The following is a 56284-nucleotide window of genomic DNA, read 5'->3' as shown; positions in this document are numbered from 1 at the left end:
CTGGTCGAAAAGGAAAAGCCCGACTTCCTGCAGATCAATCTGTCGGTGGGCGCGCGCAACGCCGAAAAGCGCCTGCTGCCGGCCTGCCAGGCCAATGGCGTCGCGGTGCTGGTCAACCGCCCGTTCCAGGACGGCGCGCTGTTCCGCCAGGTCCGGGACCGGCCGCTGCCGGCCCTGGCCGGTGAAATCGACTGCACCTCATGGGCGCAGTTGTTCCTGAAATTCATCATCGGCCATCCCGCCGTGACCGCCGTCATCCCCGCCACCTCCAAGCCGGCCAACATGGTGGACAACGCGCGGGCCGGCTTCGGTCCGCAACCGGACGCGGCGCTGCGCGAACGCATCGCCGCCCTGCTGGGCTGAAGCCATGCGCGCCGCCGGCTCCTGGCGCCAGCGGGCGGCGCAAGCGCTGGGGCTCCAACCCGGCGAGGTGGCGGCGGGCGCCTGCGGCTTCGCCTTCTTCTTTTTCCTGTTCTGCGGCTATTTCATGCTGCGGCCGATCCGCGAGACCCTGGGCATCCAGGCCGGCGTCGAACAACTGCAATGGCTGTTCAGCGCCACGTTCCTGGCCATGCTGGCGGTGGTGCCGCTGTTCGGCTGGCTGTCGGGCCGGGTGCCGCGCGCCACGCTGGTGACCTGGGCCTACGCGGTGTTCGCCGCCACCATGGCGGGCTACGCGGCGCTGTTCCACTGGCAGCCCGATGGCGTCTGGGCCGCGCGCAGCTTCTACGTGTGGTTGTCGGTCTTCAACCTGTTCGTGGTCTCGCTCGGCTGGAGCCTGATGGCCGACGTCTTCCGCATGGCGTCGGCCAAGCGCCTGTTCGCCTTCATCGCCGCCGGCGCCAGCGCCGGGGGATTGTGCGGCCCCTTGCTGGGCGGCCTGCTGGCGGGCACGCTCGGCACGGCCGGCCTGCTGCTGTTGTCGGCGCTGCTGCTGGCGGCCACCCTGCCGCTCAAGCGCTGGCTGCTGCGCTGGCGCGCCGCGACCCGCTCCGAAGCCGAGACCGCTGAACTGGCGCGCCCGATCCCGGGCGCCATGCTGGCGGGGCTGGCACGGGTATTCCAGTCGCCTTACCTGCTGGGTATCGCCGTGCTGGTGCTGCTGCTGGCCACCCTCAGCACCTTCCTGTACATGGAGCAGGCGCGGCTGGTGGCCGAGACCTTCCCGGACAGGGCGCAGCGCATCCGCGTCTTCGCCACGCTGGACTTCATCGTGCAGGCCCTGGCGCTGTTGTCGCAGCTATTCCTCACCGGCCGCGTCGCCGCCTGGCTGGGCGTGCGATTCCTGATGGCGGCGGTGCCGCTGGCCATGGCGCTGGCGTTCCTGGCGCTGGCGGCCTACCCGGTGTTCGCGGTGCTTGCCGTGGCCATGATCCTGCGGCGCGCCGGCGAATACGCGTTGGTCAAACCCGGACGCGAGATGCTTTTCACCGCGGTCTCGCCCGAGGACAAATACAAGACCAAGAACGTCATCGACACCGTGGTCTACCGCGCAGGCGACGCGGCCAGCGGCTGGGTCAAGGCAGGGGTCGATGCGCTGGGACACGGCGTGGCGCTGATCGCCCTCCTGGGCGCGCTGTGCGCGCTGGCTGCGGCGGCGCTCGGCTACGGACTGGGGCGCAAGGCCGATCGGCAGCCGCCACCCCAGCCTTAGCTTTTATCGAACAACCATCTGATAAAACCAAACGGATTCCCCGCGCGGCCGCCGCACAATAGCGCAGCCCTCAACGTCCCGGGAACCGTCATGAAACGCTCCGCCAGCCTTGCCGCCCTGTTGCTTTGCCTGACCGCGCAGCCCGCGCTGGCCGAATACCCGGAACGGCCCATCACGATGATCGTGCCGGCCGCCGCTGGCGGCAACGCCGACATCACCGCCCGCCTGGTCGGCCAGGAAATGAGCCGTGTGCTCGGCCAGCCGGTGGTGATCGAAAACCGCGTGGGCGCGGGCGGCCGCATCGGCACCCAGGCGCTGGTGCGCGCCGCGGCCGACGGCTACACCATCGGCTACGCCCACGTCGGCACGCTGGTGCTGCATCGCTATCTCTTCAAGCAGCAGCTCTATGACCTGGACCGCGACATCACGCCGATCGGCCTGGTGGCCGAAACCCCCAACGTCATCGTCGTCAACGCGGCCTCGCCCTACCGCGATCTCAAGAACTTCATCGACGCCAGCCGCGCCCAGCCCGACCGCCTGACCATGACGTCGGCCGATCCCGGCACCACCAGCGAAGTCGGCGTCAAACTTTTCATCGCCCAGACCGGCGCGGCGGTGCGGCAGATTCCCTATAAGGCCACGGCCGCGCAGTTGGCCGACCTGCTGGGCGGCCACGTCGATTCGATGATGGAGAATCTGCCGCCCCTGATCGGCAATCTGAAGGACGGCCGCCTGCGCGCGCTGGCTGTCACCACCAAGGCCCGCGCGGCATCCAATCCGGACGTGCCGACGGTGGCTGAGCAAGGCTATCCCGACTACGAGCAATCGGCTTGGAGCGCGCTGGTGGCGCCGGCCGGCACGCCGCCCGCCGTCATCGCGCGGCTGAACGCGGCGATGAACGCCGCGCTGCGCGCGGAACCCGTCGCGCGCGAACTGCGCAGCCGCTCGCAGGAGCCGCTCGGCGGCGCGCCCGCCGACGTCCAGACCCAGATCCAGAAGGAACTGCCCAAATGGGAAACCCTCATCAAGGCCGCCGGCACCACGCTGGATTGACACACCCTCGCCCGCGACCGGAGGCCACGCCATGATCCAGGTAAGCCGCGAAGACTTCACCTGCGCCGCCGCCACCAACGCGTCGGCCTACCGGCGCGTCACCATCCCGGTGCTGAAGATCGAGGCCGGCCCCGGGCCGGCCGTGGCGCTGATGGCCGGCGTGCATGGCGACGAATGGGAAGGCCAGGCGGCCATCCTGCAGCTCTGGCAACTGCTGCCGGGCGTCCTGCAGCGCGGCACGGTCTACCTGCTGCCCGCCGCCAACGCCGAGGCCTCGCTGGCCGGCACGCGCCTGTCGCCTTCCGACGGCGGCAACCTGAACCGCGCCTTTCTCGGCGCGCCGGCGCGCGGCTATACCGAGAGCGTGGCCGCCGCCCTGGAGGCGCGGCTGCTGCCGCGCATCCAGGCACTGGTGGACATCCACAGCGGAGGCGCATCGCTGCGCTACCTGCCGTCTTCGGTCATCACCCGCTATGGCGACGACGCCTATGATGAACGCCTGCCGTCCCTGGCCCGCGCCTTCGGCCTGCCGCATTGCGTGTTCTTTCGCGGCGGCGAATCCGGTTCGATGCCGGCCGCCGCCAGCCGCCTGGGCGTGCTGCGCCTGAGCGCGGAAATCGGCGGCGGCGGCGAGACCACCCGCGCGCTGGTGGAACGCTGCCGCGACGGCCTGCTCGGCTGCCTGGCCGAACTGGGCTTGCTGGCCGCCGCCACGCCGCGCCAGCCGGCGCCGTTGCTGCACGACCTGGACGCGCCGGCCGCCACCCTGCGCAGCCGCGAACCGGGCGTGTTCATTCCCGCCGTCGATCTGGGCCAGACCGTGACCGCCGGCCAGACCATCGGCCAGCTCATAGAACCCGCCCGCCCCGACCTGCCCGCGCGCGCCCTCGCCAGCCCGCAGGCCGGCACCGTCGTCTGCCTGCGCGCCATCGCCCGCAGCGACGACGGCGACTGCCTGCTGCAGGTCGCCCCCGCCCTTCCCCTGGACTCCCTTGCCTCGTTGTACTGACCCATGCTGATGAACCCCCGCTTGTCCGGCCTGCGCTGCATCCGCTGCGACAGCCAACTGCCGCCCGCCGACTACCCGGAAGGCTGCCCGCATTGCCTGGAGGCCGGCCATCCCGCGTCGCTGGAATGCCAGTACGCCGCAGGCTCCGGCGACGCAATCGACCTGCCGGTGCTGGACCCCGTCACGCTCGGCGAAGGCGCCACGCCCTGCCTGGATGCGCCCGCGCTGGCGCAGGCCGAGGGCGTGGGACGGCTCTGGCTCAAATGCGAGAGCGCCAACCCCACCGGCAGCCACAAGGACCGCATGGCCGCGCAACTGGTGTCGCGCGCCCGGCTGGCCGGCGCCACGCGTGTGGCCGCGGCTTCCAGCGGCAATGCCGGCGTCTCGCTGGCGGCCTATTGCGCCGCCGCCGGTTTGCAGGCCGACATCGCCATCACCCGCCACTGCCCGCCGCTGCAGCGCGAGGCCATGCAGCGCTTCGGCGCCCGCCTGACCGCATTCGACGACAGCCTGGGCCGCTGGCCCCATGTCGCCGACCTGTGCCGCAACCAGGGCGCTTTCGCCGGCACCAACTATCTCAACCCGCCGGTCGGCACGCATCCCTACGGCGTCGAAGGCTACAAGCCAATCGCGCAGGAATTGTTCGACCGCTGCGGCCTGCCCACCGACATCGTCGTGCCAACCGCGCGCGGCGACCTGCTGTGGGGCATTCTGATGGGCTGGCAGCAATTGCTGCGCGCCGGCCGCATCCCGCGCCTGCCGCGGCTGCATGCGGTGGAACCGTTCGCCCGCCTGTCGCGGGCGCGCGCCGCGGGCGATGCGCGCGGCCTGTGGGAAGGGGCCACCGATCAATACTCTATCGCCGGCGGTACCGTCACCCTGCAATCGCTCGAAGCGCTGGCGCGCTCGGGCGGCTCGCCGGTCGAGGTCTCCGATGCCGCCGCCGCCCAGGCGCAGCAGCGGCTGGAGCGCCTGGGCCTGGCCACGGAACTGTCATCGGCCGCCGCGCTGGCGGCGGTCACGCGGTTGCGCCGCGCCGGCCAGCTTGATGCGGAATCGTCGGTGGTGCTGATCCTGACGGCGGACGGCCGCCGCGGCTAGGCGGCGGCAACTGCTGCGCGGACCGCGAGCCCGTCAGCCGCGCTTGACACCGTAGCGTTCCACCAACGGCGCCAACGCCGCGCGCAGACAGGTCGCCCAGTACTTGCCAGCCTCCGACAGCGGCCGGCTGCCATGCAGGATCATGTGGCATTCGAAATGCACGGGCGCCGCCAGGGGCCTGTGGCACAAGCCCGCGGCTTCCAGCCCCACCGCGGTGGCGGGGTTGGCGATGCCGACGCCATGGCCGGCCAGCGCAAGCTGGCACACCGTGCTCGAGTACGGCGTCTCGATCGCGACGCGCAGGCCGAGGCCGGCCTGCAGCACCAGCGCGTCCAGCCGCTGGCGCGAGGCATCCTCGGCATTCAGGGCGATCACATCCACCTCGGCCAGTTGCGCCAGTCCGACCTGCTCCAGGCGCGCCAGCGGATGACCGTCCGGGAACACCGTCACGGCCCGCAGGCTGGCCAGGCGATGGCCGCGCAGGCCCTCCAGCTCCGACTCATCCGCCACGGCGGCCAAGTCCAGTTCGCCTGACACCACCATGTCGCGCAGTGTGTTCGAATCCCGGATCTGCAGATACAGGGGCGTGTCCGGATAACGCTCGCGAAAGCGCGCGATGGTATCGCTGACGACCGCCCCGCTGTAGGCATGGATGCAGCCGATGCGCAGACGCGGCTGGGCCGCCCCGCGGATCGCGCGGATCTTGCGGCCCAGGCTTTCCAGGCCGACGTTCAGGCGGCGGATCTCCTCGTACAGCAGCGTGGCTTCGGGCGTGCGCTGCATGCGCTGGCGCACGCGCTCGAACAGCCGCAATTCGATGCTGGCCTCGAGCGCGGCCAGCGTCGCGCTGACCGTGGCCGGCGACACATCGAGCCGCCGCGCCGCGGCGGTCACGCTTTCCGTTTCATAGACGGTGCGGAAGGTCTCGACCTGCTTGAGCGTGAAGGTCATGGCAGGCGCGCCGCGGGTTCAGATGCGCTGCAGGTCCATCAGCACCCGGCGCGTGGCCAGGGGCCGGCCCGCCAGGTTCTCGGCCAGGCGTTCGCGCAGGTCGCGGCGCAGGGCCGGCTCGATGACGGGATCGTCGAAATCGGGTTCCGCCTCATCCACGCCGTAGCCGGTCTCGCGCAGCAGCGTCCATTCGAAGCGGCGCAAGGCGCCCGCCGCGCGCGTGCCGCCCGACAACTGCTGCAGCGCCATGTCGTAGGCGTCGAACAGCAGCGGATGGGCATCCTCGCGCGGCAACAGGCGCAGCAGCAGTTCATTCATGTACCACGCCGACATCAGCGCGGTGCCGTTCAGGGCACGCACGCCCATGATCTCGGCGCGGGTCAGGGTCTTGACCTCGCCGTTGCCGGTCCACGACAGCAGCAGCGGCTGGAACGCCGACAGCACCGGACGCAGCACGGAATACGGGCGCTTGGCGCCCTTGGCGACCATGGCGACACAGCCGTGGTCGCGCGAGAAAGTCTGAACGATGAGGGACGTCTCGCGCCACGCGGTGGCGTGGAGCATGTATCCCGGGCGATCCTGGACGCGAGGCGCCCGTTTACTCATAGCCCAGGTCGCGCAGCGCACTCTCGCGGTCGGACCAGCCCTTGCGCACCTTGATGTAGATCTCCAGGTGCACCGGCTTGTCCAGCAGCTTGGCAATGTCCTGCCGCGCCTCGGAGGCGATGCGCTTCATGTGCATGCCGCCGGTGCCCAGCAGGATCGGCTTGTGGCTGTCGCGCTCCACCACGACGCAGGCGGCGATGCGCGCGCCCTTGTCGGTCTCTTCCCACTGCTCGATCACGACCGTACAGCCGTAGGGCAGTTCGTCGCCGACCAGGCGGAAGATCTTCTCGCGCACCAGTTCGGCGGCGATGAAGCGCATCGGCCGGTCGGTCAGGGTGTCTTCCTCGAACATCGGCTCGCCTTCCGGCAGGCGCGCCGCGATTTCCTGCAGCAACTGGTCGAGCTGCTGGTTCTTGGTGGCGCTGACCGGCACCACGGCGCCAAACGGATGCAACGCCATGATCTTCGAGACGAAGGCGAACAGCTCATCGCGGTTCTTGAGCGCGTCGATCTTGCTGATCACCAGGATGGTGCGCTCCGGCGCAGGCAGCAGCGGCAGCAGCTTGGCGTCGCCCTCCGACCACTTGCCGGCCTCGACCACGTGCACCACCACGTCGACGTCGGCCAGCGCCTGCGTCACCACGCGGTTCATCATGCGGTTCATGGCGCCGCCATGGCGCGTCTGGAAGCCCGGCGTATCCACGAACACGAACTGTTCGTGGTCGCGCGTCAGCACCCCGTGGATGCGGTGGCGCGTAGTCTGCGCCTTGCGCGACACGATGGATATCTTGGAACCGATCAGCGCGTTCGTCAGCGTGGACTTGCCCACGTTGGGGCGGCCGACGATGGCCACGAAACCGGTACGGAAAGGGGTATCGCTCATTTAGTCTCTTGGGACACTGCCACGGGCAGCGACAACTGCGCGGTCTTGCGCGCCTTGCCCGACTTGCGGGCGGCCTTGGACGCCGGGCTGATGGCCTGCGCGGCCTCCAGCGCCAGCTTGGCGGCCGACTGCTCGGCCGCGCGGCGGCTTGCGCCGGGCGCGTTCACCTTGATCTCGAGCGCCGGAATGGCGCACTCGACCTCGAACTGCTGGCTGTGGGCCGCGCCATGCGTGGCCACCACGGTGTACACGGGCAAGGCCAGCTTGCGGCCTTGCAGGAATTCCTGCAGCAAGGTCTTGGCGTCCTTGCCCAGGGTCTTGGGGTCGACCGAGGCCAGCACCGGCTGGTACTGACGCACGATCACGCGGCGGGCGGCGTCGAAGCCGGCGTCCAGGAACACGGCGCCAAACAGGGCTTCGACCGTGTCGGCCAGGATCGACGGCCGGCGAAAACCGCCACTCTTCAGTTCGCCTTCGCCCAGGCGCAGGTACTGGGACAGCTCCAGGCGCTGGGCGATGTCCGCCAGCGAGGCCTGCTTGACCAGGTTGGCGCGCAGGCGCGACAGATCGCCCTCGTCGATCTTCGCGTAACGCTCGAACAGCATCGCAGCGACGACGAAGTTGAGCACGGAATCCCCGAGGAACTCCAGGCGCTCGTTGTGGCGCGCCCCATGGCTGCGGTGGGTCAGCGCCTGTTCAAGCAGTGCTGGGTCACCGAAGTGGTGATCCAGCCGGTTTTCTAGCGTGGCTAGCGACATAATCAGTTGAACCGGCCAATGCGGCTGAGATCGCTGAAATTCATCCAGATGAAGAAGGCCTTCCCGACGATATTGGATTCCGGCACGAAACCCCAATATCGGCTGTCGGCGCTGTTATCCCGATTATCGCCCATGGCGAAGTATTGCCCCTCGGGTACTTTGCAGCGTACCCCATCGCGGGAATATTGGCAGTTCCCGAGGTTGGGAAATTGGTACTGCGGGCGATACTCCTGCGGCCGGCTCTCATCAAGCAGGATATTGTGGCTAACTTCGCCCAATTTCTCCTTATATTGTGCAATATAGGAGACACGATCAGGTTCGAAATAGTCACCGTCGCGCGTATGTGGCACCAATTGGCCGTTCACGTACAGTTTTTTGTCGAGGTAGGCGATTTCGTCACCGGGCAGGCCCACCACGCGCTTGATGTAATCGACGTCCGGATCCACCGGATAGCGGAACACGAACACATCGCCACGCTGCGGCTTGCCGATCTCGACGACCTTCTTGTCAATCACCGGCAGCCGCAGGCCGTAGCTGAACTTGTTCACCAGGATCAGGTCGCCCGATTGCAGCGTCGGCAGCATCGAACCCGAAGGAATGCGGAACGGCTCCACCACGAACGAACGCAGCACGAACACGAACAGGATCACGGGAAAGAAACTGACCGCGTATTCGATCCACCACGGCACGCGGCGGGCCTTGTCGCCGGCCTCGCGTCGCAAACGCTCGGCCTCTTGCGAATCGCCGATCAGCGCCGCGTCGTACTGCGCCATCGCCTCTTGCGCCCGGCGCTCGCGGCCGCGCCGCAATACGGCCAGATCGAGCGCCCAGATAATGCCGGTCAGCACCAGCAGAACAAACAGGATCAGGGCAAAGTTCCAACTCATCAGCTAACCGCCTTCTCGGGTTCTATTTGTCTTCCACTTGCAGGATGGCCAGGAAGGCCTCTTGCGGAATTTCCACCGTGCCGACCTGCTTCATGCGCTTCTTGCCGGCCTTCTGCTTTTCCAGCAGCTTCTTCTTGCGCGAGATGTCGCCGCCGTAGCACTTGGCCAGCACGTTCTTGCGCAGCGCCTTGACGTTCTCGCGAGCGATGATTTCGGCGCCGATGGCCGCCTGGATCACCACGTCGAACATCTGCCGCGGAATCAGGCCGCGCATGCGCGTCACCACGTCGCGGGCGCGATGGCGGGCGTTGCTGCGGTGGACGATCACGGCCAGCGCGTCGACGCGGTCGTTGTTGATCAGCAGGTCCACGCGCACCACGTCGGCCGAGCGGTATTCGAGGAACTCATAGTCCATCGAGGCGTAGCCGCGCGACACCGATTTGAGCTTGTCGAAGAAGTCCAGCACGATCTCGGCCAGCGGGATTTCGTACACCAGGTGCACCTGGCGGCCGTGATAGCTCATGTTGATCTGCACGCCGCGCTTGTTGTTGCACAGCGTCATCACCGGACCGACGTAGTCCTGCGGCATGAACAGCGTGACCTTCACGATCGGCTCGCGGATGTCGGCGATCTTGCCGATTTCCGGCATGCGCGACGGGCTTTCGACGGTGATCACCGAGCCATCGCGCTGCTCGACCTCGTACACCACCGACGGCGCGGTGGTGATGATGTCCATGTCGAACTCGCGCTCCAGGCGCTCCTGCACGATTTCCATGTGCAGCAGGCCGAGGAAGCCGCAGCGAAAGCCAAAGCCCAGCGCCTGCGACACTTCGGGTTCGAACATCAGCGCCGCGTCGTTCAGCTTGAGCTTCTCGAGCGAATCGCGCAGTTGGTCGTATTCGGAGCTCTCGACCGGATAGAGGCCGGCGAACACCTGCGGCTTGACTTCCTTGAAGCCGGGCAGCGGCTCGGCGGCCGGCTTGCTCGCCAGCGTGACCGTATCGCCGACCTTGGCGTCCTCGAGCTGCTTGATGCCGGCGATGATGAAGCCCACCTCGCCCGCCGACAGGTGCGGACGCTGCTGCGACTTGGGCGTGAACACGCCGGTCTGCTCGCACAGGTGGGTGGCGCCGGAAGCCATCAGCAGGATCTTGTCCTTGGGCTTGAGCATGCCGTTGACGATGCGCACCAGCATCACCACGCCAACGTAGTTGTCGAACCACGAGTCGATGATCAGCGCCTGCAGCGGCGCATCGGGATCGCCCTTGGGCTGCGGCACCCGCGCGACGATGGACTCGAGGATCTCGTCGATGCCCATGCCGGTCTTGGCGCTGGCCAGCACCGCCTGCGAAGCGTCGATGCCGATGACGTCCTCGACTTCCTGGCGCGCGCTGTCCGGATCGGCCTGCGGCAGGTCCATCTTGTTCAGCACCGGCAGCACTTCCACGCCCAGCTCGATGGCGGTGTAGCAGTTGGCCACGGTCTGCGCTTCGACGCCCTGCGAGGCATCGACCACCAGCAGCGCGCCTTCGCACGCCGACAGCGAGCGGCTGACTTCGTACGAGAAGTCGACGTGCCCCGGGGTGTCGATCAGGTTCAGGTTATAGATCTTGCCGTCCTGCGCCTTGTAGTGCAGGGCCGCCGTCTGGGCCTTGATGGTAATGCCGCGCTCACGCTCGATCTCCATGGAGTCGAGCACCTGGGCCGACATTTCGCGATCCGCCAATCCGCCGCAGCGCTGGATCAGGCGATCGGCCAGGGTCGATTTGCCGTGATCGATGTGGGCAATGATGGAGAAGTTGCGAATATGCTGCATGCTTGAATTTAAAAGGGACGGAACATTCGGCAAACTGCCGGAAGACGCCGCCACCAGGGTAGGCACGGCTGACGGGTTGGGGCCACTCGGCCGGCACGCCCGCCGCCGGGCCACGCTTGCGGCGGGCTGCGGACGGCATCTGGCGGGAGGGCCGGGCAAAAACGAGGGGGCGCCAGGCGCCCCCTCTTGCGGCAACCAGCCATTTTAGCCGGTCTTGCGCCTTATTTGCTTGCGGGCACCGCCACCCACTGGGTCTGCTCGCCGCGACGCACCAGCAGGCCGACCGCGCGGCCCTTGTCCAGCTTGCCGACCAGCTCGGCGAACTGCTTGGCGCCGGTGACGTCGGTGTCGTTCAGGGCCAACACAATGTCGCCTTCCTGCAGGCCGGCCTTGGCTGCCGCGCCTTCGGCGACCTTGACCTGCACCCCGCCCTTGATGCGCAGCTTCTTCTGAACGTCGGCGGGCACGTCGATCACGCCCAGGCCCAGCGCGTTGGTCACTTCCGGCGCGGGCGGCGCGCCCTTCTTGCCCGGGGCGGCCTTGTCGACCGGAATCTCGCCGACCTTGACCGACAGGGTCATCTTCTTGCCCTTGCGCCACACTTCCATGTCGGCGCGCGTGCCGGGTTTGGTTTCGCCAACGATACGCGGCAGATCGGACCAGCGCTTGATCGGTTCCTTGTTGAAGGTCAGGATCACGTCGCCCGGCTGCACGCCGGCCTGTTCGGCCGGGCCGTCCACTTCGACGCTGCTGACCAGCGCGCCCTCGGCCTTGGGCAGGCCGATGGCCTCGGCCACGTCCTTGCCGACTTCGCCGATCTGCACGCCGACGCGGCCGCGCGTGACCTTGCCGGTGGCACGCAGCTGGTCCACCACCCGCATCGCTTCATCGATCGGGATGGCCAGCGAAATGCCCATGAAACCGCCGCTACGCGAGATGATCTGGGAATTGATGCCCACGACCTCGCCCGCCAGGTTGATCAGCGGGCCGCCCGAGTTGCCCGGGTTGACCGCCACGTCCGTCTGGATGAACGGCAGGTATTCGCCGGTATCGCGGCCGATCGCGCTGACGATGCCCGAAGTCACGGTGGAATCCAGGCCGAACGGCGAGCCGATCGCCAGCACCCACTGGCCCTTCTTCAGTTTCTTGGGATCGCCGATCACCAGCGGCGTCATGTCCTTGGCCTCGATCTTGATCAGCGCCACGTCGGTGCGCTCGTCGGTGCCGATGACCTTGGCCTTGAATTCGCGGCCGTCGGTCAGGGTGACGTAGATGTCGGTTGCATCGCTGACCACGTGATTGTTGGTCATGATGTAGCCGTCTTCGGAGATGAAGAAGCCCGAGCCCACGCCGCGCGGCACGGTGCGCTCCTCAGGCTGCTGCGGCTGCGGACGCTGGCGCGGATTGGGCGACTGCTGGCCCGGCGGCTGGAAATCCGGGCCGAAGAACCAGCGGAACAGCTCCGCCGGATCGTTGCCGCCAGGGCCGACGCCACGGATCGGCACGGTGGCGGTGGTGCGGATGTTGACGACCGCCGGGTCGGCTTTTTCAATGATGCCGGTGAAGTCAGGCAACGCCACCGTCGGGGTGGGCGTTTCGGCCGCAGCGGTCTGCGCCTGCGAGGCGGGCGCGAAGGCGGCCGACATCAGGAGCCCCGCCGTCGCGGCCGCCAGGAAGCGGCGCAGGCCGGGGTTCGACACCATCATTGCTTTCATAGATTGCTCCGAAATCACTTCTTGCCGCAGAGGCCGCCCATTACTTGGAGCCGGCCGCCGGAGCGTTCGCCACGGGTACGTATTCTGTCGCTTGCGCCAATTGTTCCAGCGTCGCCACGGGCACTTCGCCCACGGCCGTCAGCCAATAATCGGCGATGCGCGTGCCATAGACGGTAATCGATCCACGCTGCGCCGCGCCAGGGGGCGGATGATGGCCGCGCTGGCTGTCGTAGGGTTCGATGAACACCGAGATGGCCGCCAGGCCATCGGACAGCACCATCTGATTGACCGTCGCGCCGCGCCCCATCGAGCGCGCCACCTGCATGACGACTGTGAACCCCTTGGGCGCCGGAATGCGCCATCCCAGGGCGCCCAGGTCGACCGTCTTCATGGAGGGCTCGAGCACCTTCCAGTCGCGCGTGTTCCATCGCGACGACAGCGATTTGGGATCGACCTCGGCGCCCAGGCGCAGCGAAGTGAACGACACCTGCTCGACCACGCCGCGGGCGGCGTTGAGGGTCTGGGCCTTCAACAGCAGATTGGTCTCGACGTCGGCACAGAGGCGATAGCCATAGCGCAACTTGTCCAGCGGCTCGATAGTGATCAGGCGGCATTCGCGCCCGGCAACGCGATGCAGCGCCGATTCGGTGCGGATCTTGTAGTGGTCGGTCAGGTTGGCCGGATCGCCCAGCAACAGGCCGGGAAAGCGATCGCCGCGGCGACGCTCGATCAAAACCGTCTTGCGCTCGGGGATCAGGCACTGCACATCTTCGTTGTGCCGCAAGTATTCGCGCGGCTGCCCGTCCAGGATCTCGAGACGCTCGCGCTCGCCGGTGCCGTCCAGGACGTGCACCAGGCGCGAGGACTGGATCATCTCGCCCTGCTGATACATGAACACGCCGGCGTAGTCCTGCTTGCGCGCGGCCTGCTGGATGCGGGAGAGCAACTGGACCACGTCATCGCCCTGCGGGGCGGGCGCGGTGTCGGCGGCGCGCGCGGGGTCATGCGCGGCCAGGAATGCGGTCAGGAGCGTAGCGGCGAACCAGCCGGCGCGGTGAGCCTGCCACGAGGCAGCCCGTCCCAGCGCCGGCCAACGGGTCGGAAGCACCAGGGCCATCAGCGCCCCGCCCCGACGTCGAACGACACCTGACGCACCGCGCTGGGGCCGGCCATCTGGCGATGGGCCTCCAGGTAGTCGCTCAGGCCCGACGTATCGGCGCTGCCGCTGACGCTGGCGTCGGCCAGCACGCGCGTCTCGGTGCCGGAGGAACCGCCCGCCAGGTAGGGCTGGGCGACCCAGGCCACCGTGGCAACCGCGGCCGCCACCGCCAGGCCCGACAGCCCCATGCGCAGCGGCGAGCGGCGCCGAGGCGCCGCCACGATCGGCAGTTCGGCATCCAGCGCCCGCGACAGGCGGGCGTGGAAGTTCGCGCTGGGCGTCAGCGCCAGGTCGCTGTTGCGCAGGGCATCACCGATCAGATGATAGGTATCCCAGGTCTGTCGCCCTTCGCGGGTCAACAGGCCGGGGAGAATATCGTCGGTTTCTTCACCGTCCATCCAGGCGGAAACGGATTCCTCCCAGGCGGCATCCGAAGAAACGACGGACTTGGCTGCTGTAGTCTGCATGACTGCCACTCCTTACCAGCGACGCTCGACATCGGTGCCAAGCAAGGGACGCAACTTGGTCGCAATGGCTTCCCGCGCACGGAAAATGCGGGAGCGCACCGTACCAATGGGGCAGTCCATGCTCTGGGCGATGTCTTCGTAACTCATACCTTCGATTTCACGCAGGACGATTGCGGTGCGCAATTCCTCGGGCAACTCCTCGATAGCCGCGTTCACCGTCTCGGCGATCTCGCGGCTGGCAACCATCGACTCCGGCGTGCTTATATCGGTTAGGTTGTCGGTTTCGTTAAAAGTTTCACCGTCTTCCGTTTCTATCGCATTGGGCGCGCTCGGCCGCCTGCCCTGGGAGGCGAGCCAATTTCGGGCCGTATTGATGGCGATACGATACAACCAGGTGTAGAACGCGCTCTCGCCCCGGAATTGGGGCAAGGCCCGGTAGGCCTTGATGAACGCTTCCTGGGCCACATCCTCGATCTCGGCGGGGTCGCGGATCATGCGGGCCAGCAGACGGAGAATCTTGCGCTGGTACTTGAGCACCAGCAGGTCGAAGGCCTTCTTGTCGCCCCGCTGGACGCGCGCGACAAGCTCGGCGTCGACTTCGCGCTCGCTCATGTAGCCTCCCGCAGGCGGACCGTCCGGGACGTCTGCCGCGCCGCGCCGGCCAGCAGGCACAGCCGCCGCCAGTCGTCGGGTCGCAACGTCGGTTGCCAGACGGTGAAAGTTACATTTTGGTCGTTAAAGGCCATACTCCCGGGGGGCAAAGGCTGCAGGGTGAGCGAAAGCCAAGCAGGTCCGCGGCGCTGTTGTACCAGCACCGCATCCCGCCAGCCGCCCGGCAGGCGCACCTGCCAGCGGCCGCCACCGGCCGCGGTACGCAGGGCCGATACCGGGGACAGGCTCCGACGGCTCGAGTGTAACAGCCCTGCCGCCAGCGCCAATGACATCAACACGGCGGCGGCCGTCCAGGCGTTGCCGTGCCACGAGGCGGCGGCGACGAGACTGGCAACCGCGGCCACCAGCCCCAGACCCGGCAGCGCCAAGACGCCGCGTGGCCGCAGGACGGGCACGCGATAAGTCCAGCGCCCCTGGCCCGGGCCTTCCAAATCAGACCCGGCGAACGGCCATCGAGCCGTTGGTGCCGCCGAAGCCGAACGAGTTGGACAGGCCGACGTCGATCTTCATCTGCCGCGCCTCGTTGGCGCAGTAGTCCAGGTCGCATTCGGGATCCTGGTTGAAGATGTTGATGGTCGGGGGCGAGACCTGGTTGTAGACCGCCAGGGTCGTAAACACCGCCTCGATGCCGCCGGCCGCGCCCAGCAGGTGGCCGGTCATGGACTTGGTCGAGTTCACCACCAGCTTCTTGGCGTGGTCGCCGAACGCCAGCTTCAACGCGTCGCTCTCGTTCTTGTCGCCCAGGGGCGTCGAGGTGCCGTGCGCGTTGACGTACTGGACGTCTTCCAGGTTCAGGCCGCCGTTGCGCAGCGCGTTGAGAATGCCGCGGCGCGGGCCGTCCTTGTCGGGAGCCGTGATGTGATGCGCGTCCGAGCTCATGCCGTAGCCGGCGAACTCGCCATAGATGCGCGCGCCGCGCTTCTTGGCGTGTTCGTATTCTTCCAGCACCAGCACGCCAGCGCCCTCGCCCAGCACGAAGCCGTCGCGGTCGCGATCCCAGGGACGCGAAGCCGTCTGAGGATCATCGTTGCGGGTCGACAGCGCGCGCATCGCGGCAAAGCCGCCAATGCCCAGCGGCGACACGGTCGACTCGGCGCCGCCGGCCAGCATGACGTCGGCATCGCCGTACTCGATCAGGCGGGCCGCGTCGCCGATGCTGTGCAGGCCCGTGGTGCAGGCGGACACGACGGCGTAGCTGGGGCCCTTCATGCCGAAGGCGATGGACAGATGGCTGGAGATCAGGTTGATCAGCGAACCCGGCACGAAGAACGGCGAGATCCGGCGCGGACCCTTGGCCATGTATTCGACCTGGGTTTCCTCGATGCGCGGCAGACCGCCGATACCCGAGCCGACGATCACGCCGATGCGTTCGGCGTTGGCTTCGGTGACTTCCAGGCCGCTGTCGCGCCAGGCCTGCATCCCGGCGGCCACGCCGTAATGGATGAAGGTATCCATCTGACGGGCTTCTTTGCTCGAGATATAGGTGCTGACGTCGAAGTCCTTGACTTCGCCGGCAATGTGCGTGGTGATGGCCGAGGGATCGAAACGGGTGATGCGGCTGATGCCAGAACGTCCGTTGACGATATTGTCCCAAGCGGTGGTCAGGTCGTTGCCAACAGGCGAAACGATACCAAGGCCAGTGATGACGACACGTCGCTTCACGGATGACTCCTCAAACAGACAAAAGAAAGGCGGTTTTCGGGATGCACTGCGCGTGCGGCACACGCAATAGCGGGTCGGGCGTCAATGCCCTTCCCGCGCGTGGACCACACGGCAAATTCCTGAAACCGCCCCGGTTCCCGGCCGGCCCCGGACGTGGGGCAACCGGAAGGATATAGGCTGAGCTTACTGCTTACCGTTCGAATTGATGTAATCAATCGCTTGTTGCACGGTCGTGATCTTTTCGGCCTCTTCGTCGGGGATCTCGGTCTCGAATTCGTCTTCGAGCGCCATGACCAGTTCGACCATGTCGAGCGAATCGGCACCGAGGTCGTCAAGGAAGGAGGATTCGTTCTTGATCTCGGCTTCGTTCACGCCAAGTTGTTCAGCGACGATCTTCTTGACGCGCTGTTCGATGCTTTCCATGCAGATCTCCAAATGGGAAAAATCCCGCGAATTATAGCCAAGCGCAGAGTACTGCAAACGCCAGGCCGTGACAAAAATAACACCGCGCACGTTGATCTGTCGCCCGCCGGGCGCAGGAAAACCGGTGTGCGGCGTTTCCGGATGAACCGCGCGTTGCCGTACCGGTTCCCCGGCACTGACGCGGCGGCCTGGGCCGCCCGCGCGTTTCGTGACTTATTGCATGTACATCCCGCCGTTGACGTGCAGGGTGGTGCCGGTAATGTAACCCGCCTGCGGCCCGGACAAAAAGGCCACCGCATGGGCGATATCCGTCGGCGACCCCAGTCGGCCCAGCGGAATCTGCTGCAGGAGCGCCGCGGTCTGGCTCTCGCCCAGGGCGCGCGTCATGTCGGTGTCGATGAAACCCGGGGCCACGCAATTGACGGTGATGTTGCGGCTGCCCAGCTCGCGCGCCAGCGCGCGCGACATGCCGGCGACGCCGGCCTTGGCGGCAGCGTAGTTGGCCTGGCCGGCATTGCCGCTCGAGCCCACCACGGAGGTGACATTGATAATGCGTCCCCAACGGGCCTTCATCATATTGCGCAGCACAGCGCGCGACAGGCGAAAGACCGACGCCAGGTTGGTGTCGATGACCGCGGACCAATCGTCGTCTTTCATGCGCATTGCCAGCGTATCGCGGGTGATGCCGGCATTATTGACGAGGATGTGCGGACCGCCGCCTTCCTTGCCAAGCGCGTCGATGAGCGCGTCGCAGGCTTCGGCGTTGGTCACGTCCAGCACCACGCCACGGCCGCCGAACGGCGCCAGCGCCTCGGTGATGGCGGCAGCGCCGGATTCGGAAGTGGCAGTGCCGACGACCACGGCGCCACGGGCGGCCAGCTCCTGGGCGATGGCGCGGCCGATGCCGCGCGTCGCGCCGGTGACCAGGGCGATCTTGCCCTGCAGTTCGATCGAAGTGTTTTCCATGGTCTTAATTTCCGTTGACCGCGGCCAGCGCGGCCTCAAGCGAGGCCGGATCCGTGATGGCCAGGCCGGTGAGCTCGGGGTCGATGCGTTTGGTCAGGCCGGCCAGCACCTTGCCGGGACCGCACTCGATGACGTGGGTCACGCCCTGCGCCTTCATGGCGCGCAGTGTTTCCACCCAACGCACAGGATACCATGCCTGGCGCACCAGCGCATCCCGGATTGCCCCGGGTTCCGTCGGCGAGGCGACATCGACGTTGTTGATGACCGGGATCTGCGGCGCCGCCACGTTGACCGCAGCCAGCGCGTCCGCCAGCACATCGGCGGCAGGTTTGAGCAGGCTGGAATGGAACGGCGCGGACACCGGCAGCAGCAGCGCGCGCTTGGCGCCCGCGGCCTTGGCCTGCTCGCAGGCGCGCTCGACCGCGCCCTTGTGGCCGGCGATCACGACCTGCGCCGGCGCGTTGAAGTTGACGGCCTCGACCACCTCGCCCTGGGCCGCCGCGGCGCAAGCGGCGCGCACGGCATCATCGTCCAGGCCGAGAATGGCAGCCATGGCGCCGGTGCCGACGGGCACCGCGGCCTGCATGGCGTCGGCGCGCACGCGCACCAGGCGCACGGCATCTTCCAGGGCCAGCGAGCCCGCGGCGGTCAGCGCGGCGTATTCACCCAGGCTATGGCCGGCGACGACGTCGGGATTGCGGCCACCCGCCGCGCGCCAGGCCGCGAAGAACGCGACACCGGCCGTCAGCATGGCGGGTTGGGTATTGGTGGTCAGGTTGAGCTGCTCGATGGGACCCTGCGCGATCAGTGCGCCCAGGTCCTGGCCCAGCGCCTGCGAGGCGCGCGCCACGGTATCGGTCACGGCAGCGACATCGGCCCAGGCATCCAGCATGCCGACTGCCTGCGAACCCTGGCCAGGAAAGACAAAAGCGATTTTCATGTTCGACCGTGTGGAGTGATTCAGAGTCTGTGGAATGTCGGGCGCGACATCCGGGCGGGCGCGGCAGTCCGCGTCCCGGCCGGACACGCCCTTACATGCGGGCCAGTACCGAACCCCAGGTGAATCCGCCGCCCACGCCCTGCATCAGCACGAGCTGGCCCGGCTTGACGCGGCCATCGCGGCGCGCGGCGTCAAGCGCCAACGGCACGCTGGCAGCGGAAGTATTGGCATGGCTGTCGACGGTGATGACAACCTTCTCGACCGGCACGGCAAGCTTGCGCGCCAGGAAATTGAGGATGCGGACGTTGGCCTGGTGCGGCACCAGCCAATCGACTTCGCTGATGTCGACGCCGGCTTCGGCGCAGGTGTCGCGGGCGGAGCGGTCCAGCACCGTGACGGCCTGCTTGAACACGGCCTGGCCGTCCATGCGCAGGAACGGATCGCCGGTGACGTCGCCATAAGCCACGTTGCCCGCGGCGCTGAGGATCTTCATCTGGCTGCCATCGGCATGCAACTGGGCGGCCAGGATGCCAGGCTTGTCGGAAGCCTTGAGCACCACGGCGCCCGCGCCGTCGCCGAACAGCACGCAAGTGCTGCGATCGTTCCAGTCGAGAATGCGCGAGAACACTTCGGCGCCGATCACCAGGGCGCAACGCGCGCGGCCGGCACGGATGAAGCTGTCGGCGGTGGTCAGGGCATAGACGAAGCCGCTGCACACGGCCTGCACGTCGAAGGCCGCCGAGCCCTTGGCGCCCAAGTTGGCCTGCACCAGGCAGGCGGTGCTGGGAAACACGAAATCGGGCGTGGAGGTGGCCAGCACGACCAGATCGACCTCGGAGGCGTCCACACCCGCGTCGGCCAGCGCGCGGCGCGAGGCCTCGGTCGCCAACTGGCTGGTGGTGACGCCACGCTCGGCCAGGTGGCGCTGGCGGATGCCCGTGCGCTCGACGATCCACTCGTCGGAGGTGGCGATATCGCGCGTCGCCAGTTCCGCAGCCAGGGCGTCATTCGAAACCACGCGTTCCGGCAGGAAGCTGCCGGTGCCCGCGATCACGGAATATTTCATTGCGGTATCCATCAAGCGGTGTCTCCAGCCGCGCCCGGCTCGAGCGCCGGAGCACTCGAGGCAGACTGGACGCGCTGGTTGAGCTGCGCGACCGTCTGCGCGGTGCGCTCCAGCAGTTTACTCACGACGGCTTCGCGCGCCCGTTGCAGCGCGAAACCGAAGGCGTAGACATCAGCCGAGCCGTGGCTCTTGATGACCACGCCACGCAGCCCCAGCAACGCCGCGCCGTTGTAACGGCGATTGTCGACGCGGTTGCGCAAGCGGTTCAGCACCGGCTTGGCCACGGCGCCGGCCAGCAGCGTGATCAGGTTGCGTTTGAACTCTTCGCGAATGACGCTGGACAGCATTTTGGCCAGGCCTTCCACGGACTTGAGCACGACATTGCCGACGAAGCCATCGCAGACGACGACGTCGACCGTGCCCTTGAAAATGTCATTGCCTTCCACGTTGCCGTAGAAGTTCAGGGGACTGGCGCGCAGCAGCTCGGCGGCTTCCTTGACGACCTCGTTGCCCTTGATGACCTCTTCGCCGATGTTGAGCAAACCCACGGTGGGGTTGTCGCGATGGTCCACCGCCTGCGATAGCGCGGCGCCCATGATGGCGAATTGCAGCAGGTGTTCGGCCGTGCAGTCCACATTCGCGCCAAGGTCCAGCACCGTGGTGGCGCGGCCCGTCTGGTTCGGAATGGACGTGGCGATCGCGGGCCGGTCGATGCCGTCCAGCGTCTTGAGCACATAGCGTGAAATGGCCATCCACGCGCCGGTGTTGCCCGCGGAAATGCAGGCGTCGGCGTTCCCGTCCTTGACGGACTGGGCGGCCAGGCGCATGGAGGAATCTTTTTTGCGGCGCAGGGCGACCTCGACCGGGTCGTCCATGGTGACGACTTCGGAAGCCGCCACGATCTCGAAACGATCACGCTCGACGCCGCGGTGCTCGGAGAGCGCCGCTTCGATGGCGTCGGGAAGCCCGACCAGCAATAGCCGGGTATCCGGGAATTGCCGGGCGAACTCGATCGCAGCCGGAATCGTGACGGGCAGACCGAAGTCTCCGCCCATACAGTCTATGGCGATGCGTATCACGGGTGCCAGGTATCAGCGCTCAGCCGAATTGGTCCGAGTACGAGTTCGGCCCGGGGGCCTTATTCGTCGGCCTTGGTCTTCAGGACCTTGCGGCCACGGTAGAAGCCGTTGGGGCTGATGTGGTGACGCAGGTGCGTTTCGCCCGTGGTCGGTTCGATAGCCGTCGACGGATTCACCAGAAAATCGTGCGAGCGGTGCATACCGCGCTTGGACGGGGACTTCTTGTTTTGTTGAACAGCCATGATGACTCCTAGAAACGGGGCGCATTGTACGCGATGCGGCCCGATGTTGATCTCAATCTTTGTGCTTCAGTTGTTCCAGCACCGCAAACGGCGACGGACGCTTGACAACGGGCTCTTGGGGAGCTTCGCTGTCCTTGGCCTGCGCGCCCGGGCATACATCATGCTTGGGCACATACGGAACGCTCAGAATGAGCTCATCTTCGATCTGGGCCAACAGATCGAAATGATGCGAACCCACCACCTTTTCAGGCTGGTTGGACACAAAACCTTTTCCTGCGTTTCCTGCTTCCTCGCCGTCCTCATCCTCGTCGTCGAAACCCGCGGCGTGATCGCCGGAGGTAAAGCCGTCGTCGAGGTCGGCTTCGGACTTGACCAGTTGCAGCAGGACCTCGCTGTCCACCGGATAGGCGAACGGCTCATTGCACCGCTGACACACCACGACCGGATTCGCCTGCACATGAATGTGCAGGAGCGGCTGACCTTGCAGCAGTCCGGTCTTGCCCATCTCGCCACGCACGGACCACGTCACGAGGCCGGCCTCACCCGCCGGTTGCTCGGGAAGCCCGTCAACCGCGCGCGTCAACCGCACAAGAGGTATGGTGCCTTGCGCTTCCTTGCCCGAATGGGCGAATGCGAATGCGTCGATGGGCTTGATGTTCTGTCCTTTCGCACGAGGCCGCCGGAAATGCGCATTCGCGCACAACCCGCACATCCCGTGCATTCGCGACCATCCCAGGGCGCAAAACCGATGACTGACGCGGGATTGCGCCCCGCCCATGAGTGGGGGTTGCGCCCCGCCCAAAAGTCATGCTGCCCTGCAAAAATGCCGCAAAACGTTAGATAATACTGTGACTTACGTCCCAGCGTCAAATATCGAATGCCCTCACAACCCAGCCTGATCCTCGCCTCCAGCTCGCGCTACCGCAAAGAACTGCTCACCCGCCTGCGCCTGCCCTTCACCGCCATTTCGCCCGATGTGGACGAAACGCCACAGCCAGGCGAATCACCCGAAGCGCTGGCGCTGCGCCTGTCCGTGGCCAAGGCCATGGCGGTGGCCGGCGGGCATCCCGGCAGCGTCGTCATCGGATCGGATCAGGTGGCCACGGTAGACGGCCAACCCATTGGCAAGCCGGGCGATTTTACGCGCGCCCAGGCGCAATTGCGCGCACTTTCCGGGCAGATCGTGGAATTTCACAGCGCGTTGGCGGTGACTGACGGTCATCGCGTGGAAAAAGCCGATATCGTGACGCGGTGCAAATTCCGGCGCCTGAGCGACCAGGCCATCGACGCCTACCTACGCGCCGAGGAACCCTACGATACCGCAGGCAGCGCCAAGGCGGAAAGCCTGGGCATCGCCCTGATGGAAAGCATCCAGAGCGACGATCCGACCGCCATCATCGGCCTGCCGCTGATCACCTTGACCACCATGCTGGCCGAGTTCGGGCTCGACGCGCTGGCGGCGCCGGGAGCGCCCGCATGAGCGGCTCGCTGCACCTGATCCCGGTGGGACTGGGCGAGGCCGCCCCGGAAAGCTGGCTGCCCGCCGATGCGCGCGCCCGGGCCGGCAGCCTGGACACCTACATCGCCGAGAACGCCAAGACGGCGCGCGCCTTCCTCAAGCTGGTGGGCACCACCCGGCCGCTGCAGGAAATCACCATCCACACGCTCAGCGACAGGACGGACGCGGCCGAGATCGGCGCCTGGCTCGAGCCGGTGCGCCGCGGCGCCGACATCGGCCTGGTGTCCGAAGCCGGCTGCCCCGCGGTTGCCGACCCTGGCGCCAAGGTGGTGGACGCCGCCCATCGGCTGGGCATCGTCGTCAAGCCCTGGGTCGGCCCCTCCTCCATCCTGCTGGGCCTGATGGCCAGCGGCCTGGATGGCCAGCGCTTCGCCTTCCACGGCTACGCGCCCGTGGACGCCGGCGAACGCGCCAGGCAGCTCAAGGCCTGGGAACAGCACTCGGCCCGACACAACCAGACGCAATTGCTGATCGAGACCCCCTACCGCAACGCCGCCATGTTCGCAACGCTGCTGGCCAGCCTGAAGGGCGACACCAAGCTGTGCGTGGCCCGCGCGCTGACCACCGCGGACGAATGGATCGCCACGCGCACCATCGCCGACTGGAAAAAACAGCCCACCCCATCGCTGGACAAAATGCCCACCCTGTTCCTGTACCTGGCCCGCTGACGATGATCCGATTTGCCGCAGTATGCCTGGCCCTCGCGGCCCTGGCCGGTTGCGCCCAGCGCGGCCCCGCCGGCCTGAACCTGGACACCTCCGTTACCGCGGTCAGCCAGAGCAGCCGGGTGCGTTTCGTCGTGGTGCACTACACCTCCACCGACGACGCCGTATCGATGAAGCTGCTGTCGCAGGGCAAGGTCAGCGCCCACTACCTGATCGAAACCTCCGGCCGCGCCCACAGGCTGGTCGACGAGACCCGCGCCGCCTGGCACGCCGGCGAAAGCGCCTGGTATGGCCTGAATGCCATGAACAGCACGTCGATCGGCATCGAAATTGTCAACCCGGGCTGGACCGACGGCACCGACGGCAAGCCGCAGTGGCATGCCTACGGCGACCGGCAGATCCGCGCCCTGACCCTCTTGCTGCGCGACATCATCCAGCGCCACGGCATCGCGCCCGAGAACCTGGTGGGCCACAGCGACATCGCGCCCCAGCGCAAGGTCGACCCCGGCCCGCTGTTCCCCTGGAAGCAACTGGCCGCAGCCGGCATCGGCCGCTGGTATGACGAAGCCGGCGCCGCCGCACACCTGGCGCGCCTGCAGGCCCAGGGCACACCCGACGTCGCCTGGTTTCAGCAGCAACTGCAGCGGCTGGGCTACACCACGCCACAGAGCGGCACATTGGACCGCGCCACCATCAACGTGCTGGCAGCGTTCCAGATGCACTACCGCCCTGCCCGCCACGACGGCCAGCCCGACGCCGAGACCGCGGCGATCATGCTGGCCATACTGTAACCGGATGGCGCATGCCGCTCAGGCCCCGCGACGGCGCCACCAGGCGGCCAGCCGCCAGCCCAGCAGCAGCGCCAGCACCGAGGCATACAGGATCGGCTCTGACAGGTCGTTCTTGCCGGCCTTGTGCCACCAGTAATGCAGCACCGCCAGCAGGCCGATCAGGTAGATGGCGCGGTGCAGTTGCTGCCAGCGCCTGCCCATCTTGCGCATGGCCCACTGGGTGGAGGTGGCCGCCAACGCCGTCATCAGCACGAACGCGGCGAATCCCACGGTAATGAAGGGCCGCTCGCCGATGTCCTGCAACATGGCGGCCGGATCGAAGCCGCGGTCCCACCAGACCCAGGCCATGAAATGCATGGCGCCATAGAAGAACGCGAACAGGCCACACATGCGGCGCAGGCGCACCAGCGCCGGCTGCCCGGTCAGGCGCCGTAGCGGCGTGATCGCCAGCGTCACGAGCAGGCACACCAGCGTCCAGGTGCCCGACGAGCGCGTCAGGAATTCCACGGGATTGGCGGTCAGCCCATTGGTGAAGCCCAACCAGAGCCAGCGCGCGAACGGCGCCAGGCCCAACAGGAACAGCCAGGGCTTGACGCGCCCGACAGCCCGCGCCGACCACTGGGGCTTGCGCGCCGGGGCCGCGCCAGCACTCTCGGCCACGGGCGGTTTCAATAGTTGGCCTTCAAATCCATGCCCTGGTAGAGCGACGCAACCTGCTCGGCATAGCCGTTGAACATCAAGGTCTTGCGCTTGGGCGAGAACAGGCCGTCCTCGCCAATGCGGCGCTCGGTGGCCTGGCTCCAGCGCGGATGCGGCACGGTGGGATTGACGTTGGCGTAGAAGCCGTATTCCTGCGGCGCGGCCTTGATCCATGAGGAGACGGGCTGCTTTTCCACCAGACGGATCTTGACCAGCGACTTGCCCGACTTGAAGCCGTACTTCCAGGGCACGGCCAGCCGCAGGGGCGCACCATTCTGGTTGGGCAGCACCTTGCCGTAAACGCCAAACACCAGCATGGCCAGCGGGTGCATGGCCTCGTCGATGCGCAGGCCCTCGATGTAGGGCCAGTCGAGGATGGCGGCGCGCACGCCCGGCATGTTCTCGCGCTGCACGGCGGTCACGAATTCCACGTACTTGGCATTGCCGGTGGGCTCGACCTGTTTGAGCAGCGCCGACAGCGAATAGCCGATCCAGGGAATCACCATGGACCACCCCTCGACGCAGCGCAGCCGATAAACGCGCTCTTCCATCGGCGCGAGCTTGAGTAGTTCGTCGATATCGAAGGTGCGCGGCTTGCCGACCTCGCCCTCGACGCTGACCGTCCAGGGCCGGGTCTGCAGCTTGCCGGCGTTGGACGCGGGCTCGCCCTTGTCGACCCCGAATTCATAGTAGTTGTTGTACGACGTGATATCAGCGAAAGACGTCTGCTTGTCCATGACGCTGAACGCCGCATTGGGCTGGCCCGCCAGGGCGCCGGCACCGGGGCCCTGGGCGAAGGCGCTGCGCGTCGCCCACGGCAACCCCAACCCCGCCGCCGCCACGCCGGCGCGCAGGATCAGGTCGCGACGCGACCGCCAGACCGCTTCGGTCGTGATGTCGGAAGGAACGATGTCATGGGGCTTGCGTATCAGCATGGGAATCTCCTAGGGGGCCGGCGCGGCGAGTCGCGTCGCTGCCGCCCCGCTCAAACCGTGGACGTTTCGCGACCCCATGATATTCCGCCGGCGTGGCCGGCGGCGATCCGCAATAGACCGCCTCGCTCTCGCGGCGTTCCCCGGCGCGCCTGCGATCGTCAGGCCGCCGCCGCCAGGGTCCGGCTGAGCAGCCAGTCGCGCACCAGCGGCACGCTATCCAGCACCGCCTGCGGACCACAACCCTCAAGTTCCTTCAGGGTATGCGCACCGTAGGTCACGCCCAGGCCATGCACGCCGGCATTGGTCGCCATCTGCATGTCGTGAGAAGTGTCGCCCACCATCACCACGCGGGCCGGATCGACGTCCAGCTCGCTCATCAACTCGTGCAGCATGGCCGGATGCGGCTTGCTGAAGGTCTCGTCGGCGGTGCGGGTGGCGTCAAACATGGGGCCCAGGCCGGTCGCGGCCAGGGCGCGGGTCAGGCCCACCCGGCTCTTGCCGGTGGCCACGGCCAGGCGCACGTCGCGCTCGGCCAGCGCCGTCAACAACTCGGGAATGCCATCGAAAAGGCGCAATTCTGGATCGCGCAGCAGGTAATGGGTGCGGTAGCGCTCCAGGAAGCGCGGCAGCATCGCCTGGGTCAATTGGGGCACGGCGCGGCGCAGCGCGCTTTCCAGCGACAGGCCGATGACCCAGCTGGCGTCGGAGGCCGATGGCACCGGCAGCTCCAGGTCGCGACAGGCCCCCTGGATGGCGGCCACGATGCTGTGCGTGGAATCCATGAGGGTTCCATCCCAGTCAAAAACGACCAGCGAATACGACATATCAGACCGACTCCAGTTGTTTCAGTATTTTCCGACAGGCGGGCGGCAGTTCGGCCGTCAGCGTCATCGGCTCCCCCGTCAACGGGTGATTCAGCGTCAATTGATGGGCATGCAGGAACATGCGACCAAAACCCATGCGCGAGAACTCGGCGCGGACCTCGTCATGGCCATACTTGTCGTCGCCCACGATGGGAAAGCCGCTGGCCGCCAGGTGCACGCGGATCTGGTGGGTACGCCCGGTGCGCAGCTCGGCGTCCACCAGGCTGTAGCGGCCGAAGCGCTGCTTGAGCGTGATGATGGTGTGGGCGGTCTGGCCGTCGGGATCGACCTTGACGCGGCGCTCGCCCGACTGGGTGGTCCATTTGGACAGCGACAGCTTGATGTGCTGGCGGTCGTTGACCCAGTCGCCCTCGACCAGCGCGTAATAGTGCTTGTCGCTGCGCCCCTCGCGCAGCATGGCGTGCAGGGCCAGCAGCGCGCTGCGCTTCTTGGCGACCATCAGCAGGCCAGAGGTTTCGCGGTCGAGCCGGTGCACCAGTTCCAGGAACTTGGCCTCGGGGCGGGCGGCGCGCAGTTGCTCGATCACGCCGAAGGAAACGCCGCTGCCGCCGTGGACCGCCACACCGGCGGGCTTGTCCACCACCAGCATCGCGTCATCCTCGAACACCACCGGGAATTCGGCGGCCGGCACCGGTTTGGGCTTGCCAGGGTCGGGCAGGCGCAGCGGCGGAATGCGGACCATATCGCCTTCCGCGACCCGATAGTCCACCGAGATGCGTCCCTTGTTTACCCGGACCTCGCCGCCGCGGATGGCCTTATAGATATGGGTTTTGGGGACGCCCTTGCACAGGCGCATCAGGTAGTTATCCAGGCGCTGGCCGGCATGCTCGGCGCCCACTTCCACCATGCGGACGGAGGGGGTGGCCATAGGGGAGGAAGTTTCTTTGCGCATTGCGGAAAGCGACATATAATCGGGACAGCCTTAAGGGGCTGAATCAGCCGCTGGCGTAGAGATGCAACTCAAGTACGCAACTCCGTCGAGCGCGTGGGCCGCCATTGTACTGCCTGCTCATTCAACCCCTGGGTCATTTGGTCGCCGGCGCAACCGCGCCCTGCCGGATAGTGGTGTGGCATTCATTTTGCCCGCTGTCCCAGCAGGTCCGTTGCCTGCCGCAAGCGGCTTGAAGCACTGCAAGAATCGTCGCATATTTAAAGCACCAGCTGCGCGTCGGCAACCAATCCGGCCGCAACTGCCGTTCACAGCACATTTCCGTCAAACCACATTCAGTGAAGCTGACCCTCCTGCTGAAAGAACCCCGTGCCCCACGGCACGACGTGCCCGCCTGACCCGCGGCGGATACGCCTGGGCGCCGCCCAGGTACGGTCCGCATCTTCTTGCCCGCTTCAGCCGCAGCCCGAGTGGCCCGAGGTCACGCGCCGATATCGGCGCGTCATGACAACGGAGAAACCCTCTCATGAAGCGCATGCTGTTCAATGCGACGCACCAGGAAGAATTACGCGTCGCTATCGTCGATGGGCAAAAACTCATCGACCTCGACATCGAGACTGCCGGCCGCGAACAACGCAAAGGCAACATCTACAAAGGTGTCATCACCCGGATCGAACCCGGCCTCGAAGCCTGCTTCGTCAACTACGGCGAAGACCGCCACGGCTTTCTTCCCTTCAAGGAAGTGGCCCGCAGCTTCTTCAAGGAAGGCGTCGACGTCCGCACCGCCCGCATCCAGGACGCCCTGCGCGAAGGCCAGGAACTGATCGTCCAGGTTGAAAAGGAAGAGCGCGGCAACAAGGGCGCCGCCCTGACCACGTTCATCTCGCTGGCCGGCCGCTACCTGGTCCTGATGCCCAACAACCCCCGTGGCGGTGGCGTTTCGCGCCGCGTCGAGGGCGAGGACCGCCAGGAACTGCGCGACACGATGGAGCAGCTCGAACTGCCCCAGGGCATGAGCATCATCGCCCGCACCGCCGGCATCGGCCGCAACGTCGAAGAACTGCAATGGGACTTGTCGTACCTGTTGCAGCTCTGGACCGCCATCGACGGCGCCGCGCGCGACAACTCCGCGCCCATCCTGATCTACCTGGAATCGAGCCTGGTCATCCGCGCCATCCGCGATTACTTCTCGCCCGAGATCGGCGAGATCCTGATCGACACGGACGAGATCGCCGACCAGGCCACCGCGTTCATGAGCGTGGTGATGCCGGACAACGTCCAGCGCGTGAAGCGCTACCGCGACGACATCCCGCTGTTCTCGCGCTTCCAGATCGAACACCAGATCGAAACGGCCTACTCGCGCACGGTCACGCTGCCCTCGGGCGGCGCCATCGTCATCGACCACACCGAAGCGCTGGTGTCCGTGGACGTCAACTCGGCCCGCTCGACCCGTGGCGCCGACATCGAGGAAACCGCCCTGCGGACCAACTCGGAAGCCGCCGACGAAGTGGCCCGCCAACTGCGCTTGCGCGACCTGGGCGGCCTGATCGTCATCGACTTCATCGACATGGAAGACAGCAAGAACCAGCGCGCCGTCGAACAGCGCCTGCGTGATGCCCTCCATTTCGACCGCGCCCGCGTCCAGATGGGCAAGATCTCGCGCTTCGGCCTGATGGAACTGTCGCGCCAGCGCCTGCGTCCGGCCCTGAACGAAGGCTCGCACATCACCTGCCCGCGCTGCAACGGCACCGGCGTGATCCGCGACGCCGAATCGAGCGCCCTGCACGTCCTGCGCCTGCTGCAGGAAGAAGCCATGAAGGAAAACACCGCGGCGGTCCACGCCCAGGTGCCGGTCGACGTGGCGACCTACCTGCTGAACGAAAAGCGCGCCGACATCACCAAGATGGAAGCCCGCCTGAAGGTCAACCTGGTGCTGATCCCCAACAAGCACCTGGAAACCCCGCATCACCACATCGAGCGCCTGCGCCACGACGATCCGCGCCTGGAAGAAGTGAAGACCAGCTTCGAGCTGGTCGAGGCTCCCGCCACCGACGCCCCCTGGCAGCCGCGCGAAAGCGAGATCAAGGCCCGTCCGGAGGCGCTGGTCAAGGGCATCACGCCTTCGCAGCCGGCCCCCATGTCGACCCCTGCCCCGGCGCCCGCCCCCGCGGCCGCGCCGGCGCAATCGGGCGGCCCCAGCCTGCTCAAGCGCCTGTTCGGCTGGCTGACCGGCAACAGCGAGCCCGCCAAGGCCGCGCCCGCCGCCCAGGAAGAGACCAGCGCCAAGCGCGCCGCGTCGCCGGCCCGCGGCAAGGGCCGCAGCGGCCACGATGGCCAGGAACGCCGCGGCGAACGCCACGGCTCCGACCGCAACCGCAACCGTCGCGGTGAGTCCCGCGCCGAAGGCGCCGAGGGCAGCGAAGGCGGCCGTCCGCACATTCGCGGCAACCGCCGCCCCGAAGGCGAACGTGGTGAACGCCAGGAACGCGGCGAGCGTCACAACCGCAACGAGCGTGGCGAACGCGATCAGGCCATGCAAGCCGCGCAAGCCTCGAACCGCCCCGACATCGCGCCGGAAGCCGCTGGCGATGATGCCGGCGCCGGTCGCAACCGCCGTCGCGGCCGTGGCCGCAACCGCCGCGAGGAAGGCCAGGCCGACGCGCCGATGAGCGAGCAGGAAAGCATGGTCGCCGCGCTGGCCCAGTCGGTCGCCACCGCGCTGCCTGAAGCCAAGCAGCCCGCCGACGCCCAGGCCGAAGCGGCCGAAGCCGTCGAGCAGACCGCCGATGGCGTGCCCGCCGTCGAAGGCGCCGAAGCCGGCGCCGACCCGGAACGCAAGCGCCGCCGCCGCCGTAGTCGTCGTGGCCGCCGCAGCCCGGACGAGGCAGGCGTGGCAGGCAGCGACGAGCAACTGGAAGACGGCGCCGAGGAAGACGCCAGCGAGCCCGCCGAGAACGTGACCGCCGCCCCCGCGCCAGTCGCCGCCCCGGTGGCCGCCGCGCCGGCCGAAGCCCCCGCCCCGCAAGCCGAGGCGCCGGCACAGCAAGCCGAAGCCGTCCAGGCTGAGATCACGCCGGCACCGGCCCAGGTCGAACAGGCATCCGCCGCCGCGCACGAACCGCAGGCCCAGCAGCCTGTACAGGCCGCGGCCCCCGAGCCGATCGCCCCGGTGGCTGTCGAGCCCGACAGCGAGGTTTCCGAGCCGGCCGCGCCTGTCGCAACCCCGGTGGAAGCCGCCGCGGTCGAACCCGTGGTGGAACCTGCCGTCACGGCCGCGCCGGTCGAACCGGAAGCCACGCCGGTACCGGTAGCCGCCGCGCCTGTGGCGGCGGCGCCGGCCAGCGCCCAGCCCATCGTGGTGCCGGCGACGGCCCCCTCGGCCAAGGCGCAGGCCCTGCACGAAGTGGTCAACGCCGCCGGCCTGCAGTGGGTGGAAACCGACCCCGAGCGCCACGCGCAGACGCAACTGCGCATCGCCGCGGCGCACACGCCGGTCCGCCTGGGCCGCGAGCGCAAGCCGGTGGCCCCGGTTTCGAACGAACCCCTGGTTCAGGTCGAAACTCGCCACTAAAGGCAAGCCGCGCAAGCAAAAGCCCCCATCGAATGATGGGGGCTTTTTTATTTGCCAGCCGACCACGCCGCCCGGGTATGGCGCCGGAACACACCGGCGGAACATGGCGCCGGGATATGGCGCGAACATGGCCCAAAAAAAAACCCTCGTCACCGAGGGTTTTTTCGTCAGGCCGGATCGCGCCGCGATCAGAACTGGTACGTATAGGTCAGCTGCACCGTGTCCAGGCCGGGATTCGGGCGCTTGATGCTGGCGTTGGAGAAGTGCGAATAGCGCACGCCGATGCGGTTGTTCGGCGTCAACAGGAAACCCAGGCCGACGTGGTCGCCGAACTGGAAGGCGGTGCTGATGTTCTCGTTGGCGAAGCGGGTGCGCGAGAACACGGTGGCGCCGATACCGGCTTCGAGGTAGAAGCGCTCACCCGCCCACCAGCGGAACATCGGGATGGCGTTCAATTGCCACACATTGCTCGGCGAGCGGTCGCCGTCAGCCCACCAGTAAGACACGCCGAGTTCGGGCGTCAGATCCAGGCGGCCCCAGTTGCCGCCGAACTGATAGGTCCACACCGACGGCGTTTCGTAGTTCAGGGTGAAGCGTTGATAGTGGTCGCCCACGCCATAGTGCAGGCTCACGCCGCCCTGCGTACCCTCGGAAGACTGGGCGCTGGCGATGGTCGCGGCGCCGGCGAGGGCCAAACCGACAAGGCGGACAAGCATTTTCTTCTTCGTCGACTGCATTGGGAGCAACTCCGTATTTTGTTGGGATGACATCTCGGCGCAATTCACGAGTGTTATCCAGTACTACAGAACATAGCAAAAACCGGGCCAGAAGGCTCGCAATATGTCGCAATAAGGCAACAGAAATCATGGAAAACATTGTTCCGCCCGGCGCACAAAAAATGACGCTGTCAGAGGGCTGAACAAACGGCCATGAAAAAGCCGCCGGCACAAGTGCGCGGCGGCTTTTTCATCTGCCCCCCCAAGCCCGAAAGCCCGGGGAAACGGGATCAGGCGGCGGTGACGACGTCGGCCGGCTGGTTGGTCAACAGCGCCAGCAGGCGGGCGATTTCCTCTCGCAACTGGCGGCGGTCCACGACCATGTCGATGGCGCCCTTCTGCAGCAGGAACTCGGCGCGCTGGAAGCCTTCGGGCAGCTTCTCGCGCACGGTCTGTTCGATCACGCGCGGACCGGCGAAGCCGATCAGAGCCTTCGGCTCGGCGATGACCACGTCGCCCATGAAGGCGAAGCTGGCGGACACGCCCCCCATGGTGGGATCGGTCAGCACGCTGATGAACGGCAGGCCGGCGGCAGACAGGCGCGTCAGCATGGCGTTGGTCTTGGCCATCTGCATCAGCGACAACAGGCTTTCCTGCATGCGCGCGCCGCCCGAGGCGGCCACGCAGATGAAGGGCGTCTTGTTGTCGAGCGCGGCCTGGGCGCCGCGCGCGAAGCGCTCGCCGACGACCGAGCCCATGGAGCCGCCCATGAACTCGAATTCAAAGCACGCCAGCGTCGCCGGCACGCCGCGAATCGAGCCGCTGACCACCACCAGCGCGTCGGTTTCGCCGGTCTGCTTGACGGCTTCGGCCAGGCGCTCGGGGTACTTGCGGGTGTCCTTGAATTTCAGCGAATCGACCGAGCGCGTGCTCTGGCCGATTTCGACGCGGCCTTCCATGTCGAGCAGCGAGTCGATGCGGGCGCGGGCGCCGATGCGCATGTGGTGATCGCACTTGGGGCAGACGTGCAGGTTGGCCGCCAGGTCTTCGCTGTACAGCACCGTTTCGCACGACGGGCATTTCACCCACAGGCCTTCGGGCACGCGGCGGGCGCCGCTGTCGCTGGTTTTGTTGATGCGAGGCGGCAGGAGTTTTTCGATCCAGCTCATTGTTTGTTCATCCCGTAAGGAAGTCGCGCCAGGCCGCTCAGGCCGACGCGCTCGGTCGTTTTACTTGATCCAGCGCCTGCCGGATGGTGCGCAGCCAGCCGCTGGCGGCGGCGACTGCGGCGTCGGTTTGCTGGGCAGCGGGGGCGTTGGCCACCGCCTGCTCCATGGTTTCAATCAGTTTGCTGCCGATGACGACCGCGTCGGCCACGCGCGCCACGCGCTGCGCGCTATCGGCGTCGCGGATGCCGAAGCCCACGCCTACCGGGATCTCGCGCACATGGCGGCGGATCACCGCCACGCGCTCGGCCACGTCGTCGGTGTTGAGCGAACCGGCTCCCGTCACGCCCTTGAGCGACACATAGTAGACGTAACCGCGCGCCACGGCGGCCACGGCCTGGATACGCGCGTCGGTCGAGGTGGGGGCCAGGAGAAAGATCGGAGCGATGCCATGGCGGCCGAGCGTTCCGGCGAATTCGACCACTTCCTCGGGCGGATAGTCGACCACCAGGACGCCATCCACGCCCGCGGCCTCGGCGCGGCGGGCGAATTCGGCCTGGCCCATGCGTTCGATGGGGTTGGCATAGCCCATCAGCACCACGGGGGTGGCGGTATCGCGCTGGCGGAACTCGGCCACAAGGTCGAGCACGCGGCCCAGGCCCACGCCCTGCGCGATGGCGCGCTCGGCGGCGCGCTGGATCACCGGGCCGTCGGCCATGGGATCGGAGAACGGCACGCCCAGTTCGATGACGTCGGCGCCGGCCTCGACCAGCGCGTGCATCAGGGGAACGGTGGCGGCGGGCGACGGATCGCCGGCCGCGATGTAGGGAATGAGCGCCGCGGCGCGGCCGGATTCGGCGGTGCGCGCAAAGGCGGCGGCAATGCGATCGGAGCGGGTTGTCGTCATATCAGAGTTCGATACCGGCGCGTTCGGCGACGGTATGCATGTCCTTGTCGCCACGGCCCGACAGATTGACCAGGATGACCGCGTCGCGCGGCAGCGTGGCGGCCATCTTAACGGCCTGGGCGATGGCGTGCGAGGACTCCAGCGCCGGCATGATGCCTTCGATGCGGCAGCAATCGTGGAAGGCCTTCAGCGCTTCGTCGTCGGTGATGCCGACGTATTCGGCGCGGCCGGAGTCCTTGAGCCAGGCATGCTCGGGACCGACGCCGGGGTAGTCCAGCCCGGCCGAGACCGAATGCGTTTCCTGGACCTGGCCGTCGGCGTCCTGCATGACGTAGGTGCGGTTGCCGTGCAGCACGCCGACCTGGCCGGCGGCCAGCGACGCGGCATGCTTGCCGCTGTCCATGCCTTCGCCGGCGGCTTCGACGCCGATCAGGCGCACGTTCTCGTAGGGAATGTAGGGATGGAAGATGCCCATGGCGTTGGAGCCGCCGCCGACCGCGGCCACGACGTAGTCGGGCTGGCGGCCGATGGCCTCGGGCATCTGCGTCAGGCATTCATTGCCGATGACGGTCTGGAAATCGCGCACCATGCGGGGGTAGGGGTCGGGGCCCGCCACCGTGCCGATGATGTAGAAGGTGTTCTCGATGTTGGTGACCCAGTCGCGCATGGCTTCGTTGAGCGCGTCCTTCAGGGTGCGCGAGCCGGACGTGACCGGCACCACCGTGGCGCCCAGCAGCTTCATGCGGTAGACGTTGGAGGCCTGGCGACGGACGTCTTCGCTGCCCATGTAGACCACGCATTCCATGCCGTAGCGGGCCGCCACCGTGGCCGTGGCCACGCCATGCTGGCCGGCGCCGGTTTCGGCGATGACACGCGGCTTGCCCATGCGCTTGGCCAGGAGCGCCTGGCCGATGCAGTTGTTGACCTTGTGCGCGCCGGTGTGGTTCAGGTCTTCGCGCTTGAACCAGATCTGGGCGCCGCCCACCAGGTCGGACCAGCGACGGGCGTGGTAGACGGGGCTGGGACGGCCGACGAAATGCTTGAGTTCGTAGTTGAACTCTTCCAGGAAGGCGGGATCGACACGGTAGCGGTCATAGGCGGCACGCAGCTCGTCGAGCGCGTGCATCAGCGTTTCTGCCACGAAAACACCGCCATAAGGGCCGAAATGGCCCTGGGCATCCGGAAAATCGTAAGGTTTCACCAAGCATCTCCCCCGGTATCACGGCCAGCGTTTGCCGCCCGCAAATCCGGTTTGCAACCCGTCATTTTACCTGACGCCGGCCACAGCGGGGGTTGCACCCGAGCCCGCCGGGTACCCCCGGGGGCTCCGGGGAGAATGGCCCGGCCGGTCGCCGCGGTCCGTCGCCTCAGAGCGACTGACCCATGCGGCGCAGGAAGGTCTCGCAGGCGGCCAACTGGTCAAGCGCGACGAACTCGTTGGGCTTGTGCGCCTGCTCGATGTGGCCGGGGCCGCAGACCACCGTGGGAATGCCGATGCCCTGGAACAGGCCGGCTTCGGTGCCATAGGCCACCTTGCGGGTGGCGCGGTCCTCGGTCAGGGCGCGCACCAGTTGGGTGATGGCGGCTTCCTCGGAAGCTTCCAGGGCCGGCGCCGCGGCGCCGGTCTCGATCTCGATGCTGGCGCCGTCGAATTCGGCCTTCATGCGCGGCAAGAGCTCATCGCGCACGTATTTCTCGACTTCCGCCTGGATCTGGTCGGGTTGCATGCCCGGCAGGTTGCGGAATTCATAGGTGAATTCGCACAGTTCGGGAATGGTGTTGACCGCGATGCCGCCGCGGATCTGGTTGGTGGTCATGGTGGAGAACGGCACGTCGTAGAACTGGTCGTACGGGCCGTTGGCCTTGAAGCTGTCGGCCAGGTCGCGGATGCGGCAGATCAGGCGGGCGGCGTATTCGATGGCGTTGCAACCGCGCGGGGTCAGCGACGAGTGCGCCGCCTTGCCGTGCACTTTGCAGCGGAAAAGGTTGATGCCCTTGTGCGCCACCACCACCTGCATGCCGGTGGGTTCGCCCACCACGCAGCCTTCGGGGCGGATGCCGCGCTCGTGCAGGTCGGCCAGCATGTACGGCGCGCCGGCGCAGCCGACTTCCTCGTCGTAGGAGAACGCCAGGTGGATCGGCTTCTTGCGCGGCATGGCCAGGAATTCCGGCACCAGCGCCAGCGAACCGGCAATGAAGCCCTTCATATCGCAACTGCCGCGGCCGTAAAGCAGGCCGTCTTTCTCGACCAGTTTGAACGGATCGGTGCTCCAGTCCTGGCCATCGACCGGCACCACGTCGGTGTGGCCCGACAGGACGATGCCGCCCTGCTGGTTGCCGTCCTGCGCCGGCAGAGTGGCGAACAGGTTGGCCTTGGTGCGCTCGGGATTGTGCGCCAGCCATGCATCGACACCCTGGCCCTTGAGCCAATCACGGACGGTCTCGATGAGGGCAAGATTGGAATTGCGGCTGGTGGTGTCGAAACCGACCAGCGTCTCCAGCCAGGTGCGCGCGTTCATGTAGCAACTCTCTCGGGTAAAAGCAGCAGTGTAAAGCCAGGACGCGTCCGCGTCCCGCCCCCGCGGCCGGCGGGGCGCGTCGCCTGGGCCTAGAATGACGGCCTCACCACAGCAAGCCCCCCAAGGAGAATCCGTGCAGCACAAAGCAGTTCCCACGCGCAACATCGTGGCGGCAGTCATCGGCAATGCCCTCGAATGGTACGACTTCCTGGTGTTCGCGTTCATGACGCCGATCATCTCGAAATTGTTCTTCCCCACCGACCCCAGCGTTCCCGGCAGCGAACTGAACGCGATCCTGATGACCACGGCGATCTTCGGCGTCGGATTCTTCATGCGTCCCGTGGGCGGCATCATCCTCGGCCTGTATGGCGACAAGAAGGGCCGCAAGGCGGCCATGGTGCTGGTGACCTCGCTGATGGCGGTGTCCATCGCCCTGATCACCGTGGCCCCCACCTATCACGCGGCCGGCATCCTGGCCCCCATCTTCATCCTGATCGCGCGACTGCTGCAGGGCTTCTCGGCCGGCGGCGAGTTCGGCACCTCGACCGCCCTGCTGATCGAGATGGCGCCCAACGGCAGGCGCGGCTTCTACGGCTCGTGGCAGATGGCCGGGCAGATGCTGGCGCTGCTGCTCGGCGCGGCCTGCGGCACGCTGATCACCGAGTTCTTCACGCAGGAGCAGATCGCGGCCTGGGCCTGGCGCCTGCCGTTCGCGTTCGGCCTGGTGATCGTGCCGATCGCCATCTATATCCGCCGCAACATCGACGAAACCGACGCCTTCAAGCAGATGAAGGAAGACGAGCGCCAGGCCGCCGCCCGCGGCGAGGTGCAGCGCCTGAGCCTGGGCGAGATGGTGCGCGCCCACACGCGCGAAACCTTGATCGGCGTGGGGCTGGTGGTGACGGCGACGGTGTCGATCTACATCACTTTCACCTACCTGGTGACCTACTCGACGCAGATCCTGAAGCTGCCGCTGAACCAGACCTTCCTGGTGCAGATGGCGGGCGCGGCGCTGATGGTGCTGCTGACGCCGTTCATGGGCGCCTGGTCCGACCGCATCGGCCGCCGCCCGCTGGTGATCGGTTCGCTGATCGGCTATCTGCTGGTGCTGTACCCGCTGTATCACTGGCTGTCGGACGCGCCGTCGATCGGCCGCCTGCTGACCGTGCAGATCGTGGTCTGCGTGTTCGTGTCGGCCTTCTTCGGCGTGTTCAGCACCGTCATGGCGGAGCTGTTCCCGGCGCGGGTGCGCTCGGTGGGTCTGTCGCTGGCCTATAACGTGGCGGTGATGATCTTTGGCGGTTTTGCCCAGTTCATCGTGACCTGGCTGATCAAGACCACCGGTTCGCCGATGGCGCCGGCCTACTACGTGATGTTCGGCGTGGCGCTGGGGCTGGTGGCGTCGTTCTTCATGCGCGAACGCGCCCACGAGAACCTGGATCGCTGATATTCCCGGGCCGCGATGGGCCCGGGTGGTCCATTGCGGGGCGCCCCGGGCAACGGCCATGCATGGGCGCCCTCTTCCGAGCCGCCCGTCCCCGGGGCGGCCCATCTTGCGCGTCGCAGGCTAGCGGCGCACCGCCGACGATACGCCCGGCACTTCGGCCAGCGCATCCAGCGCGCGCGCCAGCGATTCGCCGCCGCGCACTTCGACCGTGAACACCATATGGGCCAGCGACTGCCGGCTCTGGGTGTTCACGCCCACCACATTCAAGCGCAGGCGCGCGAACACTTCGGACAGGTCGCGCAGCAGGCCGGAGCGGTCGTGCGCGCGCACGCTGATGTCGACCGGATAGAACGTGTCCGCGGGGGTCTCGCCCCAGGCCACCTCGATCACCCGCTCGGGCTCGCGCGCGGCCAGCGCCAGGTAGCTGTGGCAGTCGCTGCGGTGGATCGACACCCCGCGCCCGCGCGTCACGAAGCCGGCGATGGCATCGGGCGGCGCGGGCCGGCAGCAGCGCGCCAACTGCGTCAGCAGCGAGCCCACGCCCACCACCAGCACCCCGCTCTTGCCGCTTTTCTCGGCGCTGCCGGCGCTGGCGTGGCGCAGCGCGGCCGGTTGCGGCTCGGCGGCGGGCGCCGGCTGCTGGAACACGGCGTCGATCTGGCGCAGGCTGAATTCTTCCTTGGCCGCCGCCACATACAGGTCGTCCGCGCGAGCGAAACCGAGGTTCTGCGCCAGTTGTTTCAGGTTGACGGCGGTCTTGCCGAGCCGCTGCAGTTCCTTTTCGACCAGCGCCTGGCCTTGCGTGATGCGCTGCTGCAGTTCGATGGCGTTGAACCACATGCGCACCTTGGCGCGCGGGCGCGCGGACTGGCGAGGAAACCGAGTTGCGGGTTGAGCCAGTCGCGCGACGGGCCGCCCGACTTGGCCGAGATGATCTCGACCGTCTGGCCGGTCGCCAGGCGCGTCTGCAGGGGCACCATCTGGCCATCGACCCGCGCCCCGCGGCAGCGGTGGCCCAGGTCGGTGTGCAGGTGATAGGCGAAGTCGACCGGCGTGGCGCCGGCCGGCAACTCGATCACGCGCGCCTGCGGGGTCAGCACGTAGATGCGTTCGTCCGTCGGCGTGGGCGCGGCGGCATGGCGGCTCTTGCCCGGGCCCGACTTGGCGGCGGACTTGGCCGCGTCGGGCTTGTCGGCGACGGGCGCCTCGCCCGCCTCGACATCGCTGTTCCAGGCCAGCAACTGGCGCATCCAGGCCAGTTGCCGGTCGTATTCGCTGGACGCCGCCACCTGCCCGCCCTTGGCGCCCGCTTCCTTGTAGCGCCAGTGCGCGGCCATGCCGTACTCGGCGAACTGGTGCATTTCGCGGGTGCGGATCTGCACCTCGAACGGCCGGCCGTCATCGTCCGCCACCACCGTGTGCAGCGAACGGTAGCCGTTGGGCTTGGGCCGCGAAATGTAGTCGTCGAACTCGTCGGACAGCGGCGTCCACATCTCGTGCACCATGCCCAGCGCCATGTAACAGGCGCGCACGTCGTCGACGATGATGCGCAGCGCGCGCAGATCGTACATCTGCGAGAAATCCAGGCGCTTGACCCGCATCTTGTTCCAGATGCTGTAGATGTGCTTGGGCCGGCCGCTGACCTCGGCTTCGATGCCATGTTTGGCCAGCGCCGTCTGCAGGCGCTCGATGGCGCCGGCGATGAAGGCTTCGCGCTCGACCCGCTTTTCCTCGAGCAGGCGGGCGATCTGCTTGTAGCGGTCGGGTTCCAGGAAGCGGAACGCCAGGTCTTCCATTTCCCACTTGATCTGCCAGATGCCCAGGCGGTTGGCCAGCGGCGCGTACAGGTCGAGGGTCTCGCGGGCGAAGTCGGTCGAACAGGGGGTCTTGCTTTCGGCGTGCCAGCGCAGGGTCCGCAGGCGCGAGGCCAGGCGCATCAGCACGATGCGCAGGTCGGCCGCCATGGCCAGCAGCATCTTGCGCTGCATTTCCTTCTGCGAGCCGGTCTCCGCTGCCGCGTCGCTGGCCTGGCGCGCCACCACGCCCAACCGCAGCAGGGCCCGGGTGCCCTGCACCAGGCGGGCGACCTCGGCGCCGAAGGCGGTGGCGACCGGGTCGTTGCGCAGCGCGGGAGCCGGCGCGGTCAGGTCGGTCGGCAGGGCCGCCAGCAGGGCCGCCGCGCGCGTGGCCGCATCGGTATGCAGGCCCGCCAGGATCCGCGCCACGCCGGCGCCGTGCGAGGCCAGCGGTTCGCCCGTCAGGGCCTGCTGGCCCTCGAAACGGGGAACCGACCAGGCCACCGCCTGGTCGATAAGCGCAAGGCCATCGGCGTCGAGGCCCGCCCCCGCCTCCTGTCGCCAGGAAGCGTCGAAAGGCGAAGGCGCATCAGGAACGGGCGGGGCGGACATCGCGGGCGTATTGCGGTTACGGTAATCGAGGATTCCGACACTCTACACTAGGAATCAATGCTGAAAACCCCGGCCAACGCCGGGCACATATTCAAGGAACCCAAGCTTATGTTGCGCTGGCTCAAGGGCCGGGGCGCGCGCGCCGCCGAGGTGGCGCAGATGCGGGCCCGGATCGCACCCGACCTCTGGCGGCAGGTGCTGGACGCCCACCCCTTCCTGGCGGCGCTGGACGCCGACGAATCCGCGCAGTTGCTGGCGCGCTCGGCCTGGCTGCTGGCCAGCAAGACGATCAATGGCGCGCAGGGGCTGGAAGTGACCGACTTCATGCGGCTGTCGATCGCGGCCCAGGCCAGCCTGCCGATCCTGAGCCTGACGCCCGCGCTGTACGAGGGCTGGGAGGAGATCATCGTGTACCCCGCGGGCTTTCGCATCCCGCGCAAGCAGATGGACGAGGACGGCGTGATGCACGAATACCTGGAAGACGCCGCCGGCGAGGCCTGGGACGGCGGCCCGCTGGTGCTGTCCTGGGAGGACACGCAGTTGTCCGAAGGCGGCTTCAACGTGGTGATCCATGAGTTCGCGCACAAACTCGACCTGCAATCGGGCTTTGCCGACGGCATGCCGTCGCTGGCGGCGCACGGCGATATCAAGCCGCGCGAATGGCGCCGCATCCTGGACGACAGCCTGGATCGCTTCATCGCCGCGGTCGACGCGGTGGAGGCCGCCATTCCGCATGACGTCGATCCGGAAAGCGCCGAGGCCGACGCCTGGTACGGGCGCTTGCCACTCGACCCTTACGCCGCCACCGACGAAGCCGAGTTCTTCGCCGTCAGCTCCGAGCACTTCTTCGTCGATCCCCACCCGATGGCCGAGGCGCTGCCGGAATGGTTCGGCCTGCTGCGGGCCTATTACCGCCAGGATCCCCTGGCGCGCTACGCATGAAACGGCTGCTGATCGTGTGGCATTCCCGCACCGGCGCGGCCCGCCAGATGGCCGAGGCCGCCGCCCGGGGCGCGGCCGCGGCGGCGGCGCTGCTGGAACAGCCGGACGATCTGGCGGTGACCCTGCGCCGCGCCGCGGACGCCGGGGTGGACGAGGTGCTGGCCAGCGATGGCCTGCTGTTCTGCGCGCCGGAGAACCTGGCCAGCCTGAGCGGTGAAATGAAGGAATTCTTCGACCGCTGTTATTACGGCGTGCTGGACCGCATCGCCGGCCGTCCCTACGCCTGCCTGGTCAGCGCCGGCAGCGACGGCGCCGGCGCGGCGCGCCAGGTGGAGCGCATCTGCACCGGCTGGCGCCTGCGGCCCGTGGCGCCGGCCCTGATCGTCAACCTGGGCGCGCAGACGCCGCAACAGATCGCCGCCCCCAAGACCGTGGCCCCGGCTGAGCTGGCGCGCTGTGAGGAGGTCGGTGGCCTGCTCGCCGGCCTGCTGCTGACAGCGGCTTGAGGCAGCCCTGCCGCCGACAGCGGGCCGGCCCAGGTCAGCCGCTGCGCGCTCCATAGCGCCCTCCCTCCCTGGCGGTCGGCGCGCCGTGACGCCACGCGGCGCGTCCAGGAATGAAAAAGCCCCCCGGCCTGCCGGAGGGCTTTTTCATCGCGCGGCCGCGCCAATCAGGCGACGGCGGCGGTGACGACGATCTCGACCTTGAAGTCGGGGTTGGCCAGGCGGGCCTCGACGGTGGCGCGCGGGGGCGAGTTGCCGTCGGCGACCCAGGCGTCCCAGGCCTTGTTCATGCCGTCGAATTCCTTCATGTTGGCCACGTAGATCTGGGCCATCAGGATCTTGGTCTTGTCGGTGCCGGCTTCGGCCAGCAGGCGGTCGATGGTGGCGAGCACTTGCTCGGTCTGGCCGGTGATGTCCAGCGTGGAATCGTCCGGCACCTGGCCCGCCAGGTACGCGACGCCGTTGTAGACGGCCATGTCCGACAGGCGCTTGGCGACGTGGAAGCGCTTGATGCTGCTCATGAATATTCCCCTAATGACGAGTTGCGGGTTGAACAATGCGAAGAATGGCGAACTTTACCCTGCCCGGGCCGAGGCCCGCTAGGCGGGCGGCAGTTGGAACACCTGGCGCAGATAGGCCAGGTAGGCGGGATCGTCGCACATGGTCTTCTCAGGCGCGTCGGACACCTTGGCCACCGGCTGGCCGTTGCAGCGGACCATTTTCATGACGATCTGCAGCGGTTCGTGGCCCAGGTCGTTGGTCAGGTTGGTGCCGATGCCGAACGACACCTTGCAACGCCCGGCGAACTGGCGCGCCAGTTCGATGGCGCGCGGGAAGGTCAGCGAATCCGAGAACACCAGCGTCTTGGCGCGCGGGTCGACGCGGTTCTTGCGATAGTGCTCGAGCAAGCGTTCGCCCCAGACGAAGGGATCGCCCGAATCGTGCCGCGCGCCGTCGAACAGCTTGCAGAAATACATGTCGAAGTCGCGCAGGAAGGCGTCCATGCCATAGACGTCCGACAGCGCGATGCCGAGGTCGCCGCGGTATTCCTTGGCCCACACTTCCAGCGCGAACACCTGCGAATCGCGCAGCCGCGGACCGAGCGCCTGGCAGGCCTGCAGGTATTCGTGGCCCATGGTGCCCAGTGGCAGCACCTCGTGCTGCTTGGCCAGCAGCACGTTGCTGGTGCCCGCGAAATGCGGACCCATCTGGGCCTTCATGGTCGAGACGATCTCTTCGTGCCAGACCTTGGAGAAGCGGCGCCGGGTGCCGTATTCGGCCACGCGGAAATCGGCCAGCGCCGGGTCGTCCAGCACCAGATGCATCTTGGATTGCAGGCGCTTGCGGCCCTCGGCCCAATCCGGGTTCTTGCGCGTGTTGCGGAAGTAGACCTCGTTGACGATGGCCAGCACCGGGATCTCGAAGAGAATGGTGTGCAGCCACGGGCCCTTGACCTCGATGCTGATCTCGCCCGGCCCCTCGCCCTCCTGGATGCTGATGCAGCGCTCGGGCAGGTGGAACAGTTCGAGGAAATCGACGAAGTCGCTTTTGATGAAACGCAAGCCGCCCAGATATTTAAGTTCGTCCTCGGTGAAGCGCAACTGGCACAGTTGGTGCACTTCTTCGCGGATTTCATCCAGGTAGGGGCGCAAGTTGACCCCCGGAGTCCGGCATTTGTAACGGTACTCGACCTGGGCAGCGGGAAACTGATGCAGCACCACCTGCATCATGCTGAATTTGTACAGGTCGGTGTCGAGCAGCGAGGTGATTATCATGATTACGCGTATCGTTTCGCGACACCATAGCACAGCGGGGCCCCGCGATACCCCAATGCGCCACGATGTCAACACGGGTATTGGCGGCGGTTTGGCGCCGCATTGGGTAAAATCCGCCCAACAAGACACACATGCCGCCTGCCCGGAGTTCCTGAGAATGACCCACGTAGTCACCGAAAACTGTATCAAGTGCAAGTACACCGATTGCGTCGACGTATGCCCGGTGGACTGTTTTCGTGAGGGTCCGAACTTCCTGGTGATCGACCCCGACGAGTGCATCGACTGTGCCGTGTGCATCCCCGAATGCCCGGCCAACGCCATCTACGCCGAGGAAGACGTGCCGCAGGACCAGCTCAACTTCATCGCCCTGAACGCAGAACTCTCGCCCGAGTTCGCCAGCATCAGCCGCGCCAAGAAGCCGCTGCCCGACGCCGACGAATGGAACGGCAAGCAGGACAAGCTGCAATACCTGGAAAAATAATCCGCGAGCGCGGGGCCGCCAAGGCCTCGCGACGCGCGATGCCCCGATGACCGACGATTCCAAATACACGCGCCAGACCGTTACCCACGTTCATACCTGGGTGCCCGACAAGCTGTTCTCGGTGCGCGTCACGCGCGACGACGCGTATGCCTTCCAGCCGGGCCAGTTCGCCCGGGTCGGTCTGCCTGGCGCCGAGGATCCCGCCGGCCCGCCCACCCTGTGGCGCGCCTACTCGATGGTGTCGGCCCCGCATCAGCCCTGGCTGGAGTTCTATTCCATCGTGGTGCCCGAGGGCCTGTTCAGCCCGCGCATGGCGCGGCTGCAGCCGGGCGATGCGCTCTATGTCGAAAAAGCGCCCTACGGTTTCCTGACGCTGGAGCGCTTCGCGCCCGGCGGCGACCTCTGGCTGCTGGCCTCCGGCACCGGCCTGTCGGCCTACCTGTCGATCCTGCGCGACCCGGCCGTCTGGCGCGCCTATCGCCGCATCGTCCTGGTGCACGGCGTGCGCACCGCGGCGGAGCTGGCCTACCGCGAGGAAATCGAAGGCTGGCGCAATGATCCGTCCCTGAGCGACCTGTTCGAGGCCGAACCGGACAAGCTGATCTATTTGCCCATCGCCACTCGCGAGGCCCTGCCCGGCATGCCGCAGGCGCGCCTGACCACCCTGATCGCCGATGGCGGACTGGAACGCCTGGCCGGCCTGCCGCTGGCCCCGGAGCAAGCCAAGATCATGCTTTGCGGCAACCCGGAGATGCTGGCCGACGCCCGCAAGTTGCTGGGCGAACGCGGTTTCAAGCCGGGCCGCCGCGGCGTTCCCGGCAACCTCGCGGTGGAAAACTACTGGTGATTCCCCGCCCCTGTCGGATCGGCCCCTGGCCCGTCCGGCCTAGGGCGAAAATCCCCCTTTTTATCCCGCCGGCGCCCCTTGATTTCGCCCTAAACTGGTGCGCAAGGGATGACGGGTCGCATTTTCGCAACACAAAATCCGGTTTTCAGGCGCTTTCGTCAGACAAATTGGAAATACCGTTACTCCCCGGCGCAATAATCGGGGCACACGCACGACCCAGAAGGACTTCCCCAAATGCTGTACCAATTGCACGAAATGCAGCGCGCCTTCCTGACTCCGTTCGCTGCATTCACGGATGCCGGTTCCCAGCTGTTCTCCAGCCCTTACAGCCCCCTCGCCTACACCCCGATCTCGCGCCAGATGGCCGCGGGATACGAGCTGATGACGCGCATCGGCAAGGAATACCAGAAGCCCGCCTGGAACCTGCCCGCCACGGAAATCAACGGCAAGTCGGTCCGGGTCACTGAATCGGTCGTGCTGGACAAGCCCTTCTGCCGCCTGGTGCACTTCCACCGCGACGTGCGGCAGGCGCCGCAGGGCGATCCCAAGGTGCTGCTGGTCGCGCCGCTGTCCGGCCACCACGCCACGCTGCTGCGCGACACCGTGCGCGCCCTGCTGCCTGGCCACGATGTCTACGTCACCGACTGGATCGACGCCCGCATGGTGCCGCTGTCGGCCGGCCCGTTCCACCTGAACGACTACGTGCGCTACGTGCAGGACTTCATCCGCCACCTGGGACCGGACGTGCACGTCATTTCGGTATGCCAGCCCACCGTGCCGGTGCTGGCCGCCGTGTCGCTGATGGCCTCGGCCAACGATCCCTGCCAGCCGCGCAGCATGGTCATGATGGGCGGCCCGATCGATCCGCGCCAGTCGCCCACGCAAGTGAACCGCCTGGCCACCACCAAGCCCTACTCGTGGTTCGAGAACCAGGTCATCCACCCCGTGCCGCCGCGCTATCCGGGTTCGGGCCGCAAGGTCTACCCCGGCTTCCTGCAGCATGCCGGCTTCATGGCGATGAATCCCGACCGCCACATGAAGTCGCACTACGACTTCTACCTGGACCTGCTGCGCGGCGACGACAGCGACGCCGAGGCGCATCGCCGCTTCTACGACGAGTACAACGCCGTGCTCGACATGCCGGCCGAGTTCTACCTGGACACCATCCGCATGGTGTTCCAGGAATTCGCGCTGCCGAACGGCACCTGGGAAGTCGACGGCCAATTGGTGCGCCCGGCCGACATCAAGAAAGTGGCGCTGTTCACCATCGAGGGCGAGCTGGACGACATCTCCGGCCAGGGGCAGACGCGCGCGGCCATCAAGCTGTGCAAGAACATTCCGGCCGACCGCAAGATGCACTACACCGCGCCCAACTGCGGCCACTACGGGATTTTCTCGGGCCGCCGCTGGCGCGAAATGATCTGTCCTAAAATCGCGGAATTCATCCGGCAATCGGCCTGAGGCCTTTCACCGTCCGTCCACGGGGGCCCTCGCGGGCCCCTTTGCTTTTTCCGTTGCCCGCCATGTCCTGTCGTTCACTCGCCGATCGCATCGACGCCCTGCTGCCTCAGACGCAATGCACCAAGTGCGGCTATGACGGCTGTCAGCCGTATGCCGAGGCCATCGCCGCGGGCGCCGCCCCGATCAACCGCTGCCCGCCGGGCGGCGACGAAGGCATCGCCGCGCTGGCGGCGCTGCTCGAAACCCCCGCCCTGCCGCTGGACCTGAGCCGCGGCGAACCCGGTCCGCTGCTGGTGGCGCGCATCGACGAGGCGCATTGCATCGGCTGTACGCTGTGCATCCAGGCCTGTCCGGTCGATGCCATCGTCGGCGCCAACAAGCACATGCATACCGTGCTGCCCGACTGGTGCACGGGTTGCGACCTGTGCGTGGCGCCGTGTCCGGTGGATTGCATCGAGATGGTGCCGGCCGGCCGCGCCTGGAGCGCCGCTGACGCGGCCGCCGGTCGCCAGCGCCACCGCCACCATCAGGCGCGCATGGCACGACTGGCCGCCGACAACGCCCGCCTGATGGCGCCCGAACCCACGGCGGCCGCCGCGCCCGCAGCCCCCGCCCCTGCCGCCGACGCGCAAACCGAAGACCGCAAGCGCGCCGCCATCGAATCCGCGCTGGCCCGTGCCCGTGCCCGCCGCAACGCCCCGCGCCCATGAACGCCGCCAAACGCCGAGAAATCTTTGCCCGCCTGCAAGCGGCCAACCCGAAGCCCACCACCGAACTCGAGTACGACACCCCCTTCCAACTGTTGATCGCGGTGCTGCTGTCGGCGCAGGCCACCGACAAGTCGGTGAACATCGCCACCCGCAAGTTCTTTCCGCAATACGGCACCCCCCAGGCCCTGGTGGCGCTGGGCGAGGAAGGCCTGTCCGATTACATCAAGACCATCGGCCTGTACCGCACCAAGGCCAAGAACGCCATCGCCACCTGCCGCATCCTGATCGAACAGCACGGCGGCGAAGTGCCGCAGACGCGCGAGGCGCTGGAGGCGCTGCCCGGCGTCGGCCGCAAGACCGCCAACGTGGTGCTGAACACGGCCTTCGGCCAGCCGACCATGGCGGTCGATACGCACATCTTCCGGGTTTCGAACCGCACCGGCCTGGCGCCGGGCAAGAATGTGCTGGAAGTCGAACTGAAGCTGGAGAAATTCGTGCCGCGCGAGTATCTGCAGGACGCGCATCACTGGCTGATCCTGCACGGCCGCTATGTATGCGTGGCACGCAAACCGAAATGCCCGCAATGCGGCATTTCCGATCTCTGCGAATACAAAGATAAAACCCCCGCTTGAGAGGCTCGCCGCCCCTTTCGCGAACCCGCCGGATATTCGTTCGCGCAGTTGCAAAACCGGGTTTTCCCCGAGGCGGCGTTCAATGACGGATTGATGACAATCAATACGGTTTTGCTGCAACGCATCGGGTCCCGGCATAGGGTTTCGCCCAGTGGCCATGCGAATTGTCCGCCATTTGACAATTCACCTTTCCGCACCGCAAAACCTATGACAAACCCTCATGGAATTTTGATTCGGAGGTGCGCATACTCGCCGGCAACTCTTATAGAAAACCGTGGTGTTTCCATGATTTTCAATACCCCGCGGGGGCTCAGCGCATGACGCCGGGCAGGGTCCATATAAATACAACGCCGGTGCAGCGGACATGGACGACACGATCCTGGAGACAAAAGGCCTCACCAAGGAATTCCGCGGTTTCGTCGCGGTCAATGGGGTCGATTTGCGTATCAAGCGAGGCGAGATTCATGCCTTGATCGGGCCGAACGGCGCGGGCAAGACGACATGCTTCAACCTGCTGACCAAGTTTCTCTCTCCCACTTCGGGAACCATCAAGTTCAACGGCATCGACATCACTGGTGAGCGTCCGGCGCAGATCGCGCGGCGCGGCGTGATCCGCTCGTTCCAGATTTCGGCGGTGTTTCCGCACCTGACCGTGCTGGAGAACGTGCGCATCGGCCTGCAGCGCAAGACCGGGCTGTCGTTCCACTTCTGGCAGAGCACCAAACGCCTGGCCGCCCTGGACGAACCGGCGCGCGCCCTGCTCGAACAGGTCGACCTGGGCGCCTTCGCCAACGAGACCACCGTGAACCTGCCATATGGCCGCAAGCGCGCGCTGGAGATCGCCACCACGCTGGCGATGGAACCCGAGCTGATGCTGCTGGACGAGCCCACGCAAGGCATGGGCCACGAGGACGTGGACCGCGTCACGCAACTGATCAAGCGCGTCAGCGCCGGCCGCACCATCCTGATGGTGGAGCACAACATGAACGTCGTGTCCTCGATTGCCAACACCATCACCGTGCTCGCGCGCGGCGCCGTGCTGGCCGAGGGCACCTACGCCGAAGTGTCCCGCCATCCCGCCGTGATGCAGGCCTACATGGGCACCACCGACGGCGAACTCCAAGGAGCGCACGCATGAGCACCCCGGCACTGGAAATCTCGGGCCTGCAGGCCTGGTACGGGGAATCGCATATCCTGCATGGCGTGGATATGCGCGTTGGGCAAGGCGAGGTCGTCACGCTGCTGGGCCGCAACGGCGCCGGCCGCACCACCACGCTGCGCGCCATCCTCGGCCTGACCGGCTCGCGCAAGGGCTCGGTGCGCATCCATGGCACCGAAGCCATCGACCTGCCGACCTACAAGATCGCCCACCTGGGCGTGGGCTACTGCCCCGAGGAACGCGGCATCTTCGCCAGCCTGTCGTGCGAAGAGAACCTGCTGCTGCCCCCCGTGGTGGGCTCGCTCGGCGGCGGCATGTCGCTGGCCGAGATCTACGACATGTTCCCCAACCTGCAGGAACGCCGGCATTCGCCCGGCACGCGACTGTCGGGCGGTGAACAACAGATGCTGGCGGTGGCGCGCATCCTGCGCACCGGCGCCAACCTGCTGCTGCTGGACGAGATCTCCGAAGGCCTGGCGCCCGTCATCGTGCAGGCGCTGGCCCGCATGATCACCGCCCTCAAGCAGCGCGGTTACACCATCGTCATGGTGGAACAGAATTTCCGCTTCGCCGCGCCGCTGGCCGATCGCTTCTACGTCATGGAGCATGGCCAGATCGTCGAGCATTTCGAAGCGTCCGAACTTTCAGAAAAACAGGACACGCTCAACGAATTGTTGGGCGTCTGAATAACCTGTCATCCGCCGGGTTCCCGGCATCCCATATACCAAAGGGAAGAGGAGTCATCCCATGAAGCTGCACACCATCACTGCTGCACTGGCCATGGCGGGCCTGGGATTCGCCGGGGCGACCGCCCAGGCACAAGGCATCTCCGACGATGTCATCCGCATCGGCTTCATCACCGACATGTCCGGCGTGTATTCCGACATCGACGGCAAGGCGGGCCTGGAAGCGGTCCGCATGGCGATCGAGGACTTCGGCGGCAACGTCAACGGCAAGAAGATCGAAGTGCTGTCGGCCGATCACCAGAACAAGGCCGACGTGGCGTCGGCCCGCGCGCGCGAATGGTTCGACCAGCAGAAGGTCGACGTCATCATCGCCGGCACCAACTCGGCCACCAGCCTGGCCATGGCGGCCGTGGCGGCTGAAAAGAAGAAGCCCTTCATCGCCATTGGCGCGGGCGCTTCCGACCTGACCAACGCCCAGTGCTCGCCGTACACCGTGCACTACGCCTACGACACCGTGGCGCTGGCGCGCGGCACCGGTTCGGCGGTGGTGAAGGATGGCGGCAAGAGCTGGTTCTTCCTGACCGCCGACTACGCCTTCGGCCACGCCCTCGAACGCGACACCATGGCCGTGGTCAAGGCCGCCGGCGGCGAGATCAAGGGCCAGGTGCGCGCTCCGCTGGGCGCCTCCGACTTCTCGTCGTTCCTGCTGCAGGCGCAGTCTTCCAAGGCGCAGATCCTGGGCATGGCCAACGCCGGTGGCGACACCATCAACACCATCAAGGCCGCCAATGAATTCGGCGTCACCAAGACCATGAAAATGGCCGGCCTGCTGGTGTTCATCAACGACGTCCACTCGCTCGGCCTGGAAGCCACCAAGGGCATGTACCTGACCGACGGCTGGTACTGGGATCAATCCGACGCCTCGCGCGCCTGGTCCAAGAAATTCGAAGCCAAGGTGGGCCGCAAGCCGTCGATGCTGCAGGCTGGCGACTATTCGTCGGTCACGTTCTACCTGAACGGCGTGAAGGCCACCGGCACCGACGATGCCGACACGCTCATGAAGTGGATGAAGTCGAACAAGATCAATGACTTCTTCACCCAGGGCGGCTACGTGCGCGAAGACGGCCGCATGATCCACGACATGTACCTGATGCAGGTGAAGACGCCGGCCGAATCCAAGGGCCCGTGGGACTACTACAAGGTCGTGGCCACGCTGCCCGGCGACGAGGTCTACACCAAGCTGTCCGAGTCGACCTGCAAGCTGGTCAAGAAGTAATTCCCGTCGATGCGATCCCTTGATGCGACCCGGCCCGCGCGGCCGGGTCGCATCCTGAATTTGCCCGCTTCCCTTCGTACGCGCAGGATTTTCACAAGATGACTGATATTTTCGGCATCCCCATACAGGCCTTGTTCGGCCAGTTGCTGCTGGGACTGGTCAACGGTTCGTTCTACGCCATGCTGTCGCTCGGCCTGGCGGTTATCTTCGGACTGCTGAACGTCATCAACTTCGCGCACGGCGCGCTTTACATGCTGGGCGCCTTCCTGGCCTGGATGGGGCTGTCGTACCTGGGGTTGAATTACTGGGTCATGCTGATCCTGGCGCCGCTGGTGGTCGGGTTGTTCGGCATCATCATCGAAAAGCTGTTGCTCAGGCACCTCTACAAGCTTGACCACCTGTACGGCCTGCTGCTGACCTTCGGCTTGACGCTGCTCATCGAGGGCCTGTTCCGCAGCTTCTACGGGGTGTCGGGCCAGCCCTATCCGACGCCCGACGCCCTGCGCGGCGCCACCAACCTGGGCTTCATGGTGCTGCCGAACTACCGCGGCTGGGTGGTGGCGGCATCGGTGGTGGTGTGCCTGGCGACCTGGTTCGTGATCGAGCGCACCCGCCTCGGCGCCCTGCTGCGCGCCGGCACCGAGAACCCGCGACTGGTGGAAGCCTTCGGCGTCAACGTGCCGCGCATGATCACGCTGACCTACGGCTTCGGCGTGGCGCTGGCGGGCTTTGCCGGCGTGCTGGCGGCGCCGGTGCTGCAGATCTCGCCGCTGATGGGGTCCAACCTCATCATCGTGGTGTTCGCGGTGGTCGTGATCGGCGGCATGGGGTCCATCATGGGCGCCATCGTCACCGGCCTGGGCCTGGGCGTGATCGAGGGCCTGACCAAGGTGTTCTGGCCCGAAGCGTCCAGCACGGTCGTCTTCATCATCATGGCCATTGTCCTGTTGCTCCGCCCGGCCGGGCTGTTCGGAAAAGAGAAATGAATCGTCAATTCCTGGGCTATGCGGTCCTGGCCGTCGTGGTGGCCATTCTTCCCTTCGTCGGGGTGTATCCGATCTTCGCCATGAAGATCATGTGCTACGCCCTGTTCGCCTGCGCCTTCAACCTGCTGCTGGGCTTCACCGGCCTGCTGTCGTTCGGCCACGCCGCCTTCCTGGGCAGCGCCGCCTACGCCACCGGCCACGCGCTCAAGGTGTGGGGCGTGCCGACCGAGATCGGGCTGCTGTTCGGCGTCGCGGTGGCCGCGCTGCTGGGCCTGGCGATGGGCGCGCTGGCGATCCGCCGCAGCGGCATCTACTTCGCCATGATCACGCTGGCGCTGGCGCAGATGGTGTTCTTCTTCTTCCTGCAGGCCAAGTTCACCGGCGGCGAAGACGGCCTGCAGAGCGTGCCGCGCGGCACGCTGCTGGGCATCATCGACCTGTCGAAAGACCTGAACCTGTACTACCTGGTGATGGGCGTGTTCATCATCGGCTACTTCATCATCTGGCGCACGGTGCATTCGCCGTTCGGCCAGGTGCTGCAGGCGCTGCGCGAGAACGAGCCGCGCGCGGTCTCGCTGGGCTACGACGTCGATCGCTTCAAGCTGCTGGCCTTCGTGCTGTCGGCCGCCATCGCCGGCCTGGCCGGCGCCACCAAGACGCTGGTGTTCGTGTCGGCCACGCTGTCCGACGCGACCTGGCAGATGTCGGGCCTGGTGATCCTGATGACGCTGATCGGCGGGCTCGGCACGCTGACCGGACCGATTCTCGGCGCCTTCATCGTGGTGCTGCTGGAGAACAAGGTGGGCGACTTCGGCCAGATGATGGCCAGCCTGACCGGCGTCGACTGGTTCCTGCGCCTGGGCGAGTCGGTCACCATCGTGATCGGCCTGATCTTCGTGATCTGCGTGCTGGCCTTCCGTCGCGGCATCGTCGGCGAGATCGGCGCGCTGATCGAGAAGCGGCGCGCCGCGCGCGCCTGATCCGCGCGGCCGCCGGCCGCATCGCCTGCCTGACCCTCGGGGCCGCTGAACGCGGCCCCGATTGCATGGGACCTTTACAATGACCGGCACGCAATCAGAAAGGTGCTCCATCATGCGCATGAAGCCTTTGCTCGCCGGCGCCCTGGCGCTGTCCGCCGCCCTGCAGGCGCCCGCCGCGGTCCACGCCGCCAAGCCGGTCTGCGAGGTCGACCGCCCGGTCCGTTTCAGCGGCCTGAACTGGGAATCCAACCTGGTGCTGGCCGGCATCGAGCGCTACGTGATGGAACACGGCTACGGCTGCAAGACCAGCGTCGAGATCGGCGAGACGCTGCCCATGCTGGCCGCCCTGCAGCGCGGCGACGTCGACGTCACGCCGGAGGTGTGGCCGGGGCAGATCGAGGTGGCCTGGAAGAAGGCGCTGGCCGGCGGCCGCGTGCAGGGCCTGGGGCATGTCTACGACGCCGGCGAAGGCTGGTACGTGCCCCGCTACACCGTGCAGCGCCATCCCGACTTGAAATCGGCGGCGGACCTGGCGCGCTTCAAGCAGGTCTTCGCCGACCCGGAAGACCCGGGCCGCGGCCGCATCTACGGCTGCCCCGCCGGCTGGGCCTGTGGCACGCTGAACGACAACCTGTTGCGCGCGCTCGGCCTGGACCGCGACTACAGCCTGTTCGCGCCCGGTTCCGGCGCGGCGCAGAAGGCCGCCATCCTGTCGGCCTACAAGCGCAAGCGCGACATCGTCTTCTACTACTGGACGCCCACCGCGCTGGTCGGCGCGCTAGACCTGGTCAAGCTGGAACTGCCGGCCTTCGACCAGACCGCGTATACCTGCCTGACCGATCCCAAATGCGCCAAGCCGGTGGCCACCGAGTTCAAGCCCAACCCCGTGGTGACGGGCGTGAACAGCGCATTTGCCAAGGAGGCGCCGCAGCTTGCCGCGTTCCTGGCCAAGCTCACCATTCCCAGCGACGCCATCGACGCCACGCTCGGTTGGCTCGAGAACGAAGGCAAGGAACCCGAGGAGGCCGCGCGCTACTTCCTCAAGCAGTACGGACCGGTCTGGCGGCAATGGATGCCGGCCGATGCGGCCGAACGGGTGCAGGCGGCGCTGGACAAGGAGTAAGCGGTCCGCGCCTCATGTATCCTGACGTTTCGGCGCCATTGTCGCGCCACCCGATACCCGCGAAGGAAACCACCATGGATGCCCTGTTCTGGCACAACGGTCACTGGACCCCTGAAAACCCCAAACTGCTCGGCCCCGCCGACCACGCCTTCTGGATGGCCAGCATGGTCTTCGATGGCGCGCGCGCGTTCCGCGGCCTGACGCCCGACCTGGACCTGCATTGCCAGCGCGTGGTGCGCTCGGCCGAAAAGATGCTGATGAAGCCGCAGATCACCTGGCAGGAAATCCAGGCGCTGTGCCTGCAGGCGGTGGCCAAGTTCCCCGAGGGCAGCGAGCTCTACATCAAGCCGATGTTCTTCTGCGCCGACGGCTTCCTGCTGCCCGACGCCGACAAGACCCAGTTCGTGCTGCACGTGTTCAAGGTGCCGATGCCGGGCGACCAGGGCTTTGCCGCCTGCTTCTCCAGCTTCGCGCGTTCCTGGCCCAACATGGCGCCGACCGACGCCAAGGCCTCGTGCCTGTACCCCAACGGCCAGCGCGCCATCCGCGAGGCGATGGACAAGGGCTTCGACAACGCCATCATGCTGGACGGCGCCGGCAATGTCGCCGAGTTCGCCTCCAGCAACCTGTGGATCGCCAAGGACGGCGTGGTCTCGACCCCGGTGGACAACGGCACCTTCCTGAACGGCATCACGCGCCGCCGCGTGCTGGCGTTGCTCAAGGCCGACGGCGTGGAAGTCCAGGAACGCAGCCTGACGCGCGCCGACATCGAAGCCGCCGACGAAGTGTTCTCGTCCGGCAACTACGGCAAGGTGGTGCACGTTAACCGCGTCGAAGACCGCAAGCTGGAATACGGCCCGCTGGCGCGCCGCGCCCACAAGCTGTACATGGACTACGCCGAAAGCACCCGCAAGCAGTAAGCGCCCCGCGGCGCCATGGAATGCGCCGTCCCGACCGGGGCGGCGCCGCGTGACAAGGATACCCTGCAAGGACACCCAGCATGCAATCCCGACGCGAGTTCCTGCGCGGCGGCGCCGCGATCGCCGGCGCCGGCAGCGCCCTGGCGCTGCTGCCCGCCTCCATCCGCCGCGCATTGGCGATTCCCGCCAACCGCCGCAAGGGCACGATTGAAGACGTCGAACACATCGTCATCTTCATGCAGGAGAACCGGTCGTTCGACCACTACTTCGGCGGCCTCGCCGGGGTGCGCGGCTTCGGCGACCGCTTTCCGATCCCGGTGCCCGCCAGCCCCGACTTCGAACGCCGCACGGTCTGGGCGCAGTACAACGGCCGCCCCGACGAGGGCGCGCCGCGCAGCGTACTGCCATTCCGGCTCGACACCGGCGCGGACTACGAGGCCATGCGCGTGGCCAGCACCCCGCACACCTGGTCCAACGCCCAGGACGCCTGGGACGCCGGCCGCATGGGCCAGTGGCCGGCCGCCAAAAAGAACCATTCGATGGCGTACTACACCGAGGCGGACATGCCGTTCCAGTACGCCATGGCGCGCGCCTTCACCGTGTGCGACGCCTATCACTGTTCGTTCACCGGCGGCACCAACACCAACCGCCTGTTCGTCTGGACCGGCACCAACGACGGCCTGGGCCGCGGCCACGGCCCGGCGCTGGGCAACACCTACAACAAGCTGGGCGGCGGCGACCCCGCCGGCGCCTACACCTGGACCACCTATCCCGAGCGGCTGGAACGCGCCGGCATCCGCTGGCGCATCTACCAGGACATGGCGGACAACTACTCGCTCAATCCGACCGCGGGCTTCAAGGCCTACCGCGACGCCTACCACGGCGTGCCGGGCTCGCTGGCCGCGCTCAAGGACAAGGCGTTGACCACGCGCAGCCTGGACCAACTGCGCCAGGACGTGCGGGATGGCACGCTGCCGCAGGTGTCGTGGATCTGCGCCACCAAAGCCGGCTCCGAGCATCCCAGCCCTTCCAGCCCTGCGCAGGGCGCGGACTACACGGCAAGGGTGCTGGACGCGCTGACCGCCAATCCCGAGGTCTGGAGCAAGACCGTCCTGTTGCTGATGTTCGACGAGAACGACGGCTTTTTCGACCACATGCCGCCGCCGGCGCCTCCCTCGCGCGGCCCTGACGGCCGGCTGGCGGGCGCGTCCACCGTGGACACCGCCGGCGAATACCACGAGATCGTCACCGGCGCCGAAAAGGACGATACGGCCGCCCACCTGCACGGCGTCTACGGCCTGGGGCCGCGCGTGCCGATGTACGTGCTGTCGCCCTGGACCAAGGGCGGCTGGGTCAACTCGGAAGTGTTCGACCACACCTCGGTGCTGCGCTTCGTCGAGCGCCGCTTCGGGGTCGCCGAACCCAACATCTCGCCGTGGCGCCGCGCCGTCTGCGGCGACCTGACGTCGATCTTCGATTTCGCCACGCCCGACGAGGCCGACCTGACCCGTGGCCTGCCGGCCACCGCCACGCGCGCGGCCCAGGCCGCCGCGCTGCCGGGCACCGTCACCCCGCCCG

General features: G+C 67.0%; 54 protein-coding genes and 1 pseudogene (1 of these 55 cut by a window edge). 25 read left to right on the top strand and 30 right to left on the bottom strand.

Features of this window, described 5'->3' with window-relative positions; translation table 11 throughout:
- The 5 genes from HV783_RS14085 to HV783_RS14065 form a co-directional block, all read left to right on the top strand.
- A protein-coding gene (locus HV783_RS14085) for an aldo/keto reductase (RefSeq protein ID WP_175142177.1) crosses the window boundary here: on the top strand, positions 1–363 show its final stretch. The gene continues 555 nt to the left of window position 1, outside the view; 363 of the gene's 918 nt are visible here — the last part of the coding sequence; the start codon falls outside the window, past its left edge; it ends in the stop codon at positions 361–363.
- A 4-nt stretch (positions 364–367) separates the two neighbouring features.
- Positions 368–1654, top strand: a complete 1287-nt coding sequence (locus HV783_RS14080) for an NTP/NDP exchange transporter (protein ID WP_175189341.1) — start codon at positions 368–370, stop codon at positions 1652–1654.
- Positions 1655–1744: 90 nt separating this feature from the next.
- The gene (locus tag HV783_RS14075; protein WP_175189340.1) at positions 1745–2707 is read left to right on the top strand and encodes a Bug family tripartite tricarboxylate transporter substrate binding protein; all 963 of its coding nucleotides are present in this window, start codon (positions 1745–1747) and stop codon (positions 2705–2707) included.
- 31 nt (positions 2708–2738) lie between these two features.
- Positions 2739–3716 (top strand): M14 family metallopeptidase, encoded by a 978-nt coding sequence (locus tag HV783_RS14070; protein WP_175167587.1) that lies wholly within the window; start codon positions 2739–2741, stop codon positions 3714–3716.
- Positions 3717–3719: 3 nt separating this feature from the next.
- Positions 3720–4817: a pyridoxal-phosphate dependent enzyme gene (locus tag HV783_RS14065; RefSeq protein WP_175189339.1), complete on the top strand. Its 1098-nt coding sequence runs from the start codon at positions 3720–3722 to the stop codon at positions 4815–4817.
- A 33-nt stretch (positions 4818–4850) separates the two neighbouring features.
- Here the strand turns inward: HV783_RS14065 and HV783_RS14060 are convergent, their stop codons facing one another.
- The 18 genes from HV783_RS14060 to HV783_RS13975 form a co-directional block, all read right to left on the bottom strand.
- Positions 4851–5768 (bottom strand): LysR substrate-binding domain-containing protein, encoded by a 918-nt coding sequence (locus HV783_RS14060; protein ID WP_054501547.1) that lies wholly within the window; start codon positions 5766–5768, stop codon positions 4851–4853.
- Positions 5769–5786: 18 nt separating this feature from the next.
- Positions 5787–6374, bottom strand: a complete 588-nt coding sequence (gene recO, locus HV783_RS14055) for a DNA repair protein RecO (protein ID WP_054501548.1) — start codon at positions 6372–6374, stop codon at positions 5787–5789.
- Positions 6367–7257, bottom strand: a complete 891-nt coding sequence (gene era / locus HV783_RS14050) for a GTPase Era (RefSeq protein WP_054501549.1) — start codon at positions 7255–7257, stop codon at positions 6367–6369. The genes recO and era overlap by 8 nt, the downstream gene beginning before the upstream one ends.
- Positions 7254–8015 (bottom strand): ribonuclease III, encoded by a 762-nt coding sequence (rnc, locus tag HV783_RS14045; protein WP_049072173.1) that lies wholly within the window; start codon positions 8013–8015, stop codon positions 7254–7256. The genes era and rnc overlap by 4 nt, the downstream gene beginning before the upstream one ends.
- Before the next feature lie 2 nt (positions 8016–8017).
- On the bottom strand, positions 8018–8902 hold the full coding sequence (lepB, locus tag HV783_RS14040; protein WP_054501550.1) for a signal peptidase I: 885 nt from the start codon (positions 8900–8902) through the stop codon (positions 8018–8020).
- Positions 8903–8924: 22 nt separating this feature from the next.
- A complete protein-coding gene (gene lepA / locus HV783_RS14035) occupies positions 8925–10718 on the bottom strand; it encodes a translation elongation factor 4 (protein WP_049072171.1) in 1794 nt (597 codons plus the stop codon).
- Between the two features lie 221 nt (positions 10719–10939).
- A complete protein-coding gene (locus tag HV783_RS14030) occupies positions 10940–12433 on the bottom strand; it encodes a DegQ family serine endoprotease (protein WP_054501551.1) in 1494 nt (497 codons plus the stop codon).
- A gap of 40 nt (positions 12434–12473) precedes the next feature.
- On the bottom strand, positions 12474–13550 hold the full coding sequence (locus tag HV783_RS14025) for a MucB/RseB C-terminal domain-containing protein (protein ID WP_054501552.1): 1077 nt from the start codon (positions 13548–13550) through the stop codon (positions 12474–12476).
- Positions 13550–14059: a sigma-E factor negative regulatory protein gene (locus tag HV783_RS14020; RefSeq protein ID WP_054501553.1), complete on the bottom strand. Its 510-nt coding sequence runs from the start codon at positions 14057–14059 to the stop codon at positions 13550–13552. Before HV783_RS14020 ends, HV783_RS14025 begins: the two co-directional genes overlap by 1 nt.
- Before the next feature lie 12 nt (positions 14060–14071).
- Positions 14072–14671, bottom strand: a complete 600-nt coding sequence (rpoE, locus tag HV783_RS14015; RefSeq protein ID WP_054501554.1) for an RNA polymerase sigma factor RpoE — start codon at positions 14669–14671, stop codon at positions 14072–14074.
- Between the two features lie 492 nt (positions 14672–15163).
- A complete protein-coding gene (gene fabF / locus HV783_RS14010; protein ID WP_175142172.1) occupies positions 15164–16393 on the bottom strand; it encodes a beta-ketoacyl-ACP synthase II in 1230 nt (409 codons plus the stop codon).
- Between the two features lie 183 nt (positions 16394–16576).
- Entirely contained in the window at positions 16577–16816 is a 240-nt protein-coding gene (acpP, locus tag HV783_RS14005) for an acyl carrier protein (protein WP_005012191.1), read from the bottom strand.
- A 213-nt stretch (positions 16817–17029) separates the two neighbouring features.
- Positions 17030–17782, bottom strand: a complete 753-nt coding sequence (fabG, locus tag HV783_RS14000; RefSeq protein ID WP_054501557.1) for a 3-oxoacyl-ACP reductase FabG — start codon at positions 17780–17782, stop codon at positions 17030–17032.
- A 4-nt stretch (positions 17783–17786) separates the two neighbouring features.
- Entirely contained in the window at positions 17787–18722 is a 936-nt protein-coding gene (gene fabD / locus HV783_RS13995; protein ID WP_175189338.1) for an ACP S-malonyltransferase, read from the bottom strand.
- A 91-nt stretch (positions 18723–18813) separates the two neighbouring features.
- Positions 18814–19800: a beta-ketoacyl-ACP synthase III gene (locus HV783_RS13990; protein ID WP_175189354.1), complete on the bottom strand. Its 987-nt coding sequence runs from the start codon at positions 19798–19800 to the stop codon at positions 18814–18816.
- Positions 19800–20867, bottom strand: coding sequence for a phosphate acyltransferase PlsX (plsX, locus tag HV783_RS13985; RefSeq protein ID WP_054501559.1), 1068 nt, complete (start codon positions 20865–20867; stop codon positions 19800–19802). Before plsX ends, HV783_RS13990 begins: the two co-directional genes overlap by 1 nt.
- A gap of 59 nt (positions 20868–20926) precedes the next feature.
- Positions 20927–21109: a 50S ribosomal protein L32 gene (rpmF, locus tag HV783_RS13980; RefSeq protein ID WP_006389284.1), complete on the bottom strand. Its 183-nt coding sequence runs from the start codon at positions 21107–21109 to the stop codon at positions 20927–20929.
- Between the two features lie 52 nt (positions 21110–21161).
- A complete protein-coding gene (locus HV783_RS13975; RefSeq protein WP_116793060.1) occupies positions 21162–21821 on the bottom strand; it encodes a YceD family protein in 660 nt (219 codons plus the stop codon).
- Positions 21822–21986: 165 nt separating this feature from the next.
- Between HV783_RS13975 and HV783_RS13970 the strand changes: the two genes are divergently transcribed.
- From HV783_RS13970 to HV783_RS13960, 3 genes are read left to right on the top strand one after another with little or no spacing between them, the layout of a single operon-like run.
- Positions 21987–22589: a Maf-like protein gene (locus HV783_RS13970; RefSeq protein WP_054501561.1), complete on the top strand. Its 603-nt coding sequence runs from the start codon at positions 21987–21989 to the stop codon at positions 22587–22589.
- Positions 22586–23296: an SAM-dependent methyltransferase gene (locus tag HV783_RS13965; protein ID WP_175167584.1), complete on the top strand. Its 711-nt coding sequence runs from the start codon at positions 22586–22588 to the stop codon at positions 23294–23296. The genes HV783_RS13970 and HV783_RS13965 overlap by 4 nt, the downstream gene beginning before the upstream one ends.
- A 2-nt stretch (positions 23297–23298) precedes the next feature.
- Positions 23299–24084: an N-acetylmuramoyl-L-alanine amidase gene (locus HV783_RS13960; protein ID WP_175142169.1), complete on the top strand. Its 786-nt coding sequence runs from the start codon at positions 23299–23301 to the stop codon at positions 24082–24084.
- 18 nt (positions 24085–24102) lie between these two features.
- Here the strand turns inward: HV783_RS13960 and msrQ are convergent, their stop codons facing one another.
- The 4 genes from msrQ to HV783_RS13940 all read right to left on the bottom strand — a co-directional run bounded on the left by msrQ (position 24103) and on the right by HV783_RS13940 (position 27509).
- Positions 24103–24756 carry a protein-methionine-sulfoxide reductase heme-binding subunit MsrQ gene (gene msrQ, locus HV783_RS13955; RefSeq protein ID WP_175189337.1) on the bottom strand — a complete coding sequence of 218 codons (654 nt, stop codon included), beginning with the start codon at positions 24754–24756 and terminating at the stop codon, positions 24103–24105.
- Positions 24753–25718, bottom strand: a complete 966-nt coding sequence (gene msrP / locus HV783_RS13950) for a protein-methionine-sulfoxide reductase catalytic subunit MsrP (protein WP_054501565.1) — start codon at positions 25716–25718, stop codon at positions 24753–24755. The genes msrQ and msrP overlap by 4 nt, the downstream gene beginning before the upstream one ends.
- 158 nt (positions 25719–25876) lie before the next feature.
- Positions 25877–26542: an HAD family hydrolase gene (locus tag HV783_RS13945; RefSeq protein ID WP_054501566.1), complete on the bottom strand. Its 666-nt coding sequence runs from the start codon at positions 26540–26542 to the stop codon at positions 25877–25879.
- Between the two features lies 1 nt (position 26543).
- A complete protein-coding gene (locus HV783_RS13940; protein WP_100505113.1) occupies positions 26544–27509 on the bottom strand; it encodes an RluA family pseudouridine synthase in 966 nt (321 codons plus the stop codon).
- A gap of 508 nt (positions 27510–28017) precedes the next feature.
- On the opposite strand from HV783_RS13940, the gene HV783_RS13935 reads away from it, so the two are divergent.
- Entirely contained in the window at positions 28018–31062 is a 3045-nt protein-coding gene (locus tag HV783_RS13935; RefSeq protein ID WP_175189336.1) for an Rne/Rng family ribonuclease, read from the top strand.
- Positions 31063–31250: 188 nt separating this feature from the next.
- Here the strand turns inward: HV783_RS13935 and HV783_RS13930 are convergent, their stop codons facing one another.
- The 5 genes from HV783_RS13930 to argE form a co-directional block, all read right to left on the bottom strand.
- Positions 31251–31799: an acyloxyacyl hydrolase gene (locus tag HV783_RS13930; RefSeq protein WP_054501568.1), complete on the bottom strand. Its 549-nt coding sequence runs from the start codon at positions 31797–31799 to the stop codon at positions 31251–31253.
- 269 nt (positions 31800–32068) lie between these two features.
- A complete protein-coding gene (gene accD, locus HV783_RS13925) occupies positions 32069–32947 on the bottom strand; it encodes an acetyl-CoA carboxylase, carboxyltransferase subunit beta (RefSeq protein ID WP_049072142.1) in 879 nt (292 codons plus the stop codon).
- Positions 32948–32984: 37 nt separating this feature from the next.
- On the bottom strand, positions 32985–33851 hold the full coding sequence (gene trpA / locus HV783_RS13920) for a tryptophan synthase subunit alpha (RefSeq protein WP_054501569.1): 867 nt from the start codon (positions 33849–33851) through the stop codon (positions 32985–32987).
- Between the two features lies 1 nt (position 33852).
- Positions 33853–35052, bottom strand: coding sequence for a tryptophan synthase subunit beta (trpB, locus tag HV783_RS13915; protein ID WP_064526737.1), 1200 nt, complete (start codon positions 35050–35052; stop codon positions 33853–33855).
- 166 nt (positions 35053–35218) lie between these two features.
- Positions 35219–36370: an acetylornithine deacetylase gene (gene argE / locus HV783_RS13910; protein WP_026382580.1), complete on the bottom strand. Its 1152-nt coding sequence runs from the start codon at positions 36368–36370 to the stop codon at positions 35219–35221.
- A gap of 133 nt (positions 36371–36503) precedes the next feature.
- Between argE and HV783_RS13905 the strand changes: the two genes are divergently transcribed.
- Complete coding sequence (locus HV783_RS13905) at positions 36504–37817, top strand: MFS transporter (protein ID WP_175167580.1); 1314 nt, start codon at positions 36504–36506, stop codon at positions 37815–37817.
- Between the two features lie 120 nt (positions 37818–37937).
- Here the strand turns inward: HV783_RS13905 and HV783_RS13900 are convergent.
- A pseudogene (locus tag HV783_RS13900) lies at positions 37938–40225 on the bottom strand (RelA/SpoT family protein).
- Between the two features lie 108 nt (positions 40226–40333).
- Between HV783_RS13900 and HV783_RS13895 the strand changes: the two are divergent.
- Positions 40334–41167: a M90 family metallopeptidase gene (locus HV783_RS13895; protein ID WP_175189353.1), complete on the top strand. Its 834-nt coding sequence runs from the start codon at positions 40334–40336 to the stop codon at positions 41165–41167.
- On the top strand, positions 41164–41673 hold the full coding sequence (locus HV783_RS13890; protein ID WP_175189335.1) for a flavodoxin family protein: 510 nt from the start codon (positions 41164–41166) through the stop codon (positions 41671–41673). Before HV783_RS13895 ends, HV783_RS13890 begins: the two co-directional genes overlap by 4 nt.
- A 164-nt stretch (positions 41674–41837) precedes the next feature.
- Here the strand turns inward: HV783_RS13890 and HV783_RS13885 are convergent, their stop codons facing one another.
- Both HV783_RS13885 and pncB read right to left on the bottom strand, forming a co-directional pair.
- Complete coding sequence (locus tag HV783_RS13885; RefSeq protein ID WP_006389266.1) at positions 41838–42191, bottom strand: RidA family protein; 354 nt, start codon at positions 42189–42191, stop codon at positions 41838–41840.
- A gap of 78 nt (positions 42192–42269) precedes the next feature.
- Positions 42270–43445: a nicotinate phosphoribosyltransferase gene (pncB, locus tag HV783_RS13880; RefSeq protein ID WP_049072128.1), complete on the bottom strand. Its 1176-nt coding sequence runs from the start codon at positions 43443–43445 to the stop codon at positions 42270–42272.
- Positions 43446–43602: 157 nt separating this feature from the next.
- On the opposite strand from pncB, the gene fdxA reads away from it, so the two are divergent.
- The 13 genes from fdxA to HV783_RS13815 all read left to right on the top strand — a co-directional run.
- Positions 43603–43926, top strand: a complete 324-nt coding sequence (fdxA, locus tag HV783_RS13875) for a ferredoxin FdxA (protein WP_006389264.1) — start codon at positions 43603–43605, stop codon at positions 43924–43926.
- Between the two features lie 46 nt (positions 43927–43972).
- Positions 43973–44773: a ferredoxin--NADP reductase gene (locus tag HV783_RS13870; RefSeq protein ID WP_054501573.1), complete on the top strand. Its 801-nt coding sequence runs from the start codon at positions 43973–43975 to the stop codon at positions 44771–44773.
- Between the two features lie 234 nt (positions 44774–45007).
- Positions 45008–46234, top strand: coding sequence for a polyhydroxyalkanoate depolymerase (locus tag HV783_RS13865; protein WP_054501574.1), 1227 nt, complete (start codon positions 45008–45010; stop codon positions 46232–46234).
- A 62-nt stretch (positions 46235–46296) separates the two neighbouring features.
- Positions 46297–46944 carry an electron transport complex subunit RsxB gene (gene rsxB / locus HV783_RS13860; RefSeq protein ID WP_175189334.1) on the top strand — a complete coding sequence of 216 codons (648 nt, stop codon included), beginning with the start codon at positions 46297–46299 and terminating at the stop codon, positions 46942–46944.
- Complete coding sequence (gene nth / locus HV783_RS13855) at positions 46941–47576, top strand: endonuclease III (protein ID WP_175142161.1); 636 nt, start codon at positions 46941–46943, stop codon at positions 47574–47576. Before rsxB ends, nth begins: the two co-directional genes overlap by 4 nt.
- A 364-nt stretch (positions 47577–47940) precedes the next feature.
- Positions 47941–48714 carry an ABC transporter ATP-binding protein gene (locus HV783_RS13850; protein ID WP_054501576.1) on the top strand — a complete coding sequence of 258 codons (774 nt, stop codon included), beginning with the start codon at positions 47941–47943 and terminating at the stop codon, positions 48712–48714.
- A complete protein-coding gene (locus tag HV783_RS13845; RefSeq protein WP_054501577.1) occupies positions 48711–49421 on the top strand; it encodes an ABC transporter ATP-binding protein in 711 nt (236 codons plus the stop codon). The genes HV783_RS13850 and HV783_RS13845 overlap by 4 nt, the downstream gene beginning before the upstream one ends.
- Positions 49422–49482: 61 nt before the next feature.
- A complete protein-coding gene (locus HV783_RS13840) occupies positions 49483–50697 on the top strand; it encodes an ABC transporter substrate-binding protein (protein WP_006389257.1) in 1215 nt (404 codons plus the stop codon).
- Positions 50698–50795: 98 nt separating this feature from the next.
- Positions 50796–51683: a branched-chain amino acid ABC transporter permease gene (locus tag HV783_RS13835; RefSeq protein ID WP_049072112.1), complete on the top strand. Its 888-nt coding sequence runs from the start codon at positions 50796–50798 to the stop codon at positions 51681–51683.
- A complete protein-coding gene (locus tag HV783_RS13830) occupies positions 51680–52663 on the top strand; it encodes a branched-chain amino acid ABC transporter permease (protein WP_049072110.1) in 984 nt (327 codons plus the stop codon). Before HV783_RS13835 ends, HV783_RS13830 begins: the two co-directional genes overlap by 4 nt.
- 112 nt (positions 52664–52775) lie before the next feature.
- Positions 52776–53786 carry an ABC transporter substrate-binding protein gene (locus HV783_RS13825; protein ID WP_175189333.1) on the top strand — a complete coding sequence of 337 codons (1011 nt, stop codon included), beginning with the start codon at positions 52776–52778 and terminating at the stop codon, positions 53784–53786.
- A gap of 74 nt (positions 53787–53860) precedes the next feature.
- The gene (locus HV783_RS13820) at positions 53861–54706 is read left to right on the top strand and encodes a branched-chain amino acid aminotransferase (RefSeq protein WP_049072102.1); all 846 of its coding nucleotides are present in this window, start codon (positions 53861–53863) and stop codon (positions 54704–54706) included.
- Positions 54707–54786: 80 nt separating this feature from the next.
- Positions 54787–56284 (top strand): phosphocholine-specific phospholipase C (locus tag HV783_RS13815; protein WP_175189332.1); only part of this gene is annotated, 1498 nt, incomplete at its 3' end.

This window comes from Achromobacter dolens (genome assembly GCF_902859745.1).
Lineage (GTDB): Bacteria > Pseudomonadota > Gammaproteobacteria > Burkholderiales > Burkholderiaceae_B > Achromobacter > Achromobacter dolens.
This window is presented reverse-complemented; position numbering and strand designations above follow the sequence as displayed.

Bases quoted from the DNA above. Each gene is read 5' to 3' on its own strand.
- HV783_RS13990 (WP_175189354.1), bottom strand. From the start codon at position 19,800: ATGGATACCGCAATGAAATATTCCGTGATCGCGGGCACCGGCAGCTTC.
- HV783_RS13865 (WP_054501574.1), top strand. From the start codon at position 45,008: ATGCTGTACCAATTGCACGAAATGCAGCGCGCCTTCCTGACTCCGTTC.
- HV783_RS13820 (WP_049072102.1), top strand. From the start codon at position 53,861: ATGGATGCCCTGTTCTGGCACAACGGTCACTGGACCCCTGAAAACCCC.
- HV783_RS13895 (WP_175189353.1), top strand. From the start codon at position 40,334: ATGTTGCGCTGGCTCAAGGGCCGGGGCGCGCGCGCCGCCGAGGTGGCG.
- HV783_RS13965 (WP_175167584.1), top strand. From the start codon at position 22,586: ATGAGCGGCTCGCTGCACCTGATCCCGGTGGGACTGGGCGAGGCCGCC.
- HV783_RS13850 (WP_054501576.1), top strand. From the start codon at position 47,941: ATGGACGACACGATCCTGGAGACAAAAGGCCTCACCAAGGAATTCCGC.
- HV783_RS14070 (WP_175167587.1), top strand. From the start codon at position 2,739: ATGATCCAGGTAAGCCGCGAAGACTTCACCTGCGCCGCCGCCACCAAC.
- HV783_RS13885 (WP_006389266.1), bottom strand. From the start codon at position 42,191: ATGAGCAGCATCAAGCGCTTCCACGTCGCCAAGCGCCTGTCGGACATG.
- HV783_RS13970 (WP_054501561.1), top strand. From the start codon at position 21,987: ATGCCCTCACAACCCAGCCTGATCCTCGCCTCCAGCTCGCGCTACCGC.
- fabD (WP_175189338.1), bottom strand. From the start codon at position 18,722: ATGAAAATCGCTTTTGTCTTTCCTGGCCAGGGTTCGCAGGCAGTCGGC.
- rsxB (WP_175189334.1), top strand. From the start codon at position 46,297: ATGTCCTGTCGTTCACTCGCCGATCGCATCGACGCCCTGCTGCCTCAG.
- HV783_RS14065 (WP_175189339.1), top strand. From the start codon at position 3,720: ATGCTGATGAACCCCCGCTTGTCCGGCCTGCGCTGCATCCGCTGCGAC.
- fabG (WP_054501557.1), bottom strand. From the start codon at position 17,782: ATGGAAAACACTTCGATCGAACTGCAGGGCAAGATCGCCCTGGTCACC.
- HV783_RS13845 (WP_054501577.1), top strand. From the start codon at position 48,711: ATGAGCACCCCGGCACTGGAAATCTCGGGCCTGCAGGCCTGGTACGGG.
- rpoE (WP_054501554.1), bottom strand. From the start codon at position 14,671: ATGAGCGAGCGCGAAGTCGACGCCGAGCTTGTCGCGCGCGTCCAGCGG.
- HV783_RS14030 (WP_054501551.1), bottom strand. From the start codon at position 12,433: ATGAAAGCAATGATGGTGTCGAACCCCGGCCTGCGCCGCTTCCTGGCG.
- HV783_RS13870 (WP_054501573.1), top strand. From the start codon at position 43,973: ATGACCGACGATTCCAAATACACGCGCCAGACCGTTACCCACGTTCAT.
- HV783_RS14060 (WP_054501547.1), bottom strand. From the start codon at position 5,768: ATGACCTTCACGCTCAAGCAGGTCGAGACCTTCCGCACCGTCTATGAA.
- fdxA (WP_006389264.1), top strand. From the start codon at position 43,603: ATGACCCACGTAGTCACCGAAAACTGTATCAAGTGCAAGTACACCGAT.
- HV783_RS13835 (WP_049072112.1), top strand. From the start codon at position 50,796: ATGACTGATATTTTCGGCATCCCCATACAGGCCTTGTTCGGCCAGTTG.
- trpA (WP_054501569.1), bottom strand. From the start codon at position 33,851: ATGACGACAACCCGCTCCGATCGCATTGCCGCCGCCTTTGCGCGCACC.
- HV783_RS13940 (WP_100505113.1), bottom strand. From the start codon at position 27,509: ATGTCGCTTTCCGCAATGCGCAAAGAAACTTCCTCCCCTATGGCCACC.
- HV783_RS13840 (WP_006389257.1), top strand. From the start codon at position 49,483: ATGAAGCTGCACACCATCACTGCTGCACTGGCCATGGCGGGCCTGGGA.
- HV783_RS14075 (WP_175189340.1), top strand. From the start codon at position 1,745: ATGAAACGCTCCGCCAGCCTTGCCGCCCTGTTGCTTTGCCTGACCGCG.
- acpP (WP_005012191.1), bottom strand. From the start codon at position 16,816: ATGGAAAGCATCGAACAGCGCGTCAAGAAGATCGTCGCTGAACAACTT.
- HV783_RS13890 (WP_175189335.1), top strand. From the start codon at position 41,164: ATGAAACGGCTGCTGATCGTGTGGCATTCCCGCACCGGCGCGGCCCGC.
- msrP (WP_054501565.1), bottom strand. From the start codon at position 25,718: ATGCTGATACGCAAGCCCCATGACATCGTTCCTTCCGACATCACGACC.
- argE (WP_026382580.1), bottom strand. From the start codon at position 36,370: ATGAACGCGCGCACCTGGCTGGAGACGCTGGTCGGTTTCGACACCACC.
- lepB (WP_054501550.1), bottom strand. From the start codon at position 8,902: ATGAGTTGGAACTTTGCCCTGATCCTGTTTGTTCTGCTGGTGCTGACC.
- HV783_RS13960 (WP_175142169.1), top strand. From the start codon at position 23,299: ATGATCCGATTTGCCGCAGTATGCCTGGCCCTCGCGGCCCTGGCCGGT.
- pncB (WP_049072128.1), bottom strand. From the start codon at position 43,445: ATGATAATCACCTCGCTGCTCGACACCGACCTGTACAAATTCAGCATG.
- HV783_RS13930 (WP_054501568.1), bottom strand. From the start codon at position 31,799: ATGCAGTCGACGAAGAAGAAAATGCTTGTCCGCCTTGTCGGTTTGGCC.
- era (WP_054501549.1), bottom strand. From the start codon at position 7,257: ATGAGCGATACCCCTTTCCGTACCGGTTTCGTGGCCATCGTCGGCCGC.
- HV783_RS13830 (WP_049072110.1), top strand. From the start codon at position 51,680: ATGAATCGTCAATTCCTGGGCTATGCGGTCCTGGCCGTCGTGGTGGCC.
- HV783_RS14020 (WP_054501553.1), bottom strand. From the start codon at position 14,059: ATGCAGACTACAGCAGCCAAGTCCGTCGTTTCTTCGGATGCCGCCTGG.
- nth (WP_175142161.1), top strand. From the start codon at position 46,941: ATGAACGCCGCCAAACGCCGAGAAATCTTTGCCCGCCTGCAAGCGGCC.
- HV783_RS14080 (WP_175189341.1), top strand. From the start codon at position 368: ATGCGCGCCGCCGGCTCCTGGCGCCAGCGGGCGGCGCAAGCGCTGGGG.
- rnc (WP_049072173.1), bottom strand. From the start codon at position 8,015: ATGTCGCTAGCCACGCTAGAAAACCGGCTGGATCACCACTTCGGTGAC.
- rpmF (WP_006389284.1), bottom strand. From the start codon at position 21,109: ATGGCTGTTCAACAAAACAAGAAGTCCCCGTCCAAGCGCGGTATGCAC.
- lepA (WP_049072171.1), bottom strand. From the start codon at position 10,718: ATGCAGCATATTCGCAACTTCTCCATCATTGCCCACATCGATCACGGC.
- HV783_RS13945 (WP_054501566.1), bottom strand. From the start codon at position 26,542: ATGTCGTATTCGCTGGTCGTTTTTGACTGGGATGGAACCCTCATGGAT.
- HV783_RS13935 (WP_175189336.1), top strand. From the start codon at position 28,018: ATGAAGCGCATGCTGTTCAATGCGACGCACCAGGAAGAATTACGCGTC.
- recO (WP_054501548.1), bottom strand. From the start codon at position 6,374: ATGAGTAAACGGGCGCCTCGCGTCCAGGATCGCCCGGGATACATGCTC.
- HV783_RS14025 (WP_054501552.1), bottom strand. From the start codon at position 13,550: ATGGCCCTGGTGCTTCCGACCCGTTGGCCGGCGCTGGGACGGGCTGCC.
- HV783_RS13825 (WP_175189333.1), top strand. From the start codon at position 52,776: ATGCGCATGAAGCCTTTGCTCGCCGGCGCCCTGGCGCTGTCCGCCGCC.
- accD (WP_049072142.1), bottom strand. From the start codon at position 32,947: ATGAGCTGGATCGAAAAACTCCTGCCGCCTCGCATCAACAAAACCAGC.
- HV783_RS13975 (WP_116793060.1), bottom strand. From the start codon at position 21,821: ATGTGCGGGTTGTGCGCGAATGCGCATTTCCGGCGGCCTCGTGCGAAA.